Source organism: Nocardiopsis alkaliphila YIM 80379, assembly GCF_000341005.1.
Lineage (GTDB): Bacteria > Actinomycetota > Actinomycetes > Streptosporangiales > Streptosporangiaceae > Nocardiopsis > Nocardiopsis alkaliphila.
Window position 1 is genome coordinate 1 of sequence record NZ_ANBD01000136.1, and the last position, 57,671, is coordinate 57,671.

At 67.7% G+C, this 57,671-nt stretch carries 45 protein-coding genes and 2 pseudogenes (1 of these 47 running past the window's edge); 17 read left to right on the plus strand and 30 right to left on the minus strand.

Annotated elements, in window-relative coordinates:
* Nucleotides 1-21 precede the first annotated feature (21 nt).
* The 4 genes from D472_RS0119060 to D472_RS0119075 form a co-directional block, all read right to left on the minus strand.
* On the minus strand, nucleotides 22-675 hold the full coding sequence (locus tag D472_RS0119060; protein WP_017606065.1) for an MBL fold metallo-hydrolase: 654 nt from the start codon (nucleotides 673-675) through the stop codon (nucleotides 22-24).
* Nucleotides 676-752: 77 nt separating this feature from the next.
* Nucleotides 753-1,571, minus strand: a complete 819-nt coding sequence (locus D472_RS0119065) for an enoyl-CoA hydratase-related protein (RefSeq protein ID WP_017606066.1) — start codon at nucleotides 1,569-1,571, stop codon at nucleotides 753-755.
* 233 nt (nucleotides 1,572-1,804) lie between these two features.
* Nucleotides 1,805-2,401 carry a DUF5998 family protein gene (locus D472_RS0119070; RefSeq protein ID WP_051046033.1) on the minus strand — a complete coding sequence of 199 codons (597 nt, stop codon included), beginning with the start codon at nucleotides 2,399-2,401 and terminating at the stop codon, nucleotides 1,805-1,807.
* Between the two features lie 68 nt (nucleotides 2,402-2,469).
* Nucleotides 2,470-5,190 carry a bifunctional acetate--CoA ligase family protein/GNAT family N-acetyltransferase gene (locus D472_RS0119075; protein WP_017606068.1) on the minus strand — a complete coding sequence of 907 codons (2,721 nt, stop codon included), beginning with the start codon at nucleotides 5,188-5,190 and terminating at the stop codon, nucleotides 2,470-2,472.
* A gap of 275 nt (nucleotides 5,191-5,465) precedes the next feature.
* Between D472_RS0119075 and D472_RS0119080 the strand changes: the two genes are divergently transcribed.
* Nucleotides 5,466-6,401 carry a carbohydrate kinase family protein gene (locus tag D472_RS0119080; protein ID WP_017606069.1) on the plus strand — a complete coding sequence of 312 codons (936 nt, stop codon included), beginning with the start codon at nucleotides 5,466-5,468 and terminating at the stop codon, nucleotides 6,399-6,401.
* Nucleotides 6,402-6,573: 172 nt separating this feature from the next.
* Here the strand turns inward: D472_RS0119080 and D472_RS0119085 are convergent, their stop codons facing one another.
* Complete coding sequence (locus D472_RS0119085; RefSeq protein WP_017606070.1) at nucleotides 6,574-8,730, minus strand: RecQ family ATP-dependent DNA helicase; 2,157 nt, start codon at nucleotides 8,728-8,730, stop codon at nucleotides 6,574-6,576.
* A gap of 277 nt (nucleotides 8,731-9,007) precedes the next feature.
* Between D472_RS0119085 and D472_RS0119090 the strand changes: the two genes are divergently transcribed.
* The 5 genes from D472_RS0119090 (at nucleotide 9,008) to D472_RS0119110 (ending at nucleotide 16,529) form a co-directional block, all read left to right on the plus strand.
* Nucleotides 9,008-11,329 (plus strand): glycosyl hydrolase, encoded by a 2,322-nt coding sequence (locus tag D472_RS0119090; RefSeq protein ID WP_017606071.1) that lies wholly within the window; start codon nucleotides 9,008-9,010, stop codon nucleotides 11,327-11,329.
* A gap of 284 nt (nucleotides 11,330-11,613) precedes the next feature.
* Entirely contained in the window at nucleotides 11,614-14,106 is a 2,493-nt protein-coding gene (locus D472_RS0119095) for a DNA gyrase/topoisomerase IV subunit A (RefSeq protein ID WP_017606072.1), read from the plus strand.
* 80 nt (nucleotides 14,107-14,186) lie between these two features.
* Nucleotides 14,187-14,717, plus strand: coding sequence for a beta-class carbonic anhydrase (locus D472_RS0119100; RefSeq protein ID WP_017606073.1), 531 nt, complete (start codon nucleotides 14,187-14,189; stop codon nucleotides 14,715-14,717).
* Between the two features lie 219 nt (nucleotides 14,718-14,936).
* A complete protein-coding gene (locus D472_RS0119105) occupies nucleotides 14,937-15,263 on the plus strand; it encodes a tetratricopeptide repeat protein (RefSeq protein ID WP_026117864.1) in 327 nt (108 codons plus the stop codon).
* Nucleotides 15,264-15,392: 129 nt separating this feature from the next.
* Nucleotides 15,393-16,529: an L-cysteine desulfhydrase Cds1 gene (locus tag D472_RS0119110; protein ID WP_026117865.1), complete on the plus strand. Its 1,137-nt coding sequence runs from the start codon at nucleotides 15,393-15,395 to the stop codon at nucleotides 16,527-16,529.
* A 110-nt stretch (nucleotides 16,530-16,639) separates the two neighbouring features.
* Here D472_RS0119110 and D472_RS0119115 read toward each other — a convergent pair whose 3' ends face one another.
* Nucleotides 16,640-18,745, minus strand: a complete 2,106-nt coding sequence (locus D472_RS0119115; RefSeq protein WP_017606076.1) for a DNA gyrase/topoisomerase IV subunit B — start codon at nucleotides 18,743-18,745, stop codon at nucleotides 16,640-16,642.
* 483 nt (nucleotides 18,746-19,228) lie between these two features.
* Here D472_RS0119115 and D472_RS0119125 point away from each other — a divergent pair, with 483 nt between their 5' ends.
* On the plus strand, nucleotides 19,229-19,456 hold the full coding sequence (locus D472_RS0119125; RefSeq protein ID WP_026117866.1) for a DUF7455 domain-containing protein: 228 nt from the start codon (nucleotides 19,229-19,231) through the stop codon (nucleotides 19,454-19,456).
* An 89-nt stretch (nucleotides 19,457-19,545) separates the two neighbouring features.
* On the opposite strand, the gene D472_RS0119130 is transcribed toward D472_RS0119125, so the two are convergent.
* Entirely contained in the window at nucleotides 19,546-20,238 is a 693-nt protein-coding gene (locus tag D472_RS0119130; protein WP_017606079.1) for a GNAT family N-acetyltransferase, read from the minus strand.
* Nucleotides 20,239-20,349: 111 nt separating this feature from the next.
* Here D472_RS0119130 and yaaA point away from each other — a divergent pair, with 111 nt between their 5' ends.
* Nucleotides 20,350-21,144, plus strand: coding sequence for a peroxide stress protein YaaA (gene yaaA / locus D472_RS0119135; protein WP_017606080.1), 795 nt, complete (start codon nucleotides 20,350-20,352; stop codon nucleotides 21,142-21,144).
* Between the two features lie 295 nt (nucleotides 21,145-21,439).
* Here the strand turns inward: yaaA and D472_RS0119140 are convergent, their stop codons facing one another.
* Together D472_RS0119140 and D472_RS0119145 are read right to left on the minus strand one after the other, a co-directional pair.
* Nucleotides 21,440-22,987 (minus strand): RNA polymerase sigma factor, encoded by a 1,548-nt coding sequence (locus D472_RS0119140; protein ID WP_017606081.1) that lies wholly within the window; start codon nucleotides 22,985-22,987, stop codon nucleotides 21,440-21,442.
* Between the two features lie 311 nt (nucleotides 22,988-23,298).
* Complete coding sequence (locus D472_RS0119145) at nucleotides 23,299-25,356, minus strand: SpoIIE family protein phosphatase (RefSeq protein ID WP_017606082.1); 2,058 nt, start codon at nucleotides 25,354-25,356, stop codon at nucleotides 23,299-23,301.
* 550 nt (nucleotides 25,357-25,906) lie between these two features.
* Here D472_RS0119145 and D472_RS29145 point away from each other — a divergent pair.
* Nucleotides 25,907-26,179, plus strand: a complete 273-nt coding sequence (locus D472_RS29145; RefSeq protein ID WP_017606083.1) for a hypothetical protein — start codon at nucleotides 25,907-25,909, stop codon at nucleotides 26,177-26,179.
* Nucleotides 26,180-26,309: 130 nt separating this feature from the next.
* Nucleotides 26,310-27,863 carry a hypothetical protein gene (locus tag D472_RS0119155; RefSeq protein ID WP_017606084.1) on the plus strand — a complete coding sequence of 518 codons (1,554 nt, stop codon included), beginning with the start codon at nucleotides 26,310-26,312 and terminating at the stop codon, nucleotides 27,861-27,863.
* A 52-nt stretch (nucleotides 27,864-27,915) separates the two neighbouring features.
* Here D472_RS0119155 and D472_RS0119160 read toward each other — a convergent pair whose 3' ends face one another.
* From D472_RS0119160 to D472_RS0119175, 4 genes and pseudogenes are all read right to left on the minus strand, one after another.
* A complete protein-coding gene (locus D472_RS0119160) occupies nucleotides 27,916-28,713 on the minus strand; it encodes a tyrosine-protein phosphatase (RefSeq protein ID WP_026117868.1) in 798 nt (265 codons plus the stop codon).
* 28 nt (nucleotides 28,714-28,741) lie between these two features.
* Nucleotides 28,742-29,473: a nucleotidyltransferase family protein gene (locus tag D472_RS0119165; protein WP_017606086.1), complete on the minus strand. Its 732-nt coding sequence runs from the start codon at nucleotides 29,471-29,473 to the stop codon at nucleotides 28,742-28,744.
* A 141-nt stretch (nucleotides 29,474-29,614) separates the two neighbouring features.
* Nucleotides 29,615-32,111: pseudogene (locus tag D472_RS26885) on the minus strand (AAA family ATPase).
* 131 nt (nucleotides 32,112-32,242) lie between these two features.
* The gene (locus tag D472_RS0119175) at nucleotides 32,243-32,941 is read right to left on the minus strand and encodes a ribonuclease HII (protein WP_026117869.1); all 699 of its coding nucleotides are present in this window, start codon (nucleotides 32,939-32,941) and stop codon (nucleotides 32,243-32,245) included.
* A 499-nt stretch (nucleotides 32,942-33,440) separates the two neighbouring features.
* On the opposite strand from D472_RS0119175, the gene D472_RS0119185 reads away from it, so the two are divergent.
* Both D472_RS0119185 and D472_RS0119190 read left to right on the plus strand, forming a co-directional pair.
* Nucleotides 33,441-34,097: a hypothetical protein gene (locus D472_RS0119185; protein ID WP_017606089.1), complete on the plus strand. Its 657-nt coding sequence runs from the start codon at nucleotides 33,441-33,443 to the stop codon at nucleotides 34,095-34,097.
* A gap of 149 nt (nucleotides 34,098-34,246) precedes the next feature.
* Nucleotides 34,247-34,435, plus strand: a complete 189-nt coding sequence (locus D472_RS0119190) for a hypothetical protein (RefSeq protein ID WP_017606090.1) — start codon at nucleotides 34,247-34,249, stop codon at nucleotides 34,433-34,435.
* Between the two features lie 154 nt (nucleotides 34,436-34,589).
* Here D472_RS0119190 and D472_RS0119195 read toward each other — a convergent pair whose 3' ends face one another.
* Nucleotides 34,590-36,047: an SPFH domain-containing protein gene (locus D472_RS0119195; RefSeq protein ID WP_017606091.1), complete on the minus strand. Its 1,458-nt coding sequence runs from the start codon at nucleotides 36,045-36,047 to the stop codon at nucleotides 34,590-34,592.
* The gene (locus D472_RS0119200) at nucleotides 36,048-37,874 is read right to left on the minus strand and encodes an SPFH domain-containing protein (protein ID WP_026117870.1); all 1,827 of its coding nucleotides are present in this window, start codon (nucleotides 37,872-37,874) and stop codon (nucleotides 36,048-36,050) included.
* 252 nt (nucleotides 37,875-38,126) lie between these two features.
* Here D472_RS0119200 and D472_RS28725 point away from each other — a divergent pair, with 252 nt between their 5' ends.
* Complete coding sequence (locus tag D472_RS28725; RefSeq protein WP_017606093.1) at nucleotides 38,127-38,312, plus strand: hypothetical protein; 186 nt, start codon at nucleotides 38,127-38,129, stop codon at nucleotides 38,310-38,312.
* On the opposite strand, the gene D472_RS0119210 is transcribed toward D472_RS28725, so the two are convergent.
* The 7 genes from D472_RS0119210 to nrdR form a co-directional block, all read right to left on the minus strand.
* Complete coding sequence (locus tag D472_RS0119210) at nucleotides 38,309-38,737, minus strand: CBS domain-containing protein (RefSeq protein ID WP_017606094.1); 429 nt, start codon at nucleotides 38,735-38,737, stop codon at nucleotides 38,309-38,311. The genes D472_RS28725 and D472_RS0119210 overlap by 4 nt on opposite strands.
* A gap of 196 nt (nucleotides 38,738-38,933) precedes the next feature.
* Nucleotides 38,934-39,170 carry a hypothetical protein gene (locus D472_RS28870; RefSeq protein WP_204366518.1) on the minus strand — a complete coding sequence of 79 codons (237 nt, stop codon included), beginning with the start codon at nucleotides 39,168-39,170 and terminating at the stop codon, nucleotides 38,934-38,936.
* 185 nt (nucleotides 39,171-39,355) lie between these two features.
* On the minus strand, nucleotides 39,356-39,772 hold the full coding sequence (locus D472_RS0119220; protein ID WP_017606096.1) for a prevent-host-death protein: 417 nt from the start codon (nucleotides 39,770-39,772) through the stop codon (nucleotides 39,356-39,358).
* A gap of 240 nt (nucleotides 39,773-40,012) precedes the next feature.
* Complete coding sequence (locus D472_RS28875) at nucleotides 40,013-40,249, minus strand: hypothetical protein (RefSeq protein ID WP_204366518.1); 237 nt, start codon at nucleotides 40,247-40,249, stop codon at nucleotides 40,013-40,015.
* A gap of 185 nt (nucleotides 40,250-40,434) precedes the next feature.
* Nucleotides 40,435-40,851 carry a prevent-host-death protein gene (locus D472_RS0119230; RefSeq protein WP_017606097.1) on the minus strand — a complete coding sequence of 139 codons (417 nt, stop codon included), beginning with the start codon at nucleotides 40,849-40,851 and terminating at the stop codon, nucleotides 40,435-40,437.
* Between the two features lie 187 nt (nucleotides 40,852-41,038).
* Nucleotides 41,039-43,834, minus strand: a complete 2,796-nt coding sequence (locus D472_RS0119235; protein ID WP_017606098.1) for a vitamin B12-dependent ribonucleotide reductase — start codon at nucleotides 43,832-43,834, stop codon at nucleotides 41,039-41,041.
* A gap of 100 nt (nucleotides 43,835-43,934) precedes the next feature.
* Nucleotides 43,935-44,435 (minus strand): transcriptional regulator NrdR, encoded by a 501-nt coding sequence (gene nrdR, locus D472_RS0119240; protein ID WP_017606099.1) that lies wholly within the window; start codon nucleotides 44,433-44,435, stop codon nucleotides 43,935-43,937.
* Nucleotides 44,436-45,052: 617 nt separating this feature from the next.
* Between nrdR and lexA the strand changes: the two genes are divergently transcribed.
* Nucleotides 45,053-45,784: a transcriptional repressor LexA gene (gene lexA, locus D472_RS0119245; RefSeq protein WP_017606100.1), complete on the plus strand. Its 732-nt coding sequence runs from the start codon at nucleotides 45,053-45,055 to the stop codon at nucleotides 45,782-45,784.
* Between the two features lie 70 nt (nucleotides 45,785-45,854).
* Nucleotides 45,855-46,955 (plus strand): alpha/beta hydrolase family protein, encoded by a 1,101-nt coding sequence (locus D472_RS0119250; RefSeq protein WP_051046034.1) that lies wholly within the window; start codon nucleotides 45,855-45,857, stop codon nucleotides 46,953-46,955.
* A gap of 109 nt (nucleotides 46,956-47,064) precedes the next feature.
* Here D472_RS0119250 and D472_RS0119255 read toward each other — a convergent pair whose 3' ends face one another.
* The 3 genes from D472_RS0119255 to leuS form a co-directional block, all read right to left on the minus strand.
* Nucleotides 47,065-47,721, minus strand: coding sequence for a hypothetical protein (locus tag D472_RS0119255; RefSeq protein WP_017606102.1), 657 nt, complete (start codon nucleotides 47,719-47,721; stop codon nucleotides 47,065-47,067).
* Nucleotides 47,718-48,341 (minus strand): hypothetical protein, encoded by a 624-nt coding sequence (locus tag D472_RS0119260; RefSeq protein WP_051046035.1) that lies wholly within the window; start codon nucleotides 48,339-48,341, stop codon nucleotides 47,718-47,720. The genes D472_RS0119255 and D472_RS0119260 overlap by 4 nt, the downstream gene beginning before the upstream one ends.
* Before the next feature lie 83 nt (nucleotides 48,342-48,424).
* The gene (gene leuS / locus D472_RS0119265; protein WP_017606104.1) at nucleotides 48,425-50,920 is read right to left on the minus strand and encodes a leucine--tRNA ligase; all 2,496 of its coding nucleotides are present in this window, start codon (nucleotides 50,918-50,920) and stop codon (nucleotides 48,425-48,427) included.
* A 256-nt stretch (nucleotides 50,921-51,176) separates the two neighbouring features.
* Here leuS and D472_RS0119270 point away from each other — a divergent pair, with 256 nt between their 5' ends.
* Nucleotides 51,177-52,757: a long-chain-fatty-acid--CoA ligase gene (locus D472_RS0119270; RefSeq protein WP_017606105.1), complete on the plus strand. Its 1,581-nt coding sequence runs from the start codon at nucleotides 51,177-51,179 to the stop codon at nucleotides 52,755-52,757.
* 78 nt (nucleotides 52,758-52,835) lie between these two features.
* Here D472_RS0119270 and D472_RS26895 read toward each other — a convergent pair.
* Nucleotides 52,836-53,737: pseudogene (locus tag D472_RS26895) on the minus strand (carbohydrate ABC transporter permease).
* Nucleotides 53,738-54,080: 343 nt separating this feature from the next.
* Here D472_RS26895 and D472_RS0119280 point away from each other — a divergent pair.
* Nucleotides 54,081-54,377 carry a hypothetical protein gene (locus tag D472_RS0119280; protein ID WP_017606106.1) on the plus strand — a complete coding sequence of 99 codons (297 nt, stop codon included), beginning with the start codon at nucleotides 54,081-54,083 and terminating at the stop codon, nucleotides 54,375-54,377.
* Between the two features lie 29 nt (nucleotides 54,378-54,406).
* Here the strand turns inward: D472_RS0119280 and D472_RS0119285 are convergent, their stop codons facing one another.
* From D472_RS0119285 to D472_RS0119300, 4 genes are all read right to left on the minus strand, one after another.
* Entirely contained in the window at nucleotides 54,407-55,306 is a 900-nt protein-coding gene (locus tag D472_RS0119285; RefSeq protein WP_026117873.1) for a carbohydrate ABC transporter permease, read from the minus strand.
* A 50-nt stretch (nucleotides 55,307-55,356) separates the two neighbouring features.
* The gene (locus D472_RS0119290) at nucleotides 55,357-56,643 is read right to left on the minus strand and encodes a sugar ABC transporter substrate-binding protein (RefSeq protein ID WP_017606108.1); all 1,287 of its coding nucleotides are present in this window, start codon (nucleotides 56,641-56,643) and stop codon (nucleotides 55,357-55,359) included.
* A gap of 133 nt (nucleotides 56,644-56,776) precedes the next feature.
* The gene (locus D472_RS0119295; RefSeq protein WP_017606109.1) at nucleotides 56,777-57,271 is read right to left on the minus strand and encodes a hypothetical protein; all 495 of its coding nucleotides are present in this window, start codon (nucleotides 57,269-57,271) and stop codon (nucleotides 56,777-56,779) included.
* 168 nt (nucleotides 57,272-57,439) lie between these two features.
* Nucleotides 57,440-57,671, minus strand: the end of a protein-coding gene (locus D472_RS0119300; RefSeq protein WP_017606110.1) for an SAM-dependent methyltransferase. 1,055 nt of this gene lie beyond the right edge of the window; the window shows 232 of its 1,287 coding nt (coding positions 1,056-1,287); its start codon lies off the right edge, out of view; it ends in the stop codon at nucleotides 57,440-57,442.

Genomic DNA, 57,671 nt, shown 5'->3' on the forward strand with positions numbered 1-57,671 from the left:
GCTGTTACGGAGGCTGAGTGGCTACCAGCCGCGCTCGTTCCATTGGGCGAGTTGGGGTCGCTCCGCACCCAGGGTGGTGTCCTTGCCGTGGCCGGGGTAGACCCAGGTGTCGTCGGCCATGGAGCCGAAGACGCGTTCGGAGACGTCCGCGAAGAGCGTGCGGAAGTCCTCATCGGACCAGGTCTTGCCGACCCCGCCCGGGAAGAGGCTGTCCCCGGTGAACAGGTGGGTGTGGCCCTCGGGGTCGTCGTAACGCAGGGCGATCGACCCGGGTGTGTGTCCACGCAGGTGGATCACGATGAGCGAACAGTCCCCGACGGGGACCGTGCTGCCGTGGGTGACGGGTTCGTCCACCGAGACCGGAAGCTCGTCGGCGTCGTCGGGGTGGGCGACCGTACGGGCACCGGTCTGGCCGACGACCTCGGCCAGGGCCTGCCAGTGGTCCTGGTGGCGGTGCGTGGTGACCACGCGGGCCAGTCCGTCCTCACCGACCATTTCCAGGATGCGGTCGGCTTCGGCCGCGGCGTCGATGAGGACGGCCTCGCCCGTGGCCCGGCAGCGCAGGAGGTAGGCGTTGTTGTCCATCGGGCCAACGGCCAGCTTGGTGATCGTCAGATGCGGTAGTTGTCGCAGGTCGGCGGGGCCGCCGACCCTGGTATCTCCGGAGTAGCTCACCCGACCATTGTCACCCGTCGCCGGGAGCGTAGGAACCCAGGGCGGACGCCCGCCATCGGGAGCCCGCCCTGGTGCGATCAGCGGGCCCAGCGCGGCGGCCGCTTCTCGAAGAAGGCCATGCGGCCCTCGGCGGCGTCCTCTCCGGCGAAGAATTCCTTGGACAGCTCCCCCATCCGGTCGAACGCCTCCACACGGCGGTCGGGGGCCGCCTGGGCGCCACCGTGCAGCTCACCGAGGAGCTGCTTGGTGCGGGACAAGGCCCTTGGCGCGCAAGCGCGCAGTCCTTCGAGGACGGCCTCCACGGCCTGTTCCATGTCCTGGTCCGGGACGGCCTGGGTGAGCAGGCCGGCCTCGACGGCCGCCGAGGCGTCGAACTCCTCACCGGTGAGGAAGTAGCGGCTGAGGTGGCGGGGGTGCATGCGAGCGGAGACCGGAACGGAGATGATCGCCGGAACGACACCGATGCGCACCTCGGTGAAGGCGAAGGTGGCGCTCTGAGGGGCCAATGCGATGTCGGCTGCGGCGACCAGACCGATGCCGCCGGCGCGGGCGACACCGTTGAGCACCGCGATCACGGGCTTGGGGCCGCCCATGATCTGCTCGAAGATCTCGGGCAGTTCGGGAGCCGGTTCGATCGGTCGCCCCTGGAGGGCCGCGCCGATCTCCTTGAGGTCGGCACCGGCGCAGAAGACCGGTCCGCTTCCGGTGAGGACGACGGCGCGCACGTCGTCGTCGGCCATGGCGTCGGTGAGCGCCTGGGAGAGTCGTGCGCGCAACCGGGCCGACAAAGCGTTGCGGTTACGCGGAGAGTCGAGGGTGATCGTGGCGATGCCCCGGTCGACGCTCCACCGCACGAGCGGGGTGTCGGGGGTCGGGGGCGGGGGATCCTGCGTCATCGCGGACCGGCCTTTCTCTGTGTTCGTTCCGCCCCTCCGCCTCGCTTCGGACCGTGTCCGGGTGCCCAGGACGAGAACGCGAAGGTCGGCTCGGGGCCCGGCGCGAAACGGGGATTCGCACCGTTGTCGTGTGGGTCACACGCTAGCCCTCATACGCCGGCCGGCTGGAAGCGCCCCGGCCCAGACACGAAAGGGGCGGGGCCATCACGGCCCCACCCCTTTCCCGGACCGGCTCAACGGGTCCGCGACGCCTTCGACAGGGCGTCGGAGAAGTGCAGCATGGCCTGGACGGCCTCGGCCCCATCGGCCGCCTCGCTGACCCTCAGGGTGAGGGGCTCGGCGGTGATGGCACCGGTGTAGCCATGGTCGAGTTCACAGCTCTCATCGGCGCAGGAGGCGGGCTCCAGGTCGATGTGGGCGAGCGCGCCCCAGTTCACCGACAGGTTGACGCTGAGCACCAGCTCGCTGGGGGTGCTCCCCGGGGTGTACTGGGCGGGGTTGGGCACCACCCGGGTCAGCGCCACCGACTGGATGTTCTCCAGTTGGATGCTGTCGGTGGTGGTGGAGGCGTGGGAGGTACCGCCCGCTTCGGTCGGTGGGTGCTCATCGGTGTGGCAGACCACCAGTCGGGTCGCGGTCAGCAACATCACGGTGATGTGCCGTCGCATCTCCATCGCGGGATCGAAGGTCGCCTCGTGGTGCACGATGAACGCCTCGGCGTTCTCATCACCCAGGGCGTCCGCGACGGCATCGATGACCAGAGCGGGGTAGTAACCGCTCCGTTCGATCTCCAGCCGCCAGTCCGTGGGCACGGCACGTGTTTTCCTCATGTCTCTATCCTGCCCCCTCCCGGTGACACTTCGCGACCGTCCACCGAAACGAAGGGGCCAGTTCCGGATCAGAACGTCACCCCGCGCAACCTGCGAGGCCCGGCGTCCGGGCGCACGTCGGGAGCCTCACGCAGCCACACGCGTGCGCCCAGGACATGGGCGCCGGTGGCGTTGACCAGGACCGGGTCCAGGTCCACGTAGCCGATCTCGGGGAAGGCCTCCACCAGGCGCGAGACACGGATGAGGAGTTCCTCCAAGGCCTCCACGTTGGGCTGATCGGCCAGGGAGGTCGCCCCCGCCGGAAGGCCGAACAGCAATGGGGCGGCACGGACCGCGTGGATGAGGTCCGCGGCGTCCATGTCGGTCAACGGAGCCAGTCGGAAGGACCGGTCGTCCAGCAGTTCGGCGGTGACGTCGGCCAAGCCGAAGGAGACCACCGAACCGAAGGACTGGTTGTCACCGGCCCGCACGACCGTGGGCACGCCCGGAGCCGCCATCCGCTGCACCACCAGGTCCGCCTCGCCACCGAAGCGGTCGTGCAGGGACAGGTAGGCGCTACGCACGTCCTCGGGGGTGCGCAGGTCGGCCCGGACGAACGTGCCACCCGAGCGCACCCGCAGGTCGGGGGCGTCGGCCTTGACCACGACGGGGTAACCCAACTCCCCGGCGGCGACCACGGCCTCCTCCCCGGAGTGCACCTTGATGTCGGGGTAGGCGTCGATCCCGTAGCAGGACAGCAGTTCACGCGCCTCCTCCCCGGAGATCGCCGTCTCCTCGTCGTAGCGGCGTTCACCCCCGAACCAGGCGACGTCGCCCTGCTCGGCGTCCGCTTTGGCCAGTACCCGGGCGATGACCGCGCGGGCCCGAGCACCATCGATGTCGGGCAGTTCGGGGTGGCGACCGGGTTTGCGGTCACGCCACTGGGCGTAACGGGTGGCGTGCGCCAAGGCGCGCACGGCGTCCTCGGGCGCGGGGTAGGAGGGCACCGATCCGGGCAGGGTCTGGCCCAGGTCACCGACGTGGCGCAATTCCTCGGGAATACCCTGACGGGCCAGGTAGGTGGTGACGATGGGCTTGTCCGACTCCAGGGAGCGGGCGTGCAGGACCCGGGCCACGTCGTCGCCGATCGGGTGCAGGGCGGGGATGAACACCACCACGATCGAGTCCACCCGAGCATCGGCCAACGCCTCCCTCAGGGCCTGGTCGAAGTCCTCGGCGGTGGCCTGCGGGCCCAGGTTGACCGGGTCGTGCGGCTTGAGGCCTTGGCGGACGGCGGCGTCCTTGACCAACAACTCCAAGGAGTCGGAGTTACCGATGATGCCCACGCGCGGCCCCTCGGGCAGGGGCTGGTAGGCGAACACCTGAGCGGCGTCGAACATCTGGGTGATGTCGTCCACACGCACCACACCGGCCTGTTGGAACAGGGAGGTGACCGCGTAGTCGGGCAGCGCCAGACCACCGGCGGCGTGCCCGGTGGGGGTGGCCCTGGCCGAACCACCACTACGCACCGCCACGACCGGCTTCTGTTTGGCCAGGCGACGGGCCAGCCTGGTGAACTTGCGCGGGTTGCCCAGGGACTCCAGGTATTGCAGGACGACCTTGGTGGCGGGGTCCTCCTGCCAGTACTGCATGAGGTCGTTACCGGACACGTCGGCGCGGTTGCCCGCGGAGACGAAGGTGGACAGGCCCATGCCGCGTTCGGCGACCCGTTGCAGGATGGCCCGGCCCAAGGCACCGGACTGGGAGAAGAAGCCGATGGGACCGGGCGGGGGCAGGTCCGGGGAGAGGGTGGCGTTGAGTGAGACGCCGGGATCGGTGTTGGCGATGCCCAGGCAGTTGGGTCCGACCACGCGCATTCCGGCGGCGCGGGCGGTGCGCACCAGTTCGTCTTGGCGGACACGGCCCTCGGGACCGATCTCGCCGAAACCGGAACTGACCACCACCAGGCCGTGCACGCCCTTCTCGGCGCACTGTTCGACCACGTCGACGACCGTGTCCGCACGGACCGCCACCACGGCCAGGTCGACCTGGTCGGGGATGTCCAGGACCGACGGGTAGGCGCGCACGCCCACCACCGCCTTGGCCTCGGGGTGGACCGGGTACACCGGGCCTTGGAACTCCCCTCCCAGGAGGTTGCGCAGGGCGGTCTGGCCGATGGTGTGGGCGGTGCGGCTGGCGCCGATGACCGCCACCGACTCGGGGAAGAGCAACCGGGCGATGGAACGGGACTCGGCGCGCTGCTCGCGGGCCCGCATCACTTCACGGGAGTCGTCGGTGGGTTGGAGGTCCAGGGTGAGCCGGATGATCCCCTCGTCGAAGGTCTGCTGCGCGGTGTAGCCGGCCTCACGGAAGACGTTGATCATCCGTCGGTTCTCGGGCAGCACGTCGGCGATGAACCGGCGCACCCCGCGTTCACGGGCGGCCGCACCGATGTGCTCCAGCATGACCGAGGCCAGGCCGCGCCCCTGATGGCCGTCCTCCACGACGAAGGCGACCTCGGCCTCCTCGGGGGCGACCTTGTCGTAGCGCACCACGGACACGAGGGAGTCGGAGATCGTGGCGACCAGGGCCACGCGCTCCTCGTAGTCGACCGTGGTGAAACGTTTCACGTCACGGTCGGAGAGTTTGGGATAGGGCGCGAAGAACCGGTAGTAGATGGTCTCCGGTGAGAGCCTGGCGTGGAACTCGCGCAGCAGGTCGGCGTCGTCTGGGGTGATGGGGCGCAGATGCGCGGTGCCTCCGTCGGTCAGAACGACGTCGGCTTCCCAGTGGTTCGGGTAGGACTGCACGACTGCGAGACTAGACGACAATCGACCGATTCCGTCTGAAGTTCATGCGGTACACCAGAATTCACCATCGAAACGCCCCTCCCCCGCACGGCTTTCGGGTCGGTCCGCATCCGGCTCCACGTACCCTGGTCCGGTGGGTCGCTCGGCCCTACAGTGCCCTCTTCACCGTGTGTCCAGGGCGCTGTCACTTCGTTATCCGCCCCTGATCGTTAACCTGTTAACGTCAAGCGGGCACAGGTTCTCAACCCTCGGTGGTGGCTGTCGAAATGACTCGAGTGGTCGTGATCGGTGATCTGATGACCGACGTCGTCGCACGTGCTTTCCACCCCTTGGCCCGGGGCAGTGACACCCCTGCCTCGGTGGTCATGTACGGAGGCGGCTCCGGGGCGAACATCGCCTCCTGGTTGTCGGTCGAGGGTGTGGAGACCACGTTCGTGGGCCGTCGCGGCTCCGACATCACCGGGCGCACCCGTGAGATGGAACTCATGGGCTACGGCCTGGACTCGCGCATGGTCATGGACCCTGAGCGCCCCACCGGCCAGTGCGTCGTCATGATCACCCATCGGGGTGATCGGACGATGCTCAGCGACCCCGGCGCCAACGCCCGTCTGCAACCCGAGGACCTGCCTCGGGACGTGTTCGGCCCGGATGGCCACCTGCACGTGTCGGGTTACACCCTGATCAACGACGACTCGCGCCGCGCGGCCCGGGTGGCCCTGCGCATGGCCCGCGAGAGCGGCATGTCGATCTCGGTGGACGGTGGTTCGCACGCGCCGCTGGAGCGTGCGGGCGCGGAGAACTTCCTGGAATGGACCCAGGGCGCACGACTGCTGTTCGTCAACGTCGACCAGGCCCGCGTTCTCACCGGTCGCGACGAACCGGAGGCCGCCGCCAAGGTGTTGACCGCCTGGTTCCCCAACGTCGTGATCAAGCTCGGCGAAGAAGGCGGCCTGTGGGCGTCCAAGACCCGTGAGGACTGTGTGCGGGCCCCGGCCGAGCCGGTGGAGCCGTCCCCGGGATCGGTGGGTGCCGGTGACGCGTTCATCGCCGGGTTCCTCCCGTCTTGGCTGGCGGGGCGCCACCCCAAGGAGGCGCTGGGCCGGGCCAGTGGGTTGGCCGCCCGTGCCCTGCACCAGCCGGGCGCCCGTCCGGACCTGGGCGACGGACAGCCGGTGCGAAGAGGTGCCCCCAGAGGTCAGCGCATTCGCTAGTGCCGTTCCAGGCGTCGCGACGGGATGGACCCCGACCGGCACGCCACTGGGAAGGATTTCGGTGGGCCCCTGGCCGAATGGCCACGGGCCCTTTTCCGTCCGAGGTATCGGTCACCGTCACCACCCTCGTACGCCGGCGGTGCCCACGGCGGGAAGGACGGTACCGACGGGGTCAGCCACCGCTGCTGGCCAGGGTGAGGGGCAGCACCTCCGGCGCCCCGGCCTCGCGTAGGAGAGCGGCGCCCACGGTCAGGCTCCAACCGGTGTCCACCACATCGTCCACCAGCAGCAGCGGTCCCGGTGTGTGCTCCTGTAGCCGGGCCACCCGGGAGGAGAGTTCGGGGTCGGCCACCAGTTCGGAGTAGACCTGTTCCAGGCGCATGGCGCTGTTGTGTCGACGGGCACCCGGGCCGCGAGCGGTGCGGTAGGACAGCGAACCCAACGGGGCGAGCCGCCCCAGAGAGGCCAAACGGGCGGCCAGGTCCTCGACCAGCTTCGGTCGGGTGAGCGAGGGCATCGCGACCACGCCCACGGGCCGGTTCGCCCATTCCCAGGAGGCCAGGACCCGCACCACGCCCTGGAGGACGTGTTCGTCCACCGGGGCGTCGGGGGCGTCCTCGGCCAGGACGCGACGTAGCTCGGTGCCCCAACCGATGTCGGTGAGACGGCCCAGGGCGCGGCCCTCGCCGGCGCGTAGTTCGGCTGGGATCCTCCCGGACAGGTTCACGCCGAGGGTGGCCATCCCGGTGGGCCACTGGCGGCGTGGGGCGATGGGTGTACCGGGTCGATCCAGGTGGTCGGCGGCGGCCCTACGGCGCCCGGTGCCCACCTCCGTGGGCCAGAACCTCCCGGTGCACACGTCACAGCGACCACACGTGCTCGCTTCGAAGTCGTCGAGTTGACGACGAAGGAATTCCATCCGACAGGTGTCGGTGGCGATGTAGTCGAGCATGGCGCGTTGTTCGCGTTCACGGGCGGCGCGCACCTGGGCGTAGCGGTCGGCGTCGTAGCTCCATGGCCGCCCGGTGCGGATCCAGCCACCGCGCACCCGCCGCACCGCCCCGTCCACGTCCAGCACCTTGAGCATCTGTTCCAAGCGGGTGCGGCGCAGATCCACCCGGGTCTCCAGGTGGGCCACCGACAAGGGCTCGTCGGCCTCGTCCAGCACGGCGAGGGTCTGTCGAACGGTCTCCTCCGGTGGGAAGGACAGGCCGGCGAAGTACTCCCAGATCTGGACGTCCTCGCGGCCCGGAAGCAGAACCGCCTCGGCGCGGTCCACACCACGACCGGCGCGTCCGACCTGCTGGTAGTAGGAGATGGGCGATTGTGGGGCTCCCAGGTGCACCACGAAGCCGAGGTCGGGTTTGTCGAAACCCATGCCCAGGGCGCTGGTGGCCACCAGCGCCTTGACCCGGTCGCCGAGCAAGGCGTCCTCGGCGCTTCGGCGTTCGTCGGGGTCGGTCCGTCCGGTGTAGGGCAGCACCTCCATCCCCTGTTCACGCAGGAAGCGTGCGGTCTCCTCGGCGGCGCTGACCGTGAGGGCGTAGACGATGCCCGAGCCGGGGATGGTGGGCAGGTGTTCGGCCAGCCAACCGAGCCGGGCGGTGGGGTCGGGCAGTTGGACCACGGCCAGGCGCAGACTCTCCCGGTCCAAGGCGCCGCGCAGGACCAGGGTGTTGGCCCGGTCGGCGCCGGCCTGGAGTTGTTCGGCGACGTCGTGGGTGACACGTTCGTTGGCGGTGGCCGTGGTGGCCAGCACCGGGATCCCCTCGGGCAGGTCGTGCAGCAGGGAGCGGATGCGTCGGTAGTCGGGGCGGAAGTCGTGTCCCCAGTCGGAGACGCAGTGCGCCTCGTCGATCACGACGAGACCGGCCCCGGCGGCGAGCGCGGGCAGGACCCGGTCCCGGAACTCGGGGTTGTTGAGCCGTTCGGGGCTGACCAAGAGCACGTCCACCCGCCCTTGGGCGACCTCGGCGTAGGTCTCCTCCCAGGCGGTGGTGTTGGCGCTGTTGATGGTGCGCGCGTGGATGCCGGCCCGTTCGGCGGCGGCGATCTGGTTGCGCATCAAGGCCAGCAGGGGGGAGACGATGACGGTGGGTCCGGCGCCCTGGGCCCGACGCAGGGCGGTGGCCACGAAGTACACCGCCGACTTGCCCCAACCGGTGCGCTGCACCACCAGGGCACGGCGACGGTCGGCGACCAGGGCGTGGATGGCGGTCCACTGGTCCTCGCGCAGGCGGGCGGAGTCACCGGCCAGGGCTCGCAGGTGCTCCTCCGCGCGTGCCCGCAGAGCGCCGGTGTGGGTGGTCGGATCGGTGGGAGTGGCCATGCTCTCTTTGGTACCAGAGGTGCCGAGTGAGCGGGCGGGTGTCCACGAGGACCGACTTCCACTTCGGTGGGTCGCGGTGCCACATTCGATGTTCATGGGACCTGGTCCCATTCCACCGCACAAGACCCTAATGGTCACAGAAAGGAAACGTTCTCGACTCATGGCATTGCGTCCGCCGGGGGTGATCTGAACACTGTGCGCAAGGACTCACGTCCTCTCTGCAATGGGAGCGCTCCCGCTACGTTGCGCACCCACCGAGAAGCATGAAAGGCACACGATGGGACACCCCCGCCGCCCCGCTCACGCGCGCCCGGGCTCACGCGGAAGCAGGCTCGGCCTGCTCGCCGCCGCCTCGGCGCTCGTGGTCGGCGGCTCCGCCCTCGCGATCATCGGCGTCGAAACCGGCGACGCCACCCCCGTCTCCAACGAGACCGCCGAAGTACCGGTCGGCTCCGGCGGCTACACCACCACCCTGCCCGAGGGCCGCTCCGGCCCTTCCGACCTCAACGGCGCCTCGGTCTCCCCCAAGGTCACCGACGACTTCGAGGGGCCTGCGCCCACCAACGAGTGGTGGTCCTCCCTCATCTTCCAGCGCTATCCGGACAACCCGCACGGAGAGAACCTCTTCGCCCACCCCTTGAGCTTCAAGCCCCACTCCGGCGGGCTGAACATGGGCTACCCCGACTCCCACCAGATGGTGGGCGAGGGCCTCAAGTACGAGTACACCGCCGTCACCGACCTCAGCCTCGGCGTGACCGATCTGGACTCCCCCGACACCCGCACCGCCGACCACGGCGACTGGACCGTCACCGCTCATTGGGAGGGCGGCGGCTCCACCCTGCGGGTCACCCTCGGACAGGGCCTGCCCTTCGCCTACGCCCAGACCTCCGGCGGGGCCGCGGAGGTCACCTTCTCGGGTACCCCCGACATCTGGCACGAGGACGGGTCGACCATCGGCGCCACCGTCAACGGCCGCCACTACGCCCTGTTCTCCCCGTCCGACTCCCCCTGGTCCCTGGCCGGTGACACCCTGACCGCCGACACCGGGGACGAGGGGTACTACTCCGTGGCCGTCCTGCCCGCCCCCGACGACCTGGGGACCTTCGCCCCCTACGCCCACTCCTTCGTCACCGACTCCAGGGTGGAGTACGACTACGACGAGTCGTCCGCCACCCTCACCAGCACCTACCGACTGGAGACGGAGGCGCGTGAGGGCGAGGAGACCGGCAGCCTCATGGCGCTCTACCCGCACCAGTGGGAGCACGTCACCGGGGAGCTCACCGACCTCGTCTACGCCTCACCACGCGGTCGAATGCGGGTCTGGGAAGGCGCCTCCTTCACCACCGAACTCACCACCCAGGGCATCATGCCCAGCCTGCCCACCGTGGACGGAGCCGACCACGACCGCATGGCCGCACTGATCGACGAGGTCCTGGCCGAAGAGGAACCCTTCCCCGAACCCGGTGACACCTACTGGGACGGCAAGGCCATGGGCCGCCTGGCCCAGTTGGTGCCCATCGCCGACTCCATCGGGCACACCGAGGCCCGCGACGAGCTTCTCGGCCTGGTCAAGGAACGCCTGGAGGATTGGTTGACCCCCGGAGGCACCCGCCAGTTCCACCACGACGCCGACTGGGGTGCCATGCTCGGTTACCCCGACAGCTTCGGTGCCGCCACCGAACTCAACGACCACGACTTCCACTACGGCTACTTCGTCTCCGCCGCCGCGGTGGTGGCCCGCTACGACGCCGACTGGGCCGCCGAGGACGCCTGGGGCGGCATGATCCGACTGCTCATTCGCGACGTCGCCGCCACCGACCCCGACGATGAGATGTTCCCGCGACTGCGTTCCTTCTCCCCCTACGCCGGACATGGCTGGGCCTCCGGCCACGCCGGATTCGCCGCCGGCAACAACCAGGAGTCCTCTTCCGAGGGCATGCACTTCGCCGCGGCCACCGCCCACTTCGGCGCGCTGACCGGCGACGAGGAACTGCGTGACCTCGGCGTGTACCTGCACACCACCCAGGCCTCCACCATCGCCCGCTACTGGCAGAACCAGGGCGGCGACACCTTCCCCGAGGACTACACCGAGGACGTCGTCGGCATGGTCTGGGGCGACGGCGGCGACTACCGCATCTGGTGGGACGGCGGCGACGAGGAGCACTACGGCATCAACTACCTGCCCATCACCGCCGGTTCCCTCTACTTGGGCCACGACCCCGAGCACGCCGGAGTGATCTACCGGTCATTGGTGGACAAGCTCGGCGGCGAGCCCGAGATCTGGCGAGACATCCACTGGGCGCACCGGGCCCTGTCCGACGGCGAGGACGCCCTGCGCATGTTCGAGGAGCAGTGGCAGACCTACGAACCCGAGGCGGGCGGCTCCAAGCCGCACACCTATCAGTGGGTGTCCACCCTCGCCGAGTTCGGCACCGTGGACGTGTCCGTGACCGCCGACACCGCCCACTACGCGGTCTTCGACGATTCCGGAACCCGCACCTACACGGCGTTCAATCCCTCGACGCGGGCCCGGACCGTCACCTTCTCCGACGGTACCGTCCTGGAGGTCCCCGCCGGAGAGGTCGCCGTGCTGTCCTAGGCGGTGTCTTCTAGCACCTGCGTTTCGCTTCGACGTGTTCGGGCGCCTGGGAGTCAAGAATCTGAGGGCACCCGAACGGCACCCTCCGTGGCTCACCGAACAGAACCCGAGGCATCTGGATAAAGGGAGGTCACCGCACTGGCACGAGGTTTCCGCCCCCGCTCCGCGTCGGGGGCGGAAACCCCCTCCCGGGCGGTGCGAAACCCGGCTGCAACACGACTCACACCCACCCGACCACACACCCGTGTACGTTTCAGTCACCGGAGCAGGCCAGAATTACGGACATGGCCCGTACTACTTCCCGTCCCCCCGAGGATCTCGCCGAGAAGATCATCGACATCGACGTCTCCGAGGAGATGCGCGGCAGCTTCCTCGAATACGCGTACTCGGTGATCTACCAACGCGCGCTACCGGACGCGCGCGACGGCATGAAGCCGGTCCAACGGCGCATCCTCTACCAAATGAACGAGATGGGTCTGCGGCCCGACCGCGGACACGTCAAGTGCGCCCGCGTGGTCGGGGAGGTGATGGGCCGACTCCACCCCCATGGCGACTCCGCCATCTACGACGCCCTGGTCCGGCTCAGCCAACCCTTCGCCATGCGGGTACCGCTGGTGGACGGCCACGGTAACTTCGGTTCCCTGGGCGGCGACGACGCCCCGGCCGCCATGCGCTACACCGAGGCGCGCCTGGCCAACGCCGCCGAACTCCTGGTCTCCTCCATCGACGAGGACGTCGTCGACTTCAAGCCCAACTACGACGGTCAAGAGACCGAACCCGAGGTCCTGCCCGCGGCCTTCCCCAACCTCTTGGTCAACGGCACCAGCGGCATCGCCGTGGGCATGGCCACCAATATGGCCCCGCACAACCTCGGTGAGGTCATCGCGGCCGCTCGCCACCTGATCGCCCACCCCGACGCCACCCTGGAAGAGCTCACCAAGTTCGTCCCCGGCCCCGACCTGCCCACCGGCGGCACCATCGTCGGCCTGGACGGCGTCCGTGACGCCTACCGCAAGGGCCGTGGCACCTTCAAGACCCGGGCCACCGTGTCCATCGAGAAGGTGTCCGCGCGCCGCACCGGTCTGATCGTCACCGAGCTGCCCTACAGCGTCGGGCCGGAGAAGGTCATCAGCCGTATCAAGGAGCTGGTGCAGTCCAAGAAGCTTCAGGGCATCTCGGACCTGAAGGACCTGACCGACCGCAACCAGGGGCTGCGTCTGGTCATCGAACTCAAGAACGGCTTCAACCCCGAGGCAGTCCTGGAGGAGCTCTACCGGCTCACGCCGATGGAGGAGTCCTTCGGGATCAACAACGTCGCCCTGGTGGACGGTCAGCCCCAGACCTTGGGTCTGCGCGAACTCCTCCAGGTCTACGTCGACCATCGTCTGGAAGTGGTGCGTCGCCGCAGCGAGTTCCGCCGCAAGAAGCGTCAGGAACGCCTGCACCTGGTCGACGGTCTGGTCGTCGCACTACTCGACATCGACCGGGTGATCGCGCTCATCCGTGAGGCCGACGACACCGCGGCCGCCCGCGAGGCCCTCATCGGCGCCTACGACATGTCCGAGGTCCAAGCCCGCTACATCCTCGACACCCCACTACGCCGCCTGACCCGTTTCGACCGTTTGGAGCTGGAGACCGAGCGAGAGAAACTGAACAAGGAGATCGACGAGCTCACCTCGATCCTGGAGTCCGACAAGAAGCTCCGCCGTCTGGTGTCCAAGGAGCTCAACGAGGTCTCCAAGAAGTTCGCCGTCCCCCGACGCACCCGACTGCGCGAGAGCGACGGTGCCTCCCGTGCCGCCGTGATCCCGCTGGAGATGGCCGACCAGCCCTGCCACGTGCTGTTCGGTGTGGACGGACACATCGTCCGGACCAAGGACGCCGCCCCGCCGCGCCCCTACGAAGGGCTGCGTGCCCCGCATGACGCCCTCCACGTGTCCGTGCCCACCACTTCGCGTTCGGACATCGGTCTGGTCACCAGCATGGGCCGAATGATCCGGGTCCCGGTCGTGGAACTGCCGGAGTTGCCCGAGCAGGAGGGCGAACCGGAACGTCCGCCCCTGGCCGCCGGGCTGGACGTAGGCGAGTTCGTCCAACTCGACGAGGACGAGACGGTGGTGACCGTGGTGTCGATGGACACCCAGGGCCCCGGCTTCGTCGTGGGCACCCGAGACGGTGTGGTCAAGCGGGTCGCCCCCGACTACCCGCCCAACAAGGACGACTTCGAGATCATCACGCTCAAGGAGGGCGACCGCGTCATCGGCGCCACCCAGTTGTCCACCGGCGAGGAGGACCTCGCCTTCGTCACCTCCGAAGCACAACTGCTGCGCTTCTCCGCGAGCACGGCGCGCCCACAGGGTCGACCCGCCGGTGGTGTGGCCGGTGTACGCCTGGCCGAAGACGCCCATGTACTGTGGTTCGGCGCGGTACCGAGCCCCCAGGATTCGGTAGTGGTGACCGTGTCCGGTAGCAGCGACGCCTTGGCGGGCACCCAGACCGGATCGGCCAAGGTCACCCCCTTCGAGGCCTATCCCACCAAGGGCCGAGCCACCGGCGGTGTACGCTGCCACCGCTACCTCAAGGGCGAGGACGTCCTGCTGTTCGCGTGGGTGGGAAGGCTCCCCGCCCGCGCCTCGCGGGCCGACGGAAAGCCGATCAGACTGCCCGACCCGACCGAGCGGCGGGACGGTTCGGGTGAGGCACTACCGCGCGCCATCACCACGGTCGGCAGCGGGCAGACCGACTCGGGCATCACTCCGCCCGAGGCGAGCTCCTGAGGTCGACATCGCGTGCCGTGCACACGCGTCCTTTTCGTCGTGCACGGCGCACACACCATGAACGTAGGGAGAAACTCCACGTGAGCGGAAACACCGACACCACCCCTCCCCCAGGGCCCTTCGACGACGTGTTCGGCGCCAACGCCGACTACGTCGAGAACTTCTCGCTGGCCGGCCTCGAACCGCTGGCCGCCCGCGGGTTGGCCCTGGTGACGTGCATGGACTCGCGGATCGAGCCGTTGGAGATGTTGGGGCTGGGTCCTGGTGACGCCAAGATCCTGCGTAACGCGGGCGCCCGGGTCACCGATGACACCCTGCGTACCTTGGTTCTGGCGGTGTACCTGTTGGGCGTGGACCGGGTGCTGGTCCTGCCCCACACCCGCTGCAAGATGGCGTCGGTGTCCGGTGACGCCGAGGTGCATCGGCTCATCGAGACCCGGCACGGGGTGGACACCCGCAGCCTGGAATTCCACACCGACAACGATCAACTGGGCGCGCTCGAACACGACCTGGAGCGCATCAGGCACCACCCGTTGCTGCCCAAGAAGCTGCCGGTGGCCGGAGCGATCTACGACGTGGACACGGGCAAGGTCAGCCCGGTCGACCTCTGATCCCATCGATGGCCGGCCCTTCCCTGCGTGGAAAAGGGCCGGCCATCGGCTACGTCGAGGTGTCGAAGCCCACTCCAGAGGGGATCACCCCAGTGGGCGTGGAGACCACGACCGACCTCCCGGCATCGGGCTCTCGCCCGTCCGTCCGCCCCGGTGGAATGCGGTCGCCTCATCGACCGTTGTGTCCTGCCGAGGGTGTGGCGCGTCGAGAGGAGCACCGTGCAAGAGAGCACCTACGACATCTACAACCAAGCCCGCGTCTTCCTGGACTTGGGCGATCCGATCTACACCGCCCGCCTGTTGGAGCCCGTGGTCGAGAACGAGCCCGGCAGCCGTTCCCTCCTCGAACTGCTGGGTCTGGCCTACTTCCACTCCGCGCAGCTCAACCGGGCCGAGGCGACCTTCCGCACCATGATCGAGTTGGACCCGGTGGACAACTGGGCGCACATCGCGCTGGCACGCACCCTGGAAAGGCAGAACCGCCATGAGGAGGCGTCCACCTACCGTCGGCTCCACGCGGTGATGACCGGAGGTTCCCTGGACTGACCACGTCCGCGGGCGAGGGGTCGGTCCCGCTCCTTGGCGGACACCGGCCCTCCACCGCCCTCGACCGAAGCCCACGGTTCCACCCCTCCGTCGCTGGTCGCCTCCACTCGTGCCGGTTACGCTGCGGACATGGCTCCCACACCCGAACACCACGACCCCCACGCCCCATGGGTCGACCGATGGTCCGCCGGCACCCGTTCCTGGGCGGACGAAGCCGTGCGTCGGGTCATCGCCGACGACACCCGTTCGGCCGACACCCATCTGCACGTGTTCCCACTACCCCCCGAATGGGGCATCGACCTGTACCTGAAGGACGAGTCGGTGCACCCCACCGGCAGTCTGAAGCACCGCTTGGCGCGTTCGCTGTTCCTGTACGGGCTGGCCAACGGGTGGATCACCGAGGGCACCACGATCGTGGAGGCCAGTTCGGGGTCGACCGCGGTCTCGGAGGCCTACTTCGCCCAACTGCTCGGGTTGGACTTCGTAACGGTGGTGCCGCGTAAGACCAGCCCGGAGAAGATCGCGCTCATCGAACGCCATGGCGGACGCTGCCACTTCGTCGACGAGCCGTCGAAGATGTACACCGAGGCGGAGCGGTTGGCCGCCGAGAGCGGCGGACACTACATGGACCAGTTCACCTACGCCGAGCGGGCCACCGACTGGCGTGGCAACAACAACATCGCCGTGTCGATCTTCGAGCAGTTGGCGATGGAGCGCCATCCCTGTCCCGACTGGATCGTGGTGGGCGCGGGGACCGGCGGTACCTCGGCGACCATCGGCCGTTTCGTGCGCTACCGACGGTTGCAGACCCGCTTGGCGGTCGTGGACCCCGAGAATTCGGCGTTCTTTCCCGGTTGGGTCACGGGCGCGACGGACTACGTCACCGGGACGCCGTCTCGGATCGAGGGGATCGGCCGCCCGCGTATGGAGCCCAGCTTCGTGCCGTCGGTGATCGATCTGATGATGCAGGTGCCCGATGCCGCGAGCATCGCCGCGATGCGTCACCTCAACGACGTCACCGGGCGCTGCGCGGGGGGTTCCACCGGTACGAACCTGTGGGGAGTGTGGCACCTGGTCGCCAGGATGCTCCGTGAGGGCCGTAGGGGCAGCGTGGTCACCTTGATCTGTGACGGTGGTGAACGCTACCAGCACAGCTACTACAACGACGCCTGGGTCCGCGAGCGCGGTCTGGATCCCACTCCCTATCGAGACGCCATCGACCGTTTCTTCGCCGAGGGCGTGTGGGAACCTCCCCAGGCGCCCTGAGAACCGGTGGGAATCCTCGAAAGCCGAAATGGACACGGGGCCCGCACCGCCGAACGTGTCGTCGCGGTGCGGGCCCCGTGCGCCGAAACCTCGGCACGTGTGGGTCCGCCTCAGGCGTCGATGCGCTCCATGTCCAACCCTTGGGCACCCTCCTGGATGAACCTACGGCGCGGGGCCACCTCGTTGCCCATCAGCAGGTTGAACACGGCCGCCGCCTCCTCGGCCTGCTCCACCCGGATCCGGCGCAGGGTGCGGTGGCGCGGGTCCATGGTGGTCTCGGCGAGCTGGTCGGCGTCCATCTCACCCAGGCCCTTGTACCGCTGCACCGGCTCCTTCCAGGAGATCTTGCGCTTCTCCAGGTCCAGCAGGGTGCGCTGGAGTTCGGCGTCGGAGTAGGTGTAGACGTAGCGGTCCTCCGGCTTGGCGCCGCGCTTGCGTCGAACGTTGGTCAACTCGACGCGGTGCAGCGGCGGGACGGCCGCGTAGACCCGACCGGCCTCCAGCATGGGCCGCATGTACCGGTAGATGAGGGTGAGCAGCAGGCAGCGGATGTGCGCGCCGTCGACGTCGGCGTCGGCCATGAGGATGATCCGCCCGTAGCGGGCGGCGTCGATGTCGAAGGTACGGCCCGAACCGGCCCCCACCACCTGCAGGATCGCGGCGCACTCGGCGTTCTTGAGCATGTCCGCGACCGAGGACTTCTGCACGTTGAGGATCTTGCCCCGGATGGGCAGCAGTGCCTGGAACTCCGAGTCACGGGCCAGCTTGGCGGTACCCAGCGCCGAGTCACCCTCGACGATGAACAGTTCGCTGTGCTCCAGTCCTTCGCTGCGACAGTCCACCAGCTTGGCGGGCAGCGCCGAACTCTCCAGGGCGTTCTTGCGTCTTTGGGTCTCCCGCTGTTGACGGGCGGCCAGGCGGGCCTTGGCCGCGCCCACCACCTTCTCCATGACGGTGCGGGCCTTGGCCTTCTCCGCCTTCTTGGTGGAGGTGAGGAAGTCGCGCACGCCCTGACCGACCACCTGCGAAACGATGCGGGAGGCAGCCGATGTACCCAGGATCTCCTTGGTCTGTCCCTCGAACTGGGGCTCGGGCAGACGCACGGTGACGACCGCGGTGAGTCCTTCTTGGGTGTCGTCCTTGGTGACCGGATCGTCGCTGTTCTTCAACAGCTTGGTGGCGCGCAGCTGGTCGTTGATCACCCGGACCAGGGCACGCTCGAAGCCGTTGATGTGGGTCCCGCCCTTGGGGGTGGCGATCACGTTGACGAAGCTGCGCACGGTGGTGTCGTAGCCGGTGCCCCAGCGCAAGGCCACGTCCACGTCCAAGCGGCGCTGGACGTCGGCGGGCACCATGTGGCCGGATTCGTCCAGGACCGGGACGGTCTCGGTGAAGTTGCCACTGCCCTGGATGCGCAGGACGTCGCTGACGGGGTCGTCGGGGGCGAGGAACGTGCAGAACTCGCCGATGCCGCCGTCGAAGCGGAATTCCTCGCCGTAGGCGGCTTCACCCTCGACGCGCTCGTCGCGTACCGCGATGGTCAGCCCTGGAATGAGGAAGGCGGTCTGCCGAGCCCGGTCGAGCAGGTCCTCCCGGGTGATCTCGGCGTCCTTGAGGAAGATCTGAAGGTCCGGCCAGAAGCGGATGCGGGTACCGGTGGTCTTCTTGGCGACCTTGCGGACCTGTTCCAGGCCGGAGGCCGCGGTGAACTCGGCGTCGGGGCCGTCACCGGCGAACCGGCCGGCGATCCCGCGGCGGAAACTGATGGCGTGGGTGTGCCCCTGACGGTCGATCTCGACGTCCACCCGGGCGGAGAGGGCGTTGACGACGGAGGCACCGACTCCGTGCAGACCACCGGAGGCGTTGTAGGACCCGGAACCGAACTTGCCGCCCGCGTGGAGCTTGGTCATGACCAGTTCGACACCGGACAGGCCGGACTTGGGCTCGACGTCGACGGGGATACCACGGCCATCGTCACTGACCGAGACCGAGCCGTCGGAGTGCAGGGTCACGTCGATACGTCCGCAGTGACCGCCCAGGGCCTCGTCCACGGAGTTGTCGATGATCTCCCACATGCAGTGAGTGAGGCCGCGGCTGTCGGTGGATCCGATGTACATGCCCGGCCGTTTGCGCACCGCTTCCAGGCCCTCCAGAACCGACAGGTGTCGGGCGGAGTAATCCTCGGGATCGTGGACGGCTGCGGTCAAGGCGGTCACTCGGACATCTCCTGCGTTTTAAGGGCCATCGGGGCGCTGATGCGGCGTGTGCCCTTTGTATCGCGCCGCACCGACGGTTCGAGGGGCCAGACTACGACGGGCCGAGGCTGCGTCGTGGCACGGGCCGTGTTGGGCGGGGACGTGTCCTCCCCGGTGAGGGGCGCTTCCTCGGACCTCCCGATCGGCGGTGTGGCCGAGAGCGCGGTGGTCGGTTTCACGAACCCGCGGAACCGGGCCGAAAGCCTACCCCGCGCGAGACTACCACCTCTGAGGGATGCGACCTGGATACGCCTGGTTTCCAGGACTACCGATGGGTACAACGAGGACTGGACGTCGTTTCCGAAGAGAGGGGTCCCAAAGTGCTCCTTATAGCCACGAACCGGGCGGATTCCGCTGTCGGCGTACACGGGAGCCGGTTGGGAACGTCCAGGTCGGGTTAGATGTTGTCAGAGGTGACTAACGCCGAGTATTGAGGATGGCGAAGTGACTGGAACCCTTGCCCCCACTCAGCCGCTGACGGCTGCTGACCGCTGCGACCGCTGTGGTGCACAGGCTTATGTCCGGGTACTGCTGAACTCGGGTGGTGAGCTTCTGTTCTGCGCACACCACATGCGTAAGCACGACGATTCGATCCGCAAGATCGCCTCGGACATCCAGGACGAGACGAGCAAGCTCACCGAAAGCAAGAACAGCGGCGAGGATGAGCGTTAGCCCCGACCACCTACGCCAGCGTCGACGGCGGTCCCATGAAGGGGCCGCCGTCGACGTGTTCACCGGGTCCGTTTCGGGTGTGCCGGCCCTCAGCCCATGAGCACACGGTTGTGGTAGCGCGAGACCTCCACGAAACCGGCGCCCCGGTACAGACGCGACGCGGGCTCGTTGTCGGCCACCACACACAGGTAGGCCTCGCGGGCGCCCCTGTCGTGCCCCCAGGTGAGCAGATCGTCCAGAACGGCCCGTGCCACACCACGGCCGCGGGCCGACTCGGCGGTGACCATCGCGTAGACCGCCACCGACTCGCCGTCCAACACCGCGCATCCACGGCCGTCCCCGCTCTCGTGGACGCCGTAGGCCGCCGTGACCCGTCCCAGGATGCGCACCACACCCTCGCCCCACGAGGGGTCGGCCCCGGCCTGGGCGAACAGTTCCCTCCAGCGCGCAGTGGGACGGTCCGAGATCCGGGTGAGACCCGGCCCCTGGGGCCTGGCCTCCAGTTCCCGGGCCATGACCAAGGTGGGCTCCACCATCGCGTAGCCGTGTTCGGCCAACCGCGCGTCCACGTCCTCTTGGCCCGGCCATACCTGAACACAAGGACGCAACCCGTGTTCGCGGTAAAAGGCCGTGACCTGGGCGACATCGGCGTCGACGTCCTCCACCAGCGCGCAGTTGGCCCGCTTGGTGAACCCCTCCGCCAGTCCGAACCGCCAACCACCACGCCTCTCCACGTGGAACGGGGGCCAATCCCGGGACACACGCGCCGCCCAAGTGTGCATGTTCGTTTCCTCACTGGTCGTTGAGCCGCAGATCCTATCCCCGCCCTTGAGGGCACGCCCTAGCATGGGTCGGGTTCCCCAGGCGTCGACCATCCGGAGAAGAGGAACACCATGCTCATCCTGCTTCCGCCCTCCGAGGGCAAGGCCACCTTTGGTGATGGGCCGCGTCTGGACGTGGACACGCTCACCCTGCCCGGCCTGGCCGCGGAGCGGGAGCGGGTCATGGTGGCGCTCACCGAACTGTGCGCGGGTCCCGAGGACACCGCCCGACAGGTCCTGGGGTTGTCGGTCTCGCAGGTGGACGCCCTCAAGCGCAACCTGGACCTGACGTCCGCCCCCACGCTGCGCGCCGCCGACCTGTACACCGGCGTGCTCTACGACCGGCTCGGGCTCCCCGGGCTTTCGGCCCGATACGGTGACCTGGTCCGAGAACGCATCCTGGTGTTCTCCGGGTTGTGGGGGGTGGTGGGCCCCACCGACCGGCTGCCGCCCTACCGGCTTTCCATGGGCGTGAAGCTTCCCCCTCTGGGCGGGCTGGGCACGTACTGGCGCAAGGCGCTCACCGCTCCGGTGAACGAGCTCGCCGAGGGGCGTCTACTCGTGGACTGCCGTTCATCCTCCTACGCCACGGCCTTCAAACCGACCGGAGAGATCGCCGAGCGGACCGTGACCGTGCGGGTTCTGCGCGAACGGGAGGTGGAGGGCCGAATGAAGCGCTCGGTGGTCAGCCACATGGCCAAGGCCACCCGCGGTGACATCGCCCGAGTCCTGGTCACCGAACGCGTCGAGGCGCACACCCCACAAGCGCTACTGACGGCGCTACGCGATCTGGGCCACACCGTGGAACTCCAGCCCGCCGGCAAGCCGGGCACCGCTCGCACGATGGACGTGATCGTCCGCGATTGAGCTCCTGCGCCCAAGAAGGTCCCGAGAGGGCTCGTAACGCTCGAATGGGGACCAGGGTGGCTTTTTTATGCCACACCTACAGTGCGTCCGGCAGCATGGAGACCATCGGATGGAGATGGAACTCCGTGCGGGGGGTAGTAGAAGGTGCCCGGCGCGCTGCGAGGGACACGCGGGGGTCGCCACACGCCCGTGAGCGGACCCGGGTACCGCGGAACAACGACAGGCGCGCCTTCCCACGGGAAGGCGCGCCTGTGTTCTTCAGTCCACGGCTGTGGTCCGGTCCTGGGCCGACTGATTAGTCCAGGTAGTCGCGGAGAACCTGCGAACGCGAGGGGTGACGGAGCTTCGACATCGTCTTGCTCTCGATCTGCCGGATGCGCTCACGGGTGACCCCGTAGACCTTGCCGATCTCGTCTAAAGTCTTGGGCTGACCGTCGGTGAGCCCGAAGCGCATGGAGACCACGCCGGCCTCACGCTCGGACAAGGTGTCCAGCACCGAGTGCAGCTGCTCCTGGAGCAGGGTGAAACTGACCGCCTCGCCCGGCTGAATCGCCTCGGAGTCCTCGATGAGGTCACCGAACTCGCTATCGCCGTCCTCGCCCAACGGGGTGTGCAGGGAGATCGGCTCGCGGCCGTACTTCTGCACCTCGACGACCTTCTCCGGGGTCATGTCGAGTTCCTTGGCCAACTCTTCCGGGGTGGGCTCACGTCCCAGGTCTTGGAGCATCTGACGCTGGACTCGGGCCAGCTTGTTGATGACCTCGACCATGTGCACCGGGATACGGATGGTGCGGGCCTGGTCGGCCATGGCGCGGGTGATCGCCTGTCGGATCCACCAGGTGGCGTAGGTGGAGAACTTGAAGCCCTTGGTGTAGTCGAACTTCTCCACCGCGCGGATCAGGCCCAGGTTGCCCTCCTGGATCAGGTCCAGGAACAGCATGCCGCGACCGGTGTAGCGCTTGGCCAGGGACACGACCAGACGCAGGTTCGCCTCGAGCAGGTGCTTCTTGGCGCGGCCGCCGTCTTCGGCGATCCACTCCAGTTCGTCGCGCAGCTCGAAGGTGAGGACCTCGTCCTCCTCGGAGAGCTTCTCCTCGGCGAACAGGCCGGCCTCGATCCGCTTGGCGAGCTCGACCTCCTGCTCGGCGTTGAGCAGCGGCACCTTACCGATCTGCTTCAGGTAGTCCTTGACCGGGTCCGCGGTGGCACCGGCCGCGACCACCTGGGCGGCGGGGGCGTCATCGTCATCGTCGTACAGAACGAAGGAGTCATCGTCCTTGCTCGGCTTGACCGGAGCGCCGACCGTCTCGGGCTTGGCCGGCTTGGCCGGGGCCTCGGAGTCGCCGGTGTCCTCGACCAGTTCCAGCTCGGCACCGGTGTGCTCCAGGTCCTCGTCCACCCCGGAATCGGCGAACTCACCGGAACCAGGGGCCAGTTCGAGGTCCTTCTTGGCGGACTTCTTGGTCGTCGCCTTCTTGGCCGGGGCCTTGGCCGCGGTCTTCTTCGCGGTCGTCTTCTTGGGGGCGGCCGCCTTCTTGGCGGTGGTCTTCTTGGCCGCGGCCTTCTTCGCGGGGGTGGCCTCGGCGGAGTCGACGACGGCGGTGACCGTCTCCGGCTGCTCCTGAGCCGCCGCCGCGCGAGCGGGCTTGGTGGCCTTGGTCGACTTGGTCGTGGTCGAGCGGGTGGAACCGGACCGCGACGTGGTGGTCTTACGCCGTGTGGTCTTGCGCCGTGAGGAGGCCGACTCGGGAACGAGTACGGTCACGCCCTCCTTCGCGAGGCTACGGAGCACGGACTGCGCCTGCGACATCGGGATTTCGGCCTCTTCGAAGGCACGGCGCACGTCCTCGGGCTCAAGGAAGCCCTGGGACCGCCCACGCTCGATCAGCTGCTGAATGACGGGCTCATGCAGTGACTCGGACTGCTTCGAGCGAGTCGAACTGGCAGATGACACAAACACCTCTCGAACGGACGTGTGGCGAGATTTGTCGAACCCGGGGGTCCGTCTGCCGGGACCGGGCGATGCGCCCTCTCCCACCAGCGGCCTGGGATCGTCCCCACTGGGCGGGGAAGCCGGGTTCACCCCCTGCTTCTGCTTCGCGGGGCGCGGCGGCTTCTTCACTGTAGGCAAGGCAATGGACTTGTTCGTACGGTCTACCGCTCCGACGCCGAATCGATCACCGGAAGCTGAACGGCGAGCAGAGTGACGTCATCGTCCTGCTCGTACCCTTCGAGCATGCTCTCAACAAGGTACTCCAGCATCTGTTGTGGATCGCCCACCACGTCGGGCAGGGCCTCAGACGCCTTCCGAACCAGTTCGTCGAGACCGGCGTCGACCGATCGTTTGCGGTTCTCAACCAGTCCATCGGAGTAGAGGGCGATCGTGTTACCGGGTTGTACGAAGAATTTGTGATGGCCTCGTGTGGAGCTGACTCCGAGTGGTGTGTCGGGCTCGGCCTCCAGCAGTGAGGGCCCGGCGTTCCCGGCGACCACCAACGGCGGAAGGTGCCCCGCGTTGCTGAGGTCGAGCTGTCCGGTGACCGGGTCCAGGACGAAGTAGACCAACGTTGTGACCTGGTCCATTCCCTCCGTGGCCGAAAACATGCGGTCGAGCCCGGTCAGGACGTCGGCCGGTTCCGGCATCGAATACGCAAGAGCACGCAACGCGTTGCGGATCCTGCTCATTCCGGCGGCAGCCGGAATGCCCTTACCCATGACGTCGCCGAGTACCCCGGCCACGCGTCCGTCGGGCAAGGGGAAGGCGTCGTACCAGTCGCCCCCCACCTGCACGTGCTGGGAGCCGGAGCGATAGTAGGCGGCCAGGCGCACACCGGGAACCTTCGGCAAGGCCTCCGGCAGGAGGCTGTGCTGGAGTTCCTCGGCGGTGCCATGTTCGCGTTCGTAGACGATGGCCCGGCCGATGGCCAGGGCGCACTGACCGGCGAGCGCCTCCAGGAAGACCCGCTCCTCGTCGGTGACCTCACGTGGGGCCTCGAAGGAGAAACGCAGGGCACCGATGGGGCGACCCGCCACCACCATCGGCAGTGCCACCCAGGCGCGTTCACGAGTGCGTTCCAAGAGTGCCTCGACCTCGGGTGCCTCCTCCAAGAGGACACGCAGTTCGGCCGGTCCGGCCGCCAGGTGGGGCAGGCGGTCGGCCACGGCCAGGGCCGCGATGTCCGGATAGTCGAGGGAGAATCCGCCTCGGGGCAGCCCCTGGCAACCGTCGGCGGAGAGCATCCGCAGGCGCAGGTGGTCTCGGTCGAACAGGACCAGCGAGGTATGGTCCGCGCCCACACCGGAACGGCCGATCTCGGACATGGCCTGGACGACCTCGTCGGCGGTGAGCGCCTCGGCCAGGTCGGAGGTGGCCTTTTGCAACCGAGCGGTGCGCATGGCCGCCTCACTGAGTTGCTGGTTGAGCCGCTGGCGTAGTTCGTCGGCCTCCCGCTCGTTGGTGATGTCGACCAGCGTGCCGACCCATTCGGCGGTCTGGGCGCCGTCCATGATGGGGTGCGCGCGGGCACGGTAATGGCCATAACCGCCCGCGCGGGTGCGCACACGGAACATGGAATCGAAGGGTGTGACGTCCAGGACCGCGTCGTCCCAGGCACGTTCGACGCGGACGCGGTCGTCGGGGTGGACGGCGTCGAGCCAGCCACGTCCCAGGTAGGAGTCCAGGTCCTGGCCGGTGAGGGTGCGCCATTGGGGACAGTCCTCGCGGACCTCGCCGCCGGGGCCGGCCGACCAGATGATCTGGTTACCGGCCTGGAGCAGGGCGTGCAGGCGCTGTTCGCCGCGACGGGCCGTGTCATCCTCGTGGTCGCGCGCACCGACGAGTGCGACGTGCTCGTCACCATTGGTGGGGTCGTGGACGAGGAACCAGGTCAGGTCCCAGGTGTGGCCTTGGGGGGTGCGGTGGCGGCCTCGGACGGGGATGCCGCTCTCCCGCACCGATTCCAAGAAGGAGGTCTGAGCACCGGCCCCGGCGGGATCACCGACCTCCTCCAGGATCTGGCTCGGGGTACGTCCCAGGCAGAGTTCGGGGGTACTTCCGTAAACGGCGGCCATCCGCGCGTTGATGGAGCCGAAGGTGTCGTCGGGACCCAGCAAGGCGAATCCGATGGGGGCGTCCGTGAGGAGGGATTTCACCGCGTCGGGCAGTTCCGCCACGTTGATCCGGGGAGGGGGAATGGACGTTTCGGCGCTCAACTACTCGACACCTCCGGAACCGTCGTGGATCCCCAGCGGGGGTTGTTTTCGGGACCAGGTGGCCCCCTTGCGCACCGTGCCCGCCGTCCGTTGTCGAGGGCGCTGGGTGCGCGGCGCCGATTCCGTTCGGGGACTCGGCGGCTCCCGGGAGTCACGCCCCATGACTCCTCTCGGCCACTGTCACGGCTCAAGCATAAGACACGGCCGCCCATGCGCAACGGCGACGACGTTGGGCGCTGGTTGCGCGCGGAGGGTAAATAGTAGGCCACGGGCCACCCACGGCACGGTCGCACGGTGACTTTACGTGCGTGTTTTCCCATATTTCCAGACCACAGATGACCCTGAAGAACCCTCCGAAATCATACTGTTATATGCCAAAAACACCCTTTTTAGCGCGCTGACCTGCGTGGATGATGTGAAACGAGTAAACGCTCTCCCCTTTAGTTTTTATCCGCAGCGTGCCGCGTGAGGGGTTGACAGTCGTCTCAGAACAAGTGAAATAGGTGGAGGTCACCGTCCAGACCATCTTCAGCTAGGGGTGTGAGCGAGAATGCTCCAGACCTTCCCGGTCCATGATCTCAGGCAGATCTCGGCAAGGCTTCATGACGAGTTCAGCGGGCTGTCCCATCGTTGCGTCGAACGCTGTGTCAGCGACACCTTGAACTGCGTCGAACACCTGGGCGTCCCGGTCACACCACACCTCGTCGAACGGGTCGCCCGCGAACACCTCGAAGCGATGGTGAATTCCGTCCCACCCTCCCGGAAGGTGGGGACACGACGTTCGGGCACCACACTGTTCACGGGCCACCGGACGACGCACTGAAGGTCCTGGGGGCACCTCCCGGGCCCGGGAGCGGGGGCCACCCTCGCGCCGGCCGGCATACGCTCAGAGCGTGCCCTCCGCTACACCCCCACCCACAGGACCCGACGTTCCCGCCGCCGCCTTCGAGGAGATGCTGCGCGCGGCCAGAGCACTGCTCGCCATGCGGCATCCGCTCGACGCCGAACTGTCCTTCAGTGAGCTCCTGGGGACCTGGTGGGGCGCGCGTCTGCCCGGCCTGGACGTTGGGCGACTCCTCGGCGAAGGCCTCATCACCCATGCCACCGCCTCCGGTAAACCGGCGGGGCTCGGCGTGCTGGCCGCGATCACCGCGCTGGGTACCTCGGCCCCCCAACGCGAACTCGCCGAGCAGGGGATGATCGCACTGCGCGAACGAGGGCTTCAGGCACCGGCTTGGGCCTCCCAGCTGGGCGTGGTCACACCGATCGCCGCCTACGTCCACGGTGACCGGTTCGGTGACACCGACGACGTGGTGTGCGTGTTCGGTCGCGACTCTCGGGTGCCCGAACACGCCTTGATCCTCGTCGTGGACCACAACGGCGGCGGCCTCCTGCGCGACGCCTGGGTGACCACCAAGGTGGAGAGGCTGCTTCGACAGTGCCATGAGCGCGTACGCACGGACGACTTCGCCCGGTTCGAGGAACTCGAACTCGGCCAGGCCCGTTCCCTGCTTCTTCGCGCCTTGGAACGAACCGAGAACGTGGTCACCGGCGAGGTGGACAACCCGGTGGGGATCTCCGCCGACGACCTGACCGGTGGTTCATTGGCGGCCCACTTCGCCCTGGCCTCCTCCCGGATCGAACGACTCCCCGAGGGACGGTCGCACCATCCCGTCTGGCGGCGCGACCGTCGCGCGGTGTTGGCCGCACGTTTCCTCGCCTCCGACCAGGCCGCCGAACTGTCGGACTCCTACGCGGCCAGCCGCTGTGTGGACCACATCATCACCCACGGCTGCGACGTCGACTCAGGGCGTCCACTGCGGGTCAGCCCGCGCAAGGTCGAGTCGTTCCTACTGCACTGGTTGCCCGGCCGGGTGGTACTGCTGCCCGAGGAACAGGAGGCGATGCCGCACGTGCTCGCCGCATGGGTGCGCTGGGCCGGTGCCCTGAGCGAACTGCCCGAGGTGGCGGTGGGCGCCACCCTGGACACCGTGTGGGACACCACCTCGACCTTCACCCGCGTCTACCGCGATCCCGCCCGGCCTTTGGGTCTGCGGCAGGAGGCGGTACGGCGGTTGCTGCCCGATGGTGACTTCGCCTCCTTGGCCCGCCGCATGTTCGCCTTCCCTCTGCTGGCCAGTGAGCTGCTCACCGACGCGCCCGACGAGTTCGACCCATCGACCTCCCAGGGGCGACGTGCGTTGTTGCGCCTGGACCACTACGGCGAGTACGAGGAGCCCCCGCACAACGGGCGTCACCACTCCAGCGGGCAGGACCATTGGTATCGGCCCGTTCAGGGGACCGACCCCGAACGCGAGAAGGAGCTGGACCGTCACGAACGCCTGGCCAAGCGGCTCTGGGAGGGACGCCCCGCCAACCTGTGGGCGGCGGCTCGTCGCCTGCTGGACCGAGGGATGGATCGCCCGGCCGTGTGGGCGCGATTGACCGAGGTGCTGTTCAGCGCCACCGACGAGAGCGACCTGCGGCGACGACTGGACGCCCTGTGATCGGAGCTCGACCCCCCTGTGGGGGCGGCCGTTCCTCGCCCTTCATCGGGTCTCAGACGAGCATCCGGGCCTTGAAGCTCTCGATCGTTCCTCCCGAGAGCCTGAGACCGTCCACCACGTAGTCGTCGAAGGACCCGTACTGCTCGTCCACGAGGTCGAACGCGCTCTCCAGGTACTCCGGCTTGACCCGGGTCATCGGCTGGACGTCTTCCCAGGGCAGACCACTGTGTTCGGACAGCAATCGCATCCAGTGGTCGGTGGCCGCCTGACGATCGTTACTGGCGAGGTAGTCCGCCGTCACGGTCTCGCGGTCCACGCCCAAAAGCGTGAGCAGTAGGGCCGCTCCCCATCCGGTACGGTCCTTGCCGGCGCTGCAGTGGAAGACCAGCGCCGTCGGCCCCTTGGCCGCACGCTCGACCAGGTCCCGATAGCCCTCCAGCGCCTCGGCGTCGATGACCAGCCCCCGGTACACGTCCAACATGTACCGCTCGGCCCCGCCCTTGGCGAACGCGGTACGGGCCTTGTCCGGATCGCCGAGCAGATCGATGAAGTTGGCGCCCGCGGAGTCGGTCCTTTGCACACCGATGGCCGCGTACTCGGCGCCGTCCGGAATCAGGTCGGGCAGACGATCGCGCTCGTGGTGGCTGCGCAGGTCGATGAGTTGGCGGATCCCGAACCCGTGGTATGTGGCCAACTCTTCTTCGGTGAGGGTGTGCAACGCGTCGGAACGGTAGAGGAAGCCGTCTCGTACGGTGCGGCCTTCCTTCGTGCGATGGCCGCCGAGGTCACGGAAGTTGGGGGCACTGGGGAGGAGGAAACCGTCATTCGTCACGACGGCGACAATACCCACCAGCCCAGTGCCCCGATGGCACGGGGTACTACTCCACGGCTCGCAGGGCCTCGATCTCCACGCCTGCCTCCTTGACGTCCTTGGCGGTGTCCACACCGCGCCAGAAGCCGTCGATGCGGTACGCGGTGAGTTCGCCGGCCTCGGCCAACTCGGGGAAGGTCGAGGATTCGTGGTCGCCCTTGACCGGCAACAGCGGAGTGATGCCCGGTTCGAACAGGTAGACGCCCGCGTTGATCCAGACCGGCAGCAACGGGCTCTGGGTGAAACCCTCGATTCGGTCCTGGTCGTCGACGTCGACGATGCCCCAGGTGGTGCGGAACCGTGCCAGGGCGAGGGTGGCCAGGCCGCCCATGGCCCGGTGCCTACGGGTCAGTTCGTCCAGCGGGAACCAGGTGAGGACGTCGCCGTTGAGGGCGAAGTAGGGGGCGTCGGCGTCGCGCAGACCGGTGGCCGCGTAGCGCAGGGCGCCACCACGGCCGAGCGGTTCGTCCTCCACCAGGAGGTTGATCTCGGGCCCTTCGGTACGGGATCGTAGGTGCTCGCGCAGGACCTCGGCCTTGTAACCACAGGAGACGACGACCTGCTCGACGCCGTGCGAGGTCAGCCACTCGAGCTGGTAATCGATGATGGGCCGTCCGGCCACCTCCACCATGGCCTTGGGGCGGGTGTCGGTGTAGGGCCGCAACCGGGTGGCCTGTCCGCCGGCGAGGATGAGGGCCTGCGTGACGGGGCTCTGGCTGGATGAGGGTGAGGCGGTCATGTACTGGACAGTAGCACCGGCGGGTCAGGGCCTCATCGCGGCCACGGGGGGCGAGCGGTGGCAGGAGGAAGGGCACACGAGGCCGGTTCGCCCTTCGGCGCACGGACACGCTCCCGAGCCAAGGACCGGAACGAACACGGCTCAGGCCTGTTGGGTGGCGTCGGAGTAGGCCTTGCGTACGTCGTCGCTGGTGATCACGGTGAGTTCGGCGGCGGTGGCCGCGTCCCCTAGTTCCTGGGACACCCGCAGGTCACGATGGGAACAGGCACGCTCGTACAGGGAACGAGCGAAGCGCCCGTTGCCCAGTTCGTCGATCCACCCGGTCTCGCATACGTGCGTGAAGATGCTGTGCAGGTCTTGGCGGGCGGCGTCCTCGAAGGTGTCACCGGTGCGGGCGGCCACCGTATCGGCGATCTCGGCCAACTCCTCGGGGGCGTAGGAGGGGAAACGCACCCGAACGTTGAACCGGGAGGCCAGGCCGGCGTTGGAGGCCAGGAAGCGGTCCATCTCGGTGGTGTAGCCGGCCAGCACCACCACGAGCCGGTCGCGGTCGTCCTCGGCCCGTTTGAGCAGGGTCTGAATCGCCTCGGCGCCGAAGGCGTCACCACCGCTGTATCCGGGGTTGACCAAGGAGTAGGCCTCGTCGATGAACAGCACTCCGCCCAGGGCCCGATCGATGAGCCGGTCGGTCTTGACCGCGGTGGCTCCCAGGTGCTCCCCCACCAGGTCGGCACGCTGGGCCTCCACGACCTCGGCACGGCCGAGCATGCCCAGAGCGGCGAAGACCCGACCCAGAACCCGCGCCACCGTGGTCTTTCCGGTCCCGGGTGGGCCGGTGAAGACCAGATGGCGTAGCGGCGGCTGGTGCGGCAGTCCCTGTTCCTCGCGTAGACGGGCCACCCGCAGCTGGGCCACCAGGGAACGTACCTGTTCCTTGACCGGTTCCAGACCGATCATGCCGTCGAGTTCGGCCAGCGCCTCCTCCAACCCCGGGGCCTCACCGAAACCGGGCAGACGCGAGGTGAGCTCGGTGTAGGCGGTCTCGACGTCGGCGGCGCGCACGGTGACCAGGTCGTCGGCGCTGGGCCGGGTACCGGATACGCCGCCCTCGTCCTCCACGGAACCCTTCTTCGAGGTGGCCTGCTCGGTCCCCAGGCCCTCGGACGGGAGGACCCCGGAGGTGACCACGCGTACGTCGCGGGCCTGGCAGCTCTTCTCCACCATGGAGCGGGCGAATCGACCGTTGCCGAGCTCGTCCACGGCCTGGCGTTGGACCGTCTGGTCGTAACGCCGCCGCAGGGTGCGCGCGGCGTCGGGGTCCAGGCGGTCACCGCGCCGCTCGATGAGGGTCCTCGAAATGCGGAACAGTTCGTCGGCGGTGTAGCTGGGGAAGGTGATGCGCGTGGCGAAACGTGAGGCCAGGCCAGGGTTGGAAGCCAGGAAGGCGTCCATCTCCTTGTCGTAGCCGGCCAGAACGACGACCAGTCGGTCTCGATCGTCCTCGGCCCGCTTGAGCAGGGTCTGGACGGCCTCGTTGCCGAACCGGTCGGTCTGGCCATCACCCTCGTTGACCAAGGAGTAGGCCTCGTCGATGAACAGCACTCCGCCCAAAGCATCGTCGATGAGTTCGTTGGTCTTGATGGCGGTGGCGCCCAGGTACTCCCCCACCAGGTCGGCGCGCTGGGCCTCCACCACACGGGAGGTGGGCAGCAGTCCGAAGGAGTGGAAGATCGTGGCCAAGGTGCGGGCGACGCTGGTCTTACCGGTGCCGGGCGGCCCGGAGAAGACCAGGTGGCGCAGGGGACGTTCGACGGACAAGCCGGCATCGGCCCGTAGGCGGGGGGGCNGCCAACCCTCGTACCTGCTGTTTGACCGGGTCGAGGCCGATCATCTCCTCGAGCTCGGTCAAGGCCTGGTCGACGGGGACGGGTTCGGCGCCCTCCTCCTTCCCCGGGGCCGCGCGTTCGGGATCGCCGGCGGCCCGCCCCCGCGGCGCGGGAGCCTTCGCCGCCGACCTTCCGGATTCGGCGGGCAGGGGTCCGACGGTGCCCTCGCTGCGTTTACGTTCGTTCTCCCGGCTGTCCTTGATGACCTGGTTGGCCGCGAGTAGCCGCCAGAGCAGACAGCCCCCCGCTGCGACGTAGAGGGCGGCGATGCCGGCGCCGGCGGGAAAGGGGTCGATGACCATGCCGAGCAACGCCACCGAGAAGCCGAAGATCAGACCGGCGGTGAGGGAGAGCAGGCTGGTGTGCCAGGCGGGGAACTCCCGTACCCGCCCGGCGGCGAGGGTCACCAACAGGGGCACGGGCAGAACGAGTAGGGCGATGGGTCTGCCCAGCAAGGGGATCTGGAACAGCGGCACGGCGATGACCAGCCACAGCACACCGACCAGGACGGTGAGGAAGGCATCGATCGAACGCATGAGCGCGGTGAAGACGATGAGCACCAGCACGGTCCCGACCAGGGCCGCGATCACCGACAGGTTCAGCACGAACGCGGCGACGGCGACCACCGTGATCAAGACCAACGCACCCACGAGACGACGCCCCAAGGGGACACGATGGTAGGAAGCGCGCAGGCGGTCCAGCCCCGAGGGGGACACCTCCCGTGCCGCAGCGGGGCTCGTCTCGCGCGTCATCCATGCCCCTTCCTGCGTGGGGGTCGCGTGGGCGGCCCGAATGGGCCGAAGGTTCGGGCAAGGAACAGCCTTGCCCCAACCAGGGTCGGATGTCCAGTGCGGGGCGGCGTGTCGTCGGCCCACCCCGAGTGTCAGAACAGGGGGAGTCGACCGTCGGGAGCCGGTCGAGTGACGCGCAGGTGCCGCCAGCGGGGCAGGGCGTCCAGGTAGGACCAGCTCAGCCGGTGGTGGGGTGTGGGGCCGCTCTCGGCGAGGGTCGTCCGATGGACGGGCGAAGGGTAGCCGACGCCCTTCTCGAACCCATAGCCGGGATATTCCTCAGCGACCTCGGCCATGAACGCGTCGCGTCTGACCTTGGCCAGGATGGCTGCCGCGGCCACGCTGACACAGGTCAGATCGCCCTTGACCTGGGTGCGCACACGCCAGGGGGCACCGATGAAGTCGTGGTGGCCGTCGAGGACGACGGCGTCGGGCCGGGGTTCCAAGGCTTGAAGGGCACGTCGGGCCGCCCGGCGCAGGGCCTCGGTCATGCCGACCTCGTCGATCTCGGCGGGTTCGGACCAGCCGAAGGCGTGGCCGGCGACCCAGGGTTCGATCCGCGCCGCGAGTTCGCGACGGCGTCCGGGGGTGAGGCGTTTGGAGTCGGTGAGCCCCGCCGGCGGTTCGCCCTCACCGGGTACGGCGGCACAGACCAGGAGTGGCCCCGCCCAGGCACCACGGCCCACCTCGTCCATTCCGGCCACCACACGGGCGCCGGTGGCGCGCAACTCGTTCTCCACCTCGAAGGTGGGGGCCGGCGGGGGGTCGGTCTTTCGGGAAGTCGTCGACACGTGTTCCACCCTAACCGGGGCCCACCCCTTCCTGAGGTCCTCGCCCCCGCCGTCCCCACACTCATGGCGCCGTCGATCTCCTTCGCAGTGGGGCTGGTCACATGGCCGACCGGACCGTTCCTCGCGCTCGCGGCGGCCACCACCACCCTCATCGGCGGTGCCCGACACCCGCCACGATTCGTCCCCTAGGGAGCAACGGTGCTGGTCACAGCGGCCTGGGTATTCATGATCGTGGCCGGTGGACGGCGAGCCCGGGACCACCCGCCCCTTGGCGACGACGCTCCCGCCCACCCTTGAGGAGCAAGGCGGACCGTCTTCGGTACGAGGGGAAAAGTCCGCATTGTTTCTCGCCGATGCTCCGAACATGCGCCGACACTGCTCTATCCTGTGGGGCAGGCCGCGCTACGACGGCCGTATCGACTGTGACGCGGCCCGTTCTGTGCCCCTGCGCCATGACGGCGGCCGCGTCGCCATGACCCGGATTCGGTGGGGGTACGCCATGTCCGCCTCGGCTTCCGGCCCGCAACCTGACAGGTCCGTGGCCAAGCTGATCGAGATCGCGGAGAAGCCGACGCTGGGACGGCGTCTGATCAACTGGGCCTCACGTCCACCCGGCCGGCTCTACATCCCGGCCTGCGCGATCATCGGTCTCGTCCTCCTCTTCGAGGACAGCGTGCCCGGCGGGCACCTGCCCACGTTCATCATCGGCCTCGGCGGTGGTCTGCTGTTGGCCGGCATGGGCGCGCTGCGCCTGGGGATCGCACTCGCCGTGGCCCGCCCCATGATCCGCCACTACTGGCTGCGCTGGTTGGGCGCCCCGCTCATCGCGATCGTGGCCCTGGGCCTGGCCGTGGCGGACGTCCCCTTGCAATCCCGGATCGCGGCCTCCTCGGACCGGCTCCTGGAAGTACCCGAAGAGACCGGTACCGCCACCGCGGTTCCCCTCAACGGTGAGCGGGTCGGCCTGTACCGCCTGCGCAGTGTCTCCGAGAACGAGGACGTCACTCATTACGCGGTGGAGGGCGCGGGCCTGTTCAAGCCCGCCGGACTGGCCCACAGCACCGAGGAGATCCCCGTCGGGGTGTTCGTCCCCGGTCAGGGATCGCGAATCTACGAACACGTCTCCGGTGACTGGTACGTCTGGGTCGACCACTGAGACGAGCCTTGGACGCTCGGACTCTTACCCGGATCCTTACCGAACGTTGTTCGCGTCCAACCGAACTCTCACCCGGCACCGGTAGGAATGGTGGAGCGGGAGCAGCCCCCTTCGGACCCCTCCCGCTCCATCCAGCAGAGGAGATGTCCATGCGCGAGTTCGCCCTCACCCTGCACCTTCGCCTCCACGACTCCCTCACCGCGCTGCGACGTGCCCACGCCATCGGCGACGACGACCTGGCCACCGCCCAGGCCGGTGAGGTCGAGGACCTGGTCGAGATCGCCGCCCGGCACGGAATCGACATCGCCGGATACGCGGCCCTGTCTCCCACGGGCTGAGTGAAGGGCCGAAGGCATCGGTCCGTTCTGGCGCACGAGAGGGGGCACCGGGGGCGGGTCGGCACGAAGAGGGCCACGGAGAACAACGAGGGTCCCACGGCCGTTCGGTCGTGGGACCCCCTTCACGGAGCGCCGGCTCCTTCGAGGTGCCGGCTCAGCGGCGACGACGCCCCTGGTCGCCGTACCCCTCACCACGTTCGAATTGCTGACGCATCGCGGTGTCCTGCTGCTGCCGGTACTCCTCGGCCATCTGCTGCTGGCGTGCGGCCGCGGCCGCCACCGTGCCCTGCGCGGACTCCAGCGCGTCCTGGGCGCCCGTGGCCGAGAACGACGATCGCGACGACCCACCATTCATGACCTGGGGCAGCAACTGGGCGGTGAGCAGCGTGGACAACGCCGAGGAATCACCCGAACCGGCCTCGGTCTGGACCACGACCGGGCGCGGGGCCTGCTCGGCCAGAACCGCACCCACGTCCAGACGACGACGAGCCAGCTCGTACTCCAGCACCGCCCGGTTGTCCCGATAGGCGGTGGCCAACCGTTCCTGGGCCTTGGCCTCGTTCTCCGCCGCCACCAGGTCGGCGCGACCACGCGTCTCGATCTCGTATCGCACCCGCTGGGCCTCGGTCTCCTGCTCCTCCAACATCTGCGCCACGTCCTTGCGCGCCTTGTTGAGGGAGGCGTTGACCTCGACGATCTTGGCGTCGCGGGTCTTCTTGGAGCGCTCGATGTCCATGAGCAGGGTGTCGATGCGACGCTTACGGGTCAGCTCCCACTCCTGTTCATAGGCGACCAGTTCCTTGGCGACCCGCTCCCGAGTGGCCAAATGCTGCTGGTATTGGCTGGGCAGCTGCACGTCGGGGATGTTGCAGCCGGTGATGACCACACCGTACTTGCGCAGCTGCTCGTTGAGCAGACGCCGCATGTCCTCGACGTTGGAGCCACGCAGGTCGTAGGCGGACTCGGTGTTCACCATGCGGCTGCGCTGGCGGATGGCGTCCTGAACCGCGCTGGACAACACCAGGTCGAAGTTGCTCGCCCCGATCCGGGTGACGAACGAGTACGGCTCGTCGATGCGGAACTTCAAGAAGAACTCGATCGACTTCAGCGGCACGTTCTCCCGCGTGGGACAGGCCAGGACCGGCGCGGTGTAGGGGATCTCCGTACGGGTGTCCACCACGAAGTCCACCCGCGACCACGGGTGCCACAGGTAGTGGCGGCCCGGACCGATGTTCTTCTGGTAGGCCCCGTACTTGGTGAGGATGCCGGTGGTGCCCTCCTCGATCTCGATGATCGAGCCACGCCACCACCACAGGACCGCCGCGACGATGCTGAGCACACCGACGAGCAGGGTGGGCACGGCCAGCGCACCGTACAGGGTCCCGTCGACGCCGCCACCCACCGCGTGGATGGTCATCACCAGCGCCGCCAAAACCGCGAACAGGCCGAACCAGACCAGGACCATCCAGCGCAGACCTCGGTTGTCCCGCGGGATGACGACGGGGACGATGGCGCCCTGGTCACCACCGCGTAGCAGACCGGCCAGGTCGCCCCACGAGGCGAGGGATTCCTTGATGTTGGAACCGCCACCGGGGTTGAAGGACTCACTCATCTACTGACCTCCCGGGTTCTGACCGCCCTGCGACCACGGGGGCAACGGCGGGTCCTGCTGGTCTCGCGGCGGCTGGGACTGCTGATAGGGGGCACCGGTGGGCGGCGGGGCGTCGAACGGCGTCCGTGAGGCTTGCGGATCGCGCGGCTCGGTGCCCTGCGGTCCACCCTCCTCGTGGGCGGCCTCGGACAGGCGCTCATCGATGGCGTCATCGCTCACGGACTGGCGGATTTCCTCGACCAGGTCCTCGCCCGGGTCCTCCGCCTCGGAGTGGCGAGGGCCCTCGGACTCGTCCTCGACGATCTCGTTGATCTCCTGCTGCCGCTGGGAGATACGTTCACGGATCTCGGCGAGGCGCTCACGGATCGCCGCCATGTCCTCATCGGAGAACAGGGCCGCGTCGGTCTGGCCGATGATCTCCTGGGCGATGCGCAGGTAGTCGACGCTGGCGGCGTCACCGGAACCGATGCGCAACACCTGCGGCAGGCTGTCCGCGACCGCCTCCAGCTTGTCCAGGAGGTTCTCCCGGAAGCGGTAGTTGAGGATCTCCGGCGCCTCGGCGGCCGAGACGGCTCGGATGTCCAGGGCTTGGGCCTGCAAGAGAGCGGCGTTGGCGTTGGCCTCGGACTCGGCCTCCACGAAGCGCTGACGGGCCAGGGACCGGGCCCGGTTGGTCTCACGCTCCAGAGCGGTGTCCATCTGCGCCTGGTACTGGGCGATGTCGGCCTGGATCGCCGACAGCGTCTCGTTGAGGGTGGCGAGTTCCTTGTTCAGGTCGCCTTCGTTCTGCTCCTTGCGCAGTTGCAGTTCGTACTCGAAGGTGTAGGCGTCCTTGGCCACCCGCACCATCTCCGGCGCCGCCAGGTCCATCCGGTACTCCTGGTTGGAGGGCTCGGCGTGGGTGATGTTGGCGCTGGTGAGGACGACGATGCCGCTGAACTGCCGGTTCAGGGAGTCCAGAAGGGCCTGGGTGCTCTCGCCGACCATGTCGTAGATGGCCGAGGCCTCCTGCTCATAGATCAGGCTTCGGGTGGTCTCGGAGATGGCGTTGTTGAGCTTCTCCTGGAACCCGGGCACGCCACCGAGGGTGTAGACGAAGTCCACGGCGTTCTCGATCTTGAACTGCACGAACAGGTCGATGGAGGCCTGGACCCCACTCTTGGTGGGGGCGGAGCGGATGGGTGCGTTGAAAGGGTATTCGCGCGTGGTGTTGACGATGTAGGAGACGCGCTTCCAGGGGTTGAACAGGGTGACCCGGCCCGGCTGGAAGAGGTTCTCCATCTTCCCGAAACGGGTGACGATGGCCTGGCAGCCCTCCGGAACCATCACCATGCCCTGACGCCACCACATGAAGGCCGTGACGGCGATGGTGACGATCCAGTAATGGAAGCCGAAGAAGGGATGCAACAGCGGGTTGGAACCGAACATGACCGCTGAGGGGACCACGAAGGCGATCGTACCGATCACACCCAGGACCACCAGGACGATGGCCGGGAGCATGGTGACGAAGGTACGCCCCCGGGGGATCACCATGGGGCAGATGACGTGGACGGGACCGCTCCGGCCACGCTCGTGGTAACTGCGGTTGAGCGCCTCCCCGGCTCCGTTGAGCGAGGTGGTCTTCTGTTCGATGCGGGTGTCGACGGAGGAACCCTGTTCACGGGCGGCGACGAAATCACGAGGGTCGAGGCCGTCTCCCGAGTCTTGCCCGGAACCTCGACCCCCCTGTCCCATCGCTTCTTGGGCCGCGTCGGCGACGGCTTGGCGCGGGTCGGCCCCCTGGGCCATCGCACCGGCCGCCCCGCGCACCGTCTGCGCGAACGACATAGGCAAGAACTCCATTCTGGAACTTCGGGAACTAACACCTTCGACGCGACGTACGCCGCCTGGGTTCCAGTTAAGAGCGGATCTCGCGCGCAGAGAAGGGGTAGCGGACAGAACACAAGGGTGCCACGCCCCCCAACCGAAACACAGACCCGTGTCCAGAGCGTGATGCGTCCTTCGCCTGGTCATGGCGGGCGGCCACCACCTGGCCCTCCGAGGCGGAGGCCGGAAGCGGATCGAGCGAGGAGAAACCCGATGCCCGTGGTTCCCGATACCGCCTCGACCACGGCCGTGGCCCTTACGGGGGTGTACGTGGGCGCCTTCGATCCGGCCCACCCGCCGGCCGAGAAGATCGGTTCCCGGCCGGCGGTGTCGGGCATGACCGTGGCGACGGCCACCGTCGCGGTGGCCTCGGGCGACTGCTTCGGGGGCCGGGGCTAGGTTCCGTGGATGTAGGCCTCCAGGCGGGCCCGGTCGTCCTCCAGACCACGGAGCCGGCTCTTGACCAGGTCGCCGATGCTGACGATCCCCACCACACGGCCCTTCGAGGTGACCGGAACGTGGCGGAAACGGTGACGGGTCATGTGTTCGCTGATCTCTTCGACGGTGTCCTCCGGAACGCAGGTGACCACGTCGGAGGTCATGATGTCCGATACCGGGGCGGCGAGGAGGTCGGGGCCCCGTCGCCGCAGATGGCGAACGACGTCACGTTCGGAGACGATGCCGATGAGGGTTTCCTGTCGGGCGACGACGACGGCGCCGATGTCGTGGCGGGCGAGTTCGGTGAGCAAGGACGCGACGGTCGCGTCGGGGGCGACGCTCACCACCTGAGAACCCTTGGTCCGCAGGATCGCGGATATCAGCATGGGGGTACCACCTTCCGCTGACGTGCGTGCCGAAGGGTTACCCCGGGTTCGCGCACGGCAACCACAGGTATGGACCACGCGGCCGCGACCGGGGAACGCGAAGGGGGAGACGGTCGAACCACCTCCCCCTCACGCGTGATGGATGCCGGCGCGGTGCACTTGTTCGGAAGGTGCGGTATTGCGTGAGCCGCCCGTCTCAGTCGTCTCCGATCCAGTGCCGTTGGAGCCTGTCGATCGCCTCTTCCTTGCTCATCCCCACGATCTCGGTCTCATCGAGACCGAGCTTGGAGATCAACAGGTAGACGAGATCAGCGGGCAGGGCCTCCGAGGGAGGTGTGGGTGCTCCCCGGTCAGGCAGAACTCCATCCCGGGCACATGCCCAGAACGTGGCTTCATCGACGTCGAGCTGGTCCCGGAGGACATGCGTCCACATCCCCCTGCCATAGTCGGTCCGATCCACAGGCCAGGACACCCGCGTCCTCAGGATCCGACCATCCGGCAAATCCAGTTCGTAGGTCAGGTGATGGGTGCCTGTGCCTCCGCGGGCGTTTCGTACCCGATGCCACCCTTCCGTCCTACAGAAGCGGTCGTGATGCTCGCGTGTGGGCCGCGGCCAGGTCACCGCGCCTTCCCCACCAGCCAGTCGCGCAGCTGCTCATCGTCGCTGAGACTGATCAACTGGACCAGACCCCAGTTCTCGCGATGGTTGGGCGCGTCCAACAAGTGGTCTTGCCAGTCCTGCGCGTACTCTCGCAAGGCGTCGACCATTTCGGTGAGGGCCTCCTCGAAGGAGGCTCCGTCCGCGGCGACAGGTAGTCCTGGAATGAAGACGGACCAGCCTTCGGCCTCAGGAACCACCTGCGCACGCGACGGAGTGACTGTCGCGAGGTAGTGGCGCAGCCTCTCAACGTCCACAACGGCGGGTCTGGGCGATTCACGACGCACCGTGGCGACCCGGCCCCTCTCCGCAGCGTCCAGGAGTGCCTTGAAGTGCGCGCGGGCTTCGGTGTAGCTGTCGTAGTGCACGGCCGTCATGGCGGTACCTCCATCGGGGCGTGCTCTCAGCCTGCCACCGGCAGGCACGTACGTCAAGTACGCGACGTACCTACTCAAGGGTCACCCCGGGTTCGCGCATGGCAACCACGGGTATGGACCACGCGGCCGCGACCGGGGAACGCGAAGGGGGAGACGGTCGAACCACCTCCCCCTCACGCGTGATGGATGCCGGCGCGGTGCACTTGTTCGGAAGGTGCGGTATTGCGTGAGCCGCCCGTCTCAGTCGTCTCCGATCCAGTGCCGTTGGAGCCTGTCGATCGCCTCTTCCTTGCTCATCCCCACGATCTCGGTCTCATCGAGACCGAGCTTGGAGATCAACAGGTAGACGAGATCAGCGGGCAGGGCCTCCGAGGGAGGTGTGGGTGCTCCCCGGTCAGGCAGAACTCCATCCCGGGCACATGCCCAGAACGTGGCTTCATCGACGTCGAGCTGGTCCCGGAGGACATGCGTCCACATCCCCCTGCCATAGTCGGTCCGATCCACAGGCCAGGACACCCGCGTCCTCAGGATCCGACCATCCGGCAAATCCAGTTCGTAGGTCAGGTGATGGGTGCCTGTGCCTCCGCGGGCGTTTCGTACCCGATGCCACCCTTCCGTCCTACAGAAGCGGTCGTGATGCTCGCGTGTGGGCCGCGGCCAGGTCACCGCGCCTTCCCCACCAGCCAGTCGCGCAGCTGCTCATCGTCGCTGAGACTGATCAACTGGACCAGACCCCAGTTCTCGCGATGGTTGGGCGCGTCCAACAAGTGGTCTTGCCAGTCCTGCGCGTACTCTCGCAAGGCGTCGACCATTTCGGTGAGGGCCTCCTCGAAGGAGGCTCCGTCCGCGGCGACAGGTAGTCCTGGAATGAAGACGGACCAGCCTTCGGCCTCAGGAACCACCTGCGCACGCGACGGAGTGACTGTCGCGAGGTAGTGGCGCAGCCTCTCAACGTCCACAACGGCGGTTCTGGCCGATTCACGACGCACCGTGGCGACCCGGCCCCTCTCCGCAGCGTCCAGGAGTGCCTTGAAGTGCGCGCGGGCTTCGGTGTAGCTGTCGTAGTGCACGGCCGTCATGGCGGTACCTCCATCGGGGCGTGCTCTCAGCCTGCCACCGGCAGGCACGTACGTCAAGTACGCGACGTACCTACTCAAGGGTCACCCCGGGTTCGCGCATGGCAACCACGGGTATGGACCACGCGGCCGCGACCGGGGAACACGAAGGGGGAGACGGCCGAACCGCCTCCCCCTGACGCGTGATGGATCAGCTACAACCGCTGGTGGCGCCGCAACCCTCACAGGCGTAGCAGCTGCCCGAGGGCCGCATCCTGGTCCCGCAGGTGATGCACAGCGGAGCGTCCGCCATGAAACCCTCCGAAACGGGGCGCGCGGCGGACGTCTCGGTGGGCTCCTCGACGCGGGCCGCCGGGGCCTCGGCCGGGGCGGCCGACTGGGCGTAGGACTCCACCTGGGCGGCGACCTGGGTCGGGTCATCGCCGTTGAGCCGGGCCTCACGCTCGGAGGCCGACAACACCCCCAGGGCGGCGCGCTCCTCGTAGGGCAGGTGGTCCAGGGCCAAGCGGCGGAAGATGTAGTCCACCACCGATTGCGCCATGCGGATGTCCGGGTCGTCGGTCATACCGGCCGGATCGAAGCGCATGTTGGTGAACTTCTCCACGTAGGTCTCCAACGGAACCCCGTACTGCAGGGCGATGGAGATCGCGATGGAGAAGGCGTCCATGACCCCGGCCAGGGTGGAACCCTGCTTGCCGAGCTTCATGAAGACCTCACCCAGACCATCGTCCGGGTAGGAGCCCGCGGTGATGTACCCCTCGGCACCGCCCACGGAGAACGAGGTGGTCTCACTGGGTCGCTTCTTGGGCAGTCGGCGACGGACCGGACGGACCACCTCGACGACCTCGGGGGACGGTGCCTCCTTCTTCTCACTCTTGCCGGTGGACAGCGGCTGGCCGACCTTGCAGTTGTCACGGTAGACGGCCAGGGCCTTGAGGCCCATGCGCCAGCCCTCGTAGTAGATGTGCTCGAAGTCGGCGACCGTGGCCTCCTCGGGCACGTTCACCGTCTTGGAGATGGCGCCGGACAGGAACGGCTGCACCGCGGCCATCATGCGCACGTGCCCCATGGGTTCGATGTAGCGGCGGCCCATGGCGCAGTCGAACACCTCGTAGTGTTCGGGGCGCAGCGAGGGCGCGTCCACCACGTGACCGTTCTCGGCCACGTACTCGACGATGGCCTCGCTCTGCTCATCCTGGTAGCCCAGGTTCTTCAGGGCGCGCGGGATCGCCTGGTTGACGATCTGCATGGAGCCGCCGCCGACCAGCTTCTTGTACTTGACCAGCGAGAAGTCCGGCTCGATCCCGGTCGTGTCGCAGTCCATCATGAAGCCGATGGTTCCGGTGGGAGCGAGCAGACTGGCCTGGGCGTTTCGCCAACCGTTGCGCTCGCCGACCTTGAGGCACTCGGCCCACTCGGCGGTGGCGGCGGCGTGGATGGGCTCCTCCAACGTACCCACGGTGCGCAGGTCGTCGTTGGCGGCGGCGTGCTTGCGCATGACCCGCTTGTGGGCCTGTTCGTTGCGCTTGTAACCGTCGTAGACGCCCACCACGCCGGCGAGTTCGGCGCTGCGCCGGTAGGCGGCGCCGGTCATCAGCGAGGTGATGGCACCGGCCACCGCACGGCCGCCCTCCGAGTCGTAGGCGTGGCCGGTGGCCATGAGCAGGGCACCCAGGTTGGCGTAACCGATGCCCAACTGGCGATAGGCGCGGGTGGTCTCACCGATCTTCTCGGTGGGGAAGTCGGCGAAGGTGATGGAGATGTCCATCGCCGTGATGACCAGCTCGGTCAGCCGGGTGAACTTCTCCACCTCGAAGGTGTCGTCCTCACGCAGGAACTTCAACAGGTTGATCGAAGCGAGGTTGCAGGAGGAATCGTCCAGCGACAGGTACTCGGAACAGGGGTTGCTCGCGCTGATCCGCCCGGTCTCAGGGTTGGTGTGCCAGTCCTGGATGGTGCCGTCGTACTGGATACCGGGGTCGGCGCATTCCCAGGCGGCCTTGGCCATGCGGTGGAACAAGGTCTTGGCGTCGACGGTGGCGATGACCTCACCGGTGGTGCGGGAGGTCAGGCCGAACTCGGACTCGCTCTCCACGGCGCGCATGAAGGCGTCGGAGACTCGCACGGAGTTGTTGGCGTTCTGGTACTGGACGCTGAACATGTCGTCGCCGCCCAGGTCCACGTCGAACCCGGCGTCGCGCAGGGCACGGATCTTGTGCTCCTCGCGGGCCTTGGTGTCGATGAACTCCTCGATGTCGGGGTGGTCGACGTCGAGCACCACCATCTTGGCGGCCCGGCGGGTGGCGCCGCCGGACTTGATGGTTCCGGCCGAGGCGTCGGCGCCGCGCATGAAGGAGACGGGCCCGGAGGCGGTACCACCGGAGGAGAGCAGCTCCTGGGAGGATCGGATGCGAGACAGGTTCACCCCCGCGCCGGAACCACCCTTGAAGATGATCCCCTCCTCCTTGTACCAGTCCAGGATCGACTCCATGGTGTCGTCCACGGAGAGGATGAAACACGCTGAGACCTGCTGGGAGGAAGTGGTCCCGACGTTGAACCACACGGGTGAGTTGAAGCTGAAGTACTGGTGGGACAGGGCGTACTTGAGCTCGTGGTCGAAGATCTCGGCGTCCTCGTCGGAGGCGAAGTAGCCGTTCTCACGCCCGGTTTCGGTGTAGACGCCGACGACCCGGTCGATGAGTTGCTTGAGGCTCCACTCACGTTCGGGGGTCCCGACCGCGCCACGGAAGTACTTGCCGGCCACGATCTGGGTGGCGTTCATCGACCAGGTGGTGGGGAACTCCACGCCACGCTGTTCGAAGTTGACGCTGCCGTCGCGCCAGTTGGTCATGACGACGTCGCGGCGTTCCCATTCGAGGGTGTCGTAGGGATGCGTGCCTTCGGTCGTGAAGATCCGCCCCATCTTCAGCCCCTTGCGCGGCTTCTTCCCCTTACGTCCCGTCGAACCGCTACTGATCTCCGTCATGACGCTCCCCGAGTGTCGTTCGTGCGCGGCCCTGTCATGGCCGCGTGGTCGTCCTATACCGTCGCGGCCGTTCCGGGCGATTCGGCGAGCGCCCCGGCCGCTACGAGGTGGTGTCGGCGGTGGTTACGGCCGGCTCGGAACCCTCGTCCGGTTCCCGGCGGCCCCGACGCAGGTCGGCGATCTCCGCTTCGAAGTCCGCCAGACTCTCGAAGCCTCGGTAGACACTGGCGAAGTGCAGGTAGGCGACCTCGTCCAAGTCCCGCATCGGCCCCAAGATGGCCAGTCCGATCTCGTGCGCGGGCACCTCGGCCACGCCTCGGCTACGGATCTCCTCCTCGACCTGTTGGCCGAGTTTGGCGAGGGCGTCCTCGGAGACGGGCCGGCCCTGGCAGGCACGTCGCACCCCGGCGATGATCTTGGTCCGGCTGAAGGGTTCGGTGACCCCGGAGCGCTTGGCGACCATGAGCAGGACGGTCTCCTGAGTGGTGAACCGGCGTTCACAGGCCGGGCAGGAGCGGCGGCGCCGAATCGCGGAACCGTCGTCGGTGGACCTGCTGTCGATCACCCGGGTATCCGGATGACGGCAGAACGGACAGTGCATCCTGATTCACCTGCTTCCCTCTACCCGGACCACAACCCTTGGGCCCACTGAGCCACAACTTCTGGGCATTGACCACGCTGGCAACACCAGATGTTGTGGTCGAACCTAGACCTAGTGAGCGTAGGCCGCAACCTTGCCGGGGGTGTGTCCCACGAGTGGGCCACAGAAGCAGGGCACGGCGGGGGTGGGGCTCGAAGACCGGGGCGCCGGCCCTCAAGGATACGGGCGGAAAGATCCACCCGCCCCCTCCCACCAACCCCGGAAAGGGTGATTCGTGTCCCGTGATCCCGGCCCCTCGGCGGCTGCCCGCTTCCGCCGGTTCCAAGGGTGGACTCGGTCTCGGTCAAGTGATCGAGAAAGCCGTTTTCGGCATTCGGAGGACACTGGGCAGGGAACAGGTGTACATACTTAACCGGGCCCCTGGGAAAGGGGCACCGAATAAGTGGGCCCGCCCCCGCCTACCTGTCGAACGCTTGTTTGATATCACCGTGCGCAACGACTAATCTTGAACTCGATTTCACGTCGGTCCCGCCACCCCGCAGACCACCGGGTCGGCAGGGCCGGCACCGGCCACCCGAACAGGCTCTGACCGAACCGAACGCCGAGGAGGCCCGGCCGTGCCGCAGGACAGCCCCGGAGTCATCGACTCCGGAAACACCACCGTTCTTTCGCCCGTGGACGACACGGACGGTGTCACGCCCGAAGCCCCCAAACTGACCGCCCGTCAACAGAGCGTTCTCAACTGCATCCAGCGTTACGTACGCGAGCGCGGTTTCCCGCCCTCCATTCGGGAGATCGGGGAAACGGTCGGCCTTTCCAGCCCTTCCAGCGTCGCGCACCAACTCAAGGTGCTTCAGCGCAAGGGTTACCTGCACCGCGACCAGAACCGGCCGCGCGCCGTCGAACTGCGCACCCCCGGCCGCGACCACACCCAGACCCTCACCTACGAGGAGCTGACCGCCGACGCCACCCGCGCCGCCTCGGTTCCGTTGGTCGGCCGGATCGCCGCCGGCGGCCCGATCCTGGCCGAGGAATCGATCGAGGACGTCCTGGCGCTACCCCGTCAGTTGGTCGGTGAGGGTCGCCTGTTCATGCTCACCGTGGTCGGCGACTCCATGACCGACGCCGCCATCACCGACGGTGACCTGGTGGTGGTCCGTCAACAGCCCACCGCGGAGAACGGCGACATCGTCGCGGCCATGCTGGACGACGAGGCCACGGTCAAGGTGCTGCGCAAGGAGGACGACGGGCACGTGCGCCTGATGCCGCGTAACGACGCCTACGAACCCATCGATGGCGACGACGCCACCATCGTGGGCAAGGTCGTCGCCGTCATGCGCCGCGTCTGAGCGGTGCGGCACCTGGAGAGAGCGGGGCGGCCAGGACGGGGGCCGTGGGGCAGCCGATACGCTGAGAGGCGTGTCCACAGCTGCCCACGCACCCGTCCTCTCCGCCCATGCACACCACCGTGGTCTCTTGGTCTCGGTGGTCGCCACCGTGGCCCTGTTCGCGACCTCCTGCACCCCCACGGACGAGGGGCCCGAACCGCCCGGGGTCAAGGGTGACGAACGCCAGGTGAGCTTCGAGGGCGGTGGGTTCACCGTCCAGGGCACCTTCACCGGCCCTGAGACCGGCGGTCATGACGGCGTGCCCGGAGCGCTCATCGTCTCCGGCAGCGGCCCCACCGACCGAGACGGCAACAATCCCGGACGGCCCGAAGCCGACACCAACCTCAACCTGTCCCGGGTCCTGAGCGCCGCGGGGGTCGCCTCCCTTCGCTACGACAAGCTCGGCAGCGGCGACCCGGACACTTGGGACGAGGCCGCGGTGGAGGTCGTGGAGGACACGGAGGCGTCGATCGATCCCGAAGTCTTCGACGCCCAGATGGCGGCCGCCTACACCGAACTGATCACCCAGCCCGAGGTGGACCCCGAACGGACCCTCATCGTGGGGCACAGTGAAGGTGCCCTGTTCGCCCTGCGCGCGCACGAGGTCCTCTCCGACGCCGAGCCCGCCCTGGTCCTGGCCGCCCCACCGGGAACACGCATGCTCGACGTCATCGATCGCCAACTCTCCGAACAGGTACGCACCGCCGAGGCCCAGGGAGCGATCGGTGAGGCCGACGCCGTGCGGATACTCTCCGACACCCGGATGGCCCGCGCCGCGGTCCGTTCGGGACGTGAGCTGACCGGAAGCGATTCGACCGGCTTGTTCAGCCCTCAGAACCAGGAGTTCCTCGCCTGGATCGACGCCTTCGATCCCGCCGAGCTCGCACGTGACCTCCCCTCCGACACCTCGGTACTGGTGCTGTGGGGTGAGGAGGACGCCCAGATCGCTCGCGAGGAGATCGATCGACTCATGGACGCTCTGGAGGACGCCGATCGGGTGGACCTCGCCGGGACCGACCACGTGCTTCGTGAATACGACGACTCCCCTGGCGCGGCCGCCCTCGACGCCGACCGAGCCTTCTCCCCCGACGTGGCACCGGCCGTGGAGGACTTCGTCGACGGACTCTGGTGAGCCTTCGCCGGTACGGACACGGCGCCGAGGCGGAGGCAGCACAGATACGGACACGGCGCCGAGGCGGAGGCGGCACAGATACGGACACGGCTGGCGGACTCGGTCGGGTTCAGTCGCTCTGGTGCTCTTCGATGCCCTCAGGAAGTTCCGCCACGATCGCTCGGGCCAGGCGCTCGGCCTCGGCCACGGCTTCGACGCCCTCGATCGAGTTCAGGGCATCGTAGTCGGTGGCTGCGGTGTAGCAGGATTCCAGGTACAGGTTGGAGACCCGCACCCCGGTGCAGCCGACCTCGAAAGCGCCCGGTTCGATCCAGGCCAGGGCCTCCTCGCCCAGGTCGTCGACCCTGTCGGCGTCGTTGCCCGAGGCGGTGGACTCCAGGGTCTGGGCCGCGTTCTCCTCGCCACCCTCGACCGGGGCGGCCACGAGCAGGAGGGTAGCGGCGGCGGGGACGGAGGAACCTTCGACCTCGGGAGTGCTCCAACGACACTGCCATCCGGTTCCAAAGGAGTCTTGGACGGTGCCGACGGTCTCCTCGACCTCCTTCTCGTAACCGGGCACCAGTTCGGCGAGCACATCGGTCTCACCGATCTCACATTCGGGTGCGGCCTCGTAGGCACCGTGTTCGGCCCTCTCGTCGAAGAGGTACCAGAGCAGCCACGCGAGGATGGCGATACCGAGCAGGGCCAGTGAGATCAGTAGCACCATCGCCGGCACACGGCTCTGCGGTGGTGGCGCCCCGGGGTCGGTCTCGTAGGCGCTGCTCACAGATCCTCCTCCAAGTGGGAGGCGAAATCCACGACGGTCTCCCGCGCGGTGTCGAAGGGGACCGGGTCGCCGTCGGCCTCGGCGGTGTAGGAGACCCGGACCAGCAGGTTCGCGGTGTGAAAGGCGAGTTCGGCGGTACCGGGGAGTTGTCCACGCCAGACCTGGGCCCGGGCGCCTCCGGCCAGGTCCACGGGTTCACCCCGTACCGGTGTCAGGGCGTCGTACGCCCGCGTGGCGGCCTCCTGACCGGTGATGCCGGATTCAATGGACTCGTTGGTGAAGTGGGCGGACATGTCCACTCTCAAGGCGCCCTGATCGACGTCGATCGCTCCGGCCGTGGTCCACACGCACACGCTGCTCTCCCCGCCTTGGAGGGGGCCGTGCTCGACGCTCTCCAAGGCGGCGCCGGGCAGGGCCTCGGCCAGTGCGTCCTCGGGGATCGCCTCGCAGGAGGGCGCCGCGCTGTGGGTGTCCTCTTCGTTGGGTGTTTCGGGGTCCTCACCGGCGATCCACAGGCCTCCAGCGATGGCCGCGGCCGAGACCACCACCGTTCCCGCCACGATGGTCGCCACTCGCGCCCACGGTCGGGGCTCGGCCTTCTCACCCTTCGCAGGGCCCACCCGGCACCGCCTCCTAGTAGGTGTCGTCGGCACGACCGTGAGGGGGCGGTGGCCACGGTCACGACCACCGCCCCTCAGGTGTGTCAGCCGACGACGATGTTGACCAGCTTGGGCGCGCGCACGACCACCTTGCGGACCGTCTTGTCACCGATGAAGCTCTGTGCCTTCTCCGAGGCCAAGGCCAGACGCTCCAGTTCGGCGGGGTCGATGTCGGGCGCCACGGACAGCTTGTCTCGGACCTTGCTCTGCACCTGAACGACACAGGTGACCGACTCTTGGACCAACAGTTCGGGGTCGGCCTCGCGCCAGTTGCCGACGGCGACGCTACCGGTGTGCCCCAGCTTCTCCCAGCCTTCCTCGGCCACGTAGGGCGCGAACAGGGACAGGGAGATGGCCACGACCTCGGCGGCCTCGCGCACGGCCGGGTCGGCGGCGCCAGGACCGGAGTCGATGGCCTTGCGGGCGGCCGAGACCAGTTCCATGCAACGGGCGATGGCCACGTTGAAGCGTTTGTCCTCGATCAGTGCGGTGATCTGGTCGATGGCGCGGTGGGTGGCGCGACGCAGTTCGATATCGCCCTTGGTGAAGTCCACGCCGGGCTTGGTCGCGGCGCCGGCCTCGTGCATGACCCGGTAGGCGCGGTTGAGGAACTTCAGCGCGGCGGTGGGCGAGACGTCGGCCCAGTCGACGTCCTCCTCCGGCGGGGAGGCGAACAGCATGGTCAGGCGCACCGCGTCCACACCGTAGGCGTCGATCTCCTTGCCCAGGTCCACACCGTTGCCCAGCGACTTGGACATGGCCCGACCCTGGTTGATGACCTGACCCTGGTTGGTCAAACGGGCGAAGGGTTCGGTGAAGTTCAGCATGCCCATGTCGTGCAGGACCTTGGTGAAGAACCGCGCGTACAGCAGGTGCAGGGTGGCGTGTTCCTTACCGCCGATGTAGTGGTCGACGGGGCCCCACTCGTTGACCGCCTCGGTGTCGAAGGGAGCGGTGTCCAGCTGCGGAGAGCAGTAGCGCCACGGATACCAGGACGAGTCCACGAAGGTGTCCATGGTGTCGGTGTCGCGCTCGGCGGGCCCACCGCACGAGGGGCAGTCCACGTTGACCCAGTCCTTGGCGGCGGCCAGCGGGGAGATGCCTTTGGGCGCTAGTTCGGCGCCCTTCAGCTCGGGCAGGGTGACCGGAAGCTGTTCGTCGGGGACGGGGACCTCGCCGCAGGAGGGGCAGTGGATGATCGGGATCGGAGTGCCCCAGTAGCGCTGGCGGGACAGCAGCCAGTCGCGCAGGCGGAAGTTGACGGTGGCCTGGCCGGTACCGCGTTCGGCCAAGACCTCGATGATGCGCTCGATGGCCTCGGTCTTGGACAGTCCGTCCAGCGGGCCGGAGTCGCGCAGGGTGCCTTCACCGGCGGTGGCCACGCCGGTCTCGGCCGGGTCGGGTTCACCGGTCTCGACCACGACCCGCACGGGCAGGTCGAAGGCCAGGGCGAAGTCCAGGTCGCGCTGGTCGTGGGCGGGGACGGCCATGATGGCACCGTGGCCGTACCCGGCCAAGACGTAGTCGGCGGCCCAGACGGGCATGCGCTCGCCGTTGACCGGGTTGATGGCGTAGCGACCCAGGAACACACCGGTCTTGGGTCGCTCGGTGGTCTGGCGCTCGATGTCGGAGAGCTTGGACACGTCGGAGCGGTAGGTCTCGAAGGCCTCACGCTGCTCGGGCGCGCACAGTTCCTCGGCCAGGTCGGCGTCGGCGGCCACCACGAAGAAGGTGGCTCCGTACAGGGTGTCGGGCCGGGGGGTGTAGACGGTGACCGGCTCGTCCCGGCCCTCGATCTCGAAGTGCACGTCGGCACCGGTGGAGCGGCCGATCCAGTTACGCTGCATGGCCAGGATCTCCTCCGGCCAGCGGCCGTCGTCGAGCTGGTCCATGTCGTCCAACAGGCGCTGGGCGTAATCGGTGATCTTGAAGTACCACTGATTCAGGGCACGACGCTCGACGTCGGAGCCGCAACGCTCGCACTTGCCCTGAACGACCTGTTCGTTGGCGAGCACGGTCTGGTCCTGGGGACACCAGTTGACCAGGCCGTCCTTGCGGTAGGCCAGTCCACGGTCGAAGAACCGGGTGAACAGCCACTGGTTCCACTTGTAGTACTCGGGGTCGCTGGTGTGGATGCGCCGGGACCAGTCCACGGCCACGCCGTAGCGGGCCATCGAGGCGGCCTGCGTCTCGATGTTGGCGTAGGTCCACTTCTCCGGGTGGGAGTTGTTCTTGATCGCCGCGTTCTCGGCGGGCAGGCCGAAGGAGTCCCAGCCGACCGGGTGCAGGACGTTGTCACCGCGCTGGAGGCGGTAGCGACCGATGACGTCACCGATGGCGTAGGCCTCGGCGTGACCCATGTGCAGGTCACCGGAGGGGTAGGCGAACATGTCCACGATGAAGGAACGGGGCCGGTCATCCGCCGGGTCCTCGCTCGCCTGGAACGGGAGTTCGGCGGCCCAGCGCGCCTGCCACTTGTCCTGGAGGGCGCGGGCGTCGTAGGTGTCGCCCGTCGTCTGGTCGCCGTCTACCGCTGTCATCGCTGAAAATCCTTAGCCGGTTCTGGGTATGTCGTTTTCAGGTTAGCGCTTGCCGCACCCGGGAAAAGACCGCTTCCAGGGCTCCCTCCTTCGTCCGAGGGGGGATCGGCGCCGCCTGGGCGAATTCGAGACCTCTCGACCCTCCACACCGACCGTCCGGTTTGTTACTCTTCCGTCAAAGTGGCACAGAGCACGAGACCCAGGTCACGCCTGGTTTCGTGCTACCTGTCCGGATCAGCTTGCCGCGGGAGGCCCCATGTTCAACTTGTCCACGCTTCTTGAAGACGGCGCTCGGTCCGTTCCCGAGAAGGAGTGTCTGGTCTTCGGTGACACGCGCCTGAACTACGCGATCACCGACATGATCGCCAACCAGGTCGCGAACCTGCTCGTGGCCCGGGGGATCGAGCCGGGCGACCGGGTGGCGCTCGCCAGTCCCAACCTGCCCTACTTCCCCTTCGTGTACTTCGGTGCTCTCAAGGCCGGCGCCGTGGTGGTCCCCCTCAACGTGCTCCTGACCCCGCGGGAGATCGCCTACCACCTGGAGGACTCCGGGGCCAAGGCGCTCTTCTCCTTCACCGGTTCACCCGAGCTTCCCCTGGGGGAACGCTCCTTCGAGGCCTTCAACCAGGTGGACACCTGTGAGGTCTTCGTGGACATGCCCGCCGAGGCGGGCGCCACGGAGTCCACCATCGAGGGCGCCGAGACCATCTGGGCGGCCCTGAACGGCCGGCCGGGCACCTTCGAGACCGTGCAGCGCAACGGTGACGACACCGCCGTCATCATCTACACCAGCGGCACCACCGGCCGCCCCAAGGGCGCCGAACTGAGCCACACCAACCTGATGATGAACGCGGTGGTCGCCTCCAGCATGGTCAACCCGCACCCGGAGGGTCGGGACGTCTCCTTGGTCGCGCTGCCGCTGTTCCACATCTTCGGACAGACGGTCATGCTCAACGCCGTCCTGTACCGGCACGGCACCATGGTCCTGCTACCACGTTTCGACGCCGACCAGGCTCTGACCCTCATGCAAAAGGAAGGCGTCACCGGCTTCGCGGGCGTGCCCACCATGTACTGGGGCCTGCTGAACGCCGCCCAGGCCGCCGCACCGGGCAAGTACGACCTGGAAGCGATCACCGACAACATCGTCGACGCCGTCTCCGGTGGCTCGGCCTTGCCCGCCCAGCTCGCCGAGGACTTCACCAAGTCCTTCGGGGTGGGCATCAAGGAGGGCTATGGCCTGTCCGAGACCTCACCGGTCGCCTCGTTCAACAACCCCAACACCGGGGCCAAGACCGGCTCCATCGGTCGCCCGGTCTGGGGTGTGGAGATGAAGCTGATCGACCCCGAGTGGAACGAGGTCGTCAAGGAGGGCGAGGAGGACCCGGTCGGTGAGATCGCCATCCGCGGCCACCTGGTCATGAAGGGCTACCACAACCGTCCCGAGGTCAACGCCGAGGTGCTCAAGGACGGTTGGTTCCGCACCGGGGACATCGCCCGCCGCGACGATGACGGGTTCTACTTCATCATCGACCGTTCCAAGGACATGATCATCCGTGGTGGTTACAACGTCTACCCGCGTGAGGTCGAAGAGGTCCTGATGACCCACGAAGCGGTCAGCCTGGCCGCCGTGGTGGGTGTTCCCCACGACACCCACGGTGAGGAGATCAAGGCGTTCGTGATCCTCAAGGAGGGTGCCGAGGTCACCAAGGAAGAGCTGACCGCGTTCGCCCAGGAGCGGATGGCCGCCTACAAGTACCCGCGCCAGATCGAGTTCCGCCCCGAGTTGCCGATGACCTCCACCGGCAAGATCCTCAAGCGCGAACTGCGCGAAGGCTGAGTCGTAAGGGCCGAGAGGGGCCGTCCCCGGACTCGTGCCGGGGCGGCCCCTCTTTCGTGTCCGTCCGTCTTCGAGGGCTCAGCCCTTGACGGCCCCTTGCACCAGCCCCGCGACCAGCCAACGCTGCACGAGGACGAAGAACACCATCACCGGGATGGTGATGATCGTGGAGGCGGCCATGACGTGCCCCCAGTCGTTGGCGTACTGACCGAAGAACTGGCGCAACCCCACCGCCACCGTGTAGTTCTCGCTCTGTGTCATGAACGTCATCGCCAGCACGAACTCGTTCCAGGCCACGATGAAGGAGAAGATCGCCGTGGCCACCAGTCCCGGTGCGACCAGTGGGAACAGCACCTTCCAGAACATCTGCGGCCAAGAGGCGCCATCGATGTAGGCGGCCTCCTCCACCTCCTTGGGGACCGCCGCGACGAAGCCGCGCATCATCCATATCGCCAGTGGCAGGGGGNNNCCAACACGGTGTTGAGCATCTGGAGGTCGCGTACCTGGATGAACAACGGGATGACCAGCGCCTCCAACGGCACCATCTGCACGATGAGCACCATGACGAGCACGGCCGTGCGGAACCGAAAGCGAAAGCGGCCCACCGCCACCGCGGCCAGCATCGCGAGTACGCAGGCGATGGCCACGGTGATCGCGGCGACCGTCAACGAGTTGCGCAGGTACAGCAGGAAGTTTCCCTCGACCAGGACGTACCTGAAGTTCTCCAGGGTGAAGGAGGTGGGCAGCAACGCGCCGGTTCCGGAGGTCGCCCGCTCGGAGAAGGCACTGACCAACATGAAGTAGACGGGGAACAGGGTGAAGAACAGCAAGGCGCTCACACCCGCCGCCTTGCCCAGAACGCGACCCGCCCTCAGGGTGTCGCCGCGTCTGCGGGCCGCCCGTACCCGAGCCTGCCAAAGGACCTCGTCCCCGGGCGCGGCGGAGGTGTCATCGGTGGTTCGGGGACTAGAGGTGACCATCGGCCCTCCTTCGAGGACGGGGGCAAAACCGGCGGGCGCCCGCTCCGGACGGGTCGGACGCCTGGAAGCAGGTTCCAAGGCGTGTTCCGTGGACGCCATCCGTCGCGAGCGGCCGTTCCGGGGGTGCCGGCGGCACGGGGCCGAAGATCAAAGTGCCCCTACCGGGCACCTCTGGCGAGTTCGCCGGGGTCACACGGCCAGGGCCGATCCGGGTTCGGTCCTGGACCGATGAGAACGTGATGGCGGTACCACCGAGACGCCGCACGGCAGGGTATGTGTCCGCAGGACATGCCCTAGAATCCCCTTCGTTCCCCACGGGGCAGGCCGTACGGAAAAAGGTGAGGTGAGCCGTGTGAACGCCCCTTCCTCGCTCACTCCCACCGAGGTGATCGCCGCCTGGATCCCTCATGACGCCCGGTTCCGGAAGAGTGCCGCCAGGCACGCCCGTGAAGATCCCAGTGGACGACGGCTGCACCGATACGTCGATGGTCTGATCAACCGGGACAACGACGACGGCAGCCCTCTGTGCGAGGAGGGTCTGCGTACCATGGCCGCGGTGCGCGAAGACCTGGACCGGCGTCCCCTGGCGTCGGTGGATTGGCGCGTGGTACGGGAGCGACTGGTGGCCGGTCTGGGTTGATCGGCGCGCGCCACCGCTCTTGGGACACCTCATTCGATCTCGTCCTCTCGGAACAGAGCGCGCAGGTACACGACGGTGACGCCCAGGAGCAGCAGCGTGAGCATGACCGCGATGGCCGAGCCCATGCCGAAGTCGTTCTGGCCGAAGGAACGCACGTAGGACCACACTCCCAGGTTGAGCATCCGAGATCCTCCGACGTCACCACCGGGCATCAGGTAGATCTGCGCGAACACCTTGAAGTCCCAGATCGTTGACAGCACGGTCACCACCGCGAACACCGGTCGCAGGGTGGGAAACGTGACGTGCCAGAAGCGCTTCCACGCTCCGGCTCCGTCGATGCGGGCCGCTTCGTACAGTTCCCTGGGCACGGTGAGCAACCCGGCCAAGACGGTGACGGCCACGAACGGGAACCCGCTGTGCACGATGTTGAGGGTGACGATCGCGTAGAACCAGAACCGGTCGGCGAACCAGTTGTGCCCGCTCTGATCGATCAGGCCGAGGGAGGACAGGGCCTGAGCGACCACCCCTTGGTCGACGTCGAAGATCCAGATCCACACGTAGGTGCCGCTGACCGCCGGCATGGCCCAGGCCACCATGATGCAGGAGACCACGACGATTCGGGGCACGGGGGCGAGGGCGGCCAGCAACAGGGCCACCAGGGTGCCGAGCACGACCGTCGTGATCACCGCGACCACGGCGAACACCACCGTGTTGACCAGGACGATCCGCCATAGGTACGGGTCGGTCAGCAAGGTGACGTAGTTGGCCAGACCGATGAAGTCGGACTCACCCGAGACCAGGTTGCGCAACTTGAAGTCCCGGAAGGACAGCCACACGATCCGGCCGATGGGGAAGAGCAGCAGGAGTGCGATGACCCCTAGAGGGAGGCCGAGCAGGGCCCACGGCAGGAGCGCGCGCCGCCCCCGCATACTCAGGAACGGCGCGCGCGCCGACCGCCGACGGGTCGGTTCGACCCGCATCAACGGCCCTCGTTGAGGATGTTCTCGATGGCCTCGGCAGCGGCCGCGGTGGCCTCCTCAACGGTGGCGTCACCGTTGAGGATGTCCTGCTGCATCTTGACGACCACACCCTCGGCCTCGACCTGTGACCAGGCGGGCACGGCCGGAGTGCTCTTGCCGGCCTCGAGCAACTGGGTCGCGAACGGCCGAACCAGCGGGTCCTCGGAGTTCGCGTACTCCTCGATCTCCGCCACACCGGCTGGGAAGAAGCCACTCTCCTCACCCCAGCGCTCGAAGAACTCCCCGCTGGTGAGGAGGTCGACGTAGTGCCATCCGGCTTCCTCGTTGCCGGTGCCTTCGAACACCGACAGTAGGGAGCCGCCGGCGAAGGATTCGGTGTAACCCTCCTCCTGACCGGGCAGTACGAAGACCCCTAGCCTGCCTTCCAGGTCCGGGTTGTTCTCGATGATGGCCTTGGGGTTGGAGCTGTTGGAGATCGCCATGATGGCCCGCTCATCGGAGAGCTGTTCCATGACGTCGATCTCGTTCCAGTTGACCGCACCCGTGGTGGACAGGTCGTCCTTCAGGGACAGATCCGTGAAGAACTCGATCCCGGCGCGCCCCTCGGGTGAGTCGAGGGTGGAGGTCCAGGTGCCGTCGCTCTCCTGCGTGGCGAGCTCACCACCGCCGCCCCAGACCCACGGCATGACCGAATACTGGGCGTCGCCCGGCACCGGAAAGGCGATCATGTCCTCTTCCGCCTCGGCGAGGTCCATCGCGGTCTCGCGCAGTTCTTCCCAGTTCGCGGGTTCCTCGTGGCCGTGCTCCTCGAAGATGTCCTTGCGGTAGATGATCGAGCGGATCGACGCGTACCAGGGCACGCCATAGGCGGCGTCGTCGATGACGCCCATCTCGTACATCTGCTGGTGGAAGCGGGAGGGATCGTCGATGTAGCCGGACAGATCGTGCAGGGCTCCGGCGTCGGCGAATTCGGGGGTGAAGGTGGTGCCCAGCTCGACGACGTCGGGCATCGTGCCACCCGCGATGGCGGTGGTGATCTTGTCCTGGGCATCGGCCCAGGGCACGAATTCGACCTGGGCTTCGATGCCCGTCTGTTCGGTGTAGGCCTCGTTGACCGAGTCGAAGAACTCCGAGGCGTCGGGGTTGGTCCCCTCCATGATCCAGACCTGGAGGGTGTCGGTGCCCCCATCACCGGTACCGTCGTCGCCGCAGGCCGTGGCCGCAAGCATCAGGGCCAGCGTGGCCGCTGGGAGGGGAACGTACTCGTGTACTCGTTTGCGGGCCATCGGCTCGTCTCCCGTTCCGTTCGTGGCTGCCCCGAGGGTTGGTAGGAAACCTACGTAAATAACACCCGCTTGTGAAGTAAACCACTAGGACTTGTTTCTGAGCTGTTAGGCGACTCGAAAGGGGCGAAGGTCCTCACTCACTCAGACCGGTCACCTGACGCAGGGTGGAAACGAGTTCGGCGCGCTTGTAGACGGCCGAACCGATGGCGGCGCAGAAGGCCGCGAGCATGTGGACGTAGATCATGGGGTCGCCCCGGGTGAACCGTTCGGCCGCCTCCTCCTCACCGACCGAGTGCGCCTCCCAAGCCGTGGAGACAGCGAACTCCAGCTCGGGTGGGAGCATCTCGGCGACGGTGCGGGCCACCGCCTCCCGGGAGTCGGCGGGCTTCCACACCACACCGGTGGCCTGGACCCGACGGCTGAGGAAGGCCGCGAGCACCTTGAGTTCGGAAAGGACGTCGGCGGCGTCGTCGGCCGCTCGAGGGATCGTCCGATCCAGTTCGTCACGGTCGTGGCCCACGTAGGCGCCCACCAGAGCGATCGCGGTCTCCTTGACGTGGTCCGGTGGGTCGGCCTCGAAAGCGGGGGTGGGCTCGTCGGGTTCGGGGGCGTGGTCATCGAAGGACACTTCTGGTCCCTTCACGGCTACGGAGTACGAGTGTGTCGTCACCATGATGCCGTCTGGACGTCCTCGGGCGAGGCAGGCCGTGGGGGTGTTCGCCGCACGGTGAACACCCCCACGGCCCGTGGAGGGGCCACGGACCCGAGATTCGGCAAGGGCCCGTTCCCTTCGGGTTCAGAAGGTGGGTCGCAGCGGCATGTGGGATTCGGTGCCGTCGAGTTTGACGCCCAGGATCTGGTGGAGTTGCACGACGTCGCGCTCGAAGCCCAACACGCACCCGGCCATGTACAGCCGCCACACCCGGGCGGTGCCCTCCCCGACCTCCGCGACGGCCTCCTCCCAGTGGCGCTCCAGGTTGGCGCCCCAGTGGCGCAGGGTCAGGGCGTAGTGCTCACGCAGGTTCTCC

Bases quoted from the DNA above. Each gene is read 5' to 3' on its own strand.
- D472_RS0119285 (WP_026117873.1), bottom strand. From the start codon at position 55,306: ATGCGGGGGCGGCGCGCGCTCCTGCCGTGGGCCCTGCTCGGCCTCCCT.
- D472_RS0119270 (WP_017606105.1), top strand. From the start codon at position 51,177: ATGTTCAACTTGTCCACGCTTCTTGAAGACGGCGCTCGGTCCGTTCCC.
- D472_RS0119185 (WP_017606089.1), top strand. From the start codon at position 33,441: ATGTCCGCCTCGGCTTCCGGCCCGCAACCTGACAGGTCCGTGGCCAAG.
- D472_RS28875 (WP_204366518.1), bottom strand. From the start codon at position 40,249: ATGTGGACGCATGTCCTCCGGGACCAGCTCGACGTCGATGAAGCCACG.
- D472_RS28870 (WP_204366518.1), bottom strand. From the start codon at position 39,170: ATGTGGACGCATGTCCTCCGGGACCAGCTCGACGTCGATGAAGCCACG.
- D472_RS28725 (WP_017606093.1), top strand. From the start codon at position 38,127: ATGCCCGTGGTTCCCGATACCGCCTCGACCACGGCCGTGGCCCTTACG.
- D472_RS0119210 (WP_017606094.1), bottom strand. From the start codon at position 38,737: ATGCTGATATCCGCGATCCTGCGGACCAAGGGTTCTCAGGTGGTGAGC.
- yaaA (WP_017606080.1), top strand. From the start codon at position 20,350: ATGCTCATCCTGCTTCCGCCCTCCGAGGGCAAGGCCACCTTTGGTGAT.
- D472_RS0119235 (WP_017606098.1), bottom strand. From the start codon at position 43,834: ATGACGGAGATCAGTAGCGGTTCGACGGGACGTAAGGGGAAGAAGCCG.
- D472_RS0119220 (WP_017606096.1), bottom strand. From the start codon at position 39,772: ATGACGGCCGTGCACTACGACAGCTACACCGAAGCCCGCGCGCACTTC.
- D472_RS0119190 (WP_017606090.1), top strand. From the start codon at position 34,247: ATGCGCGAGTTCGCCCTCACCCTGCACCTTCGCCTCCACGACTCCCTC.
- D472_RS0119065 (WP_017606066.1), bottom strand. From the start codon at position 1,571: ATGACGCAGGATCCCCCGCCCCCGACCCCCGACACCCCGCTCGTGCGG.
- D472_RS29145 (WP_017606083.1), top strand. From the start codon at position 25,907: ATGCTCCAGACCTTCCCGGTCCATGATCTCAGGCAGATCTCGGCAAGG.
- D472_RS0119130 (WP_017606079.1), bottom strand. From the start codon at position 20,238: ATGCACACTTGGGCGGCGCGTGTGTCCCGGGATTGGCCCCCGTTCCAC.
- D472_RS0119095 (WP_017606072.1), top strand. From the start codon at position 11,614: ATGGCCCGTACTACTTCCCGTCCCCCCGAGGATCTCGCCGAGAAGATC.
- D472_RS0119070 (WP_051046033.1), bottom strand. From the start codon at position 2,401: ATGAGGAAAACACGTGCCGTGCCCACGGACTGGCGGCTGGAGATCGAA.
- D472_RS0119165 (WP_017606086.1), bottom strand. From the start codon at position 29,473: ATGACCGCCTCACCCTCATCCAGCCAGAGCCCCGTCACGCAGGCCCTC.
- D472_RS0119195 (WP_017606091.1), bottom strand. From the start codon at position 36,047: ATGAGTGAGTCCTTCAACCCCGGTGGCGGTTCCAACATCAAGGAATCC.
- D472_RS0119200 (WP_026117870.1), bottom strand. From the start codon at position 37,874: ATGTCGTTCGCGCAGACGGTGCGCGGGGCGGCCGGTGCGATGGCCCAG.
- D472_RS0119085 (WP_017606070.1), bottom strand. From the start codon at position 8,730: ATGGCCACTCCCACCGATCCGACCACCCACACCGGCGCTCTGCGGGCA.
- D472_RS0119090 (WP_017606071.1), top strand. From the start codon at position 9,008: ATGGGACACCCCCGCCGCCCCGCTCACGCGCGCCCGGGCTCACGCGGA.
- leuS (WP_017606104.1), bottom strand. From the start codon at position 50,920: ATGACAGCGGTAGACGGCGACCAGACGACGGGCGACACCTACGACGCC.
- nrdR (WP_017606099.1), bottom strand. From the start codon at position 44,435: ATGCACTGTCCGTTCTGCCGTCATCCGGATACCCGGGTGATCGACAGC.
- D472_RS0119290 (WP_017606108.1), bottom strand. From the start codon at position 56,643: ATGGCCCGCAAACGAGTACACGAGTACGTTCCCCTCCCAGCGGCCACG.
- D472_RS0119155 (WP_017606084.1), top strand. From the start codon at position 26,310: ATGCTGCGCGCGGCCAGAGCACTGCTCGCCATGCGGCATCCGCTCGAC.
- D472_RS0119110 (WP_026117865.1), top strand. From the start codon at position 15,393: ATGGCTCCCACACCCGAACACCACGACCCCCACGCCCCATGGGTCGAC.
- D472_RS0119230 (WP_017606097.1), bottom strand. From the start codon at position 40,851: ATGACGGCCGTGCACTACGACAGCTACACCGAAGCCCGCGCGCACTTC.